We start from the raw sequence: 42704 nt of genomic DNA on the forward strand, positions 1-42704 counted from the left end.
AATGAAGGGCTTTTCCAATTTTGAAGTAGTTAAAAGAGTTCAATCTTAAGTCTTTTCGCCTTGTCAGTACTTAAAAAATTCGCCGGACAGACCATGATTTATGGCCTGAGTACGATTATAGCTCGTATGCTGTATTTCGTCATGACGCCATTATATGTGCTCAAATATCCACCTGCGTCCTACGGAATATTTACCAATATGTATGCCTGGGCGTCCATGATCAATGCTGTTTTGGCATTTGGTATGGAAACAACTTTTTTTAGGTTTCTCCAAAAAGTCGAAGAAAAGGATAAAAAGCAGGTTTTCAATAACAGTTTTATCGTCATTGCCTCTCTGGCAGTATTATTTTTTATAACGGCCTTCGTCTTTGCGGGTACTTTTGGTAGCTGGTTGAATAAGGGAACTTACAATGCCGATTACGAGAGCTATGTAAAATATTTCGCCCTCATATTGGCATTGGATGCATTAGCTATTGTTCCTTTTGCGAAATTGAGATCAGAGGGAAGGCCTATTCGATTTGGTGCCATTAAATTGGCCAACATCGGTATTATGGTTGCTCTTAACCTGTTCTTTATTGCGCTAGTTCCCTATTTGATAAAAGATGGTGGTGCTTTGGGCACTTGGTGTTCCGGCTGGTATAGAAATGAATGGATAGGTTATGTATTTATTTCTAATATTGTGGCAAGTGCAGCAACCTTTCTATTGCTCCTTCCTGAGATGAGGGGTTTCTATTTTAAACCCGAAAAGCAGTTAATCTTAAAGATGCTATCGTATAGCTTTCCGATTTTAATTGCCAATATTTCTTATATTATCAACGAAAATTTAGATAAAATTGTATTGCCAATCTACCTGCCTAAGGATATTGGTGATCGCGATTTGGGGATCTATGGAGCCGTTGGAAAATTAGCGATGTTTCTGAGTATTTTTGTTCAGGCTTTTCGATTGGGCGCCGAACCATTTTTCTTTTCTTATGCAAAAAATGCTAATGCAAAGAAGACCTATGCGTTGATTATGGAATATTTCGTAATTGCCATGATGTTAGTTATGCTGGGGATTACAGCGAATATCGACTGGCTGAAGTATTTTATTAAAGGAAATGTGGAAACTCGTGACTTATATTGGTCTGGACTTTTCATCGTTCCGCTATTACTATTCAATTATGTGCTGTTGGGAATCTATATGAATCTTTCGGTATGGTATAAGCTTTCTGACCAAACGCGGTACGCTTTGTATATTTCATTGGTAGGCGCAGGAATAACTGTCGTTGCGAATTATTATCTGATTCCTAGATACAGTTATGTTGGAGCATCAATAGTCACATTTCTAGCCTACTTTTCTATGGTGGTGCTATCTTATGTATGGGGGCAAAAACATTATCCTATACCTTATAAATTGGGCAAGATCCTGATGTATATAGTTGTAGGAATATGTTTCTCCTATCTATCCTACTTTGTATTTAATCATAATGCCTTTGTTGGTAATGGGCTTTTGGTTGCTTACATTGGAGGTGTATTTCTGATGGAAAGAAATCAGCTCAAGCGATTCATAAAGAAAGACGCTTAAACGAAAAAAGGTCGTGCTAATGTTAAATTAGCACGACCTTTTTCTTTATAAATTGTGGACTTCAGGATTATACCATTTCTGCCGAGAAATTGTGTTCAATTTCATGAAGTACCTCAAGAATCTCTGCCTGGTTTTGAAGGCTAACCAATTTCATTCGGTGTTCTTTAAAGTTGGGGATTCCTTTGAAGTAATTCGCATAATGCCTGCGCATTTCAAAAATACCCAATTTGTCACCTTTCCATTCAATGGATTTGTTCAGATGTGTTCTGCAAACCTCGACACGTTCGGCAATAGTTGGTCCTTCTAAACGCTCACCAGTATTGAAAAAATGTTTTATTTCTCTAAAGATCCAGGGGTATCCGATTGCTGCACGGCCAATCATAATGCCATCCACTTCAAACTCCTGCCGCCATGCCGCAGCTTTTTCGACAGAGTCTACATCGCCATTGCCAAAAATTGGAATCTTGATGCGCGGATTGCGTTTGATATCACGAATCATAGACCAGTCCGCCTGACCTTTATATAGCTGCGCGCGCGTACGTCCATGAATTGCAAGTGCTTTGATCCCCACATCTTGTAACCTTTCGGCAACTTCGTATACATTTTTTGTGTTGTCATCCCAGCCAAGACGTGTTTTCACCGTTACGGGTAGATCCGTAGCCTCAACGACAGCTTTTGTCATTGCAACCATTTTATCGATGTCCTGTAGCAGGGATGAACCAGCTCCTTTGCAGACTACTTTTTTAACTGGACAGCCGTAATTGATGTCGATTAAATTAGGCCCTGCTTTTGTGCAGATCTCAGCAGACTGACGCATACTTTCAATATCTCCACCAAAGATCTGAATGCCAATAGGTCGTTCATATTCAAAAATATCAAGTTTTTGAATTGACTTTGCAGCATCCCGAATTAAGCCTTCCGAAGAAATAAATTCAGTATACATTAAATCAACACCATTCTGTTTGCACACATAGCGAAACGGAGGATCACTTACATCCTCCATCGGAGCTAATAACAATGGGAATTTACCCAAATCAATATTTTCACCAATCTTGACCGACATCTTCGATAATTTTTTACAAAGGTACAAAATTTGGCATTAGTATAAAGTTAGCTAACTGTCACGAGTTTAGAGCCGATTTTTGATCTCTTCAGATCCTGTCGAACGTTGACTGTTCGAATCGCCAACTCCGCCAAATTCAGAGTTAAGTGAAAGTATAGTCTTCCTAACGCCAGGGTTTGATTTCCTTATATTTCTTTTACAAATTCTTTGATAGCTTGTCCAGGATCGGCTGTCTTCATGAAATTTTCACCAATTAAAAATCCTTGGAATCCAGCTCTTTTTAGAGCTTTAATTGTCGAAGGATCAGATATACCGCTCTCAGACACTTTAATATATTCTGTTGGTATTTTGTTCAGGAGATCATAAGAATGCTGAATGTCGACTGAAAAATCTTTAAGGTTTCTATTATTGACACCAATTGCGTCAATGTCATCGAAAAGATTATCCAACAGTTCCTGTTCGTTGTGCACCTCAAGTAAAACATTTAAACCCAATTGGTGTGCATAGGCTGCAAATTCCTGTATTTCCTCCTTTTTCAGACATGCTGCAATTAAGAGGATGATATCTGCTCCATAAGCTTTCGCTTCGGTGATCTGATATTTATCCACGATGAATTCTTTTCTTAAGATAGGAATGCTAATAGCCTCGCGTGCTTTCGATAGATCTTCTAAATTGCCTTTGAAAAATTCGCTATCAGTAAGAACCGAGACTGCCGAAGCACCTGCCTCCTCGTATGCCTTTACAACATTTTCCACTGCTGAAGTACTATTGATGTCTCCTTTTGATGGCGATGCTCTTTTGTATTCCGCTATAATTCCTGTTTTTTCAGGATCAAGAATAGATTCTCTCAACGATAGACAAGCCACACTGAAATAGGGATAGTTTAATAGTTCCTCAAAAGGAACTAAAGCTTTTGCTTTTTCTACTTCTATTTTTTTTCGTTCAATGATTTTATCAAGTATAGTCATTTTTTTAGATGTTAGATTCCCAACCAGTTTTCAATTAATTTTTTACCATTTGTGGTCAATACCGACTCTGGGTGGAACTGCATTCCCCTTACATCGTATTCGGTATGGGTTAAGGCCATAATGATGCCATTCTCGTCGATTGCCGTTACCTTGAGGCTAGCTGGTAGGGTGTCTTTGTTTACAGCCCAAGAATGGTAGCGTCCAATTTTGGAATCTTTTGGGAAGTCCCGAAACAATTTCTCTGACTCATCAACAACAGAAATATTTGTTGCTACGCCATGCAAAGGTTTTTCCATATTGAATAGTGTACCACCAAAGACTTCTGCAATAGCCTGTTGGCCTAAGCAAATACCCAATATACTTTTATGTGGAGCGTAGGTACGGATAACATCAAGTAATAATCCAGCTTCTTCTGGAATACCTGGGCCCGGCGAAAGAAGTATTTTATCGAAAGCATCAATATCTTCCAGTTTAAATTTATCATTTCTCCATACAACATATTCTTGATCTAATTCCTGTAACAAATGGACCAAGTTGTAGGTGAACGAATCGTAGTTGTCAATAACGACTATTTTATTGTTGCTCATAACCTTTTGCTATAAAATCTTGATTAATATAATTTTCAATTTCCTGGAATATAGACTGAATAAATTCGATTGGCAAATGAAATCTTTTTGCCAGTAGGACATAATTACTGTCCAGGTTCCGAATGATATTCTGCTCTTCATTTTGCTCATCCTCGAAGGACTTGCCTTTGCCAATATAGACTTTTCGTAATGCCAATAGCTCAACGATGCGGTTGTCAATGGTGTCTACCGAATCATGGATATGTTGCTTGTTGACACAGTATTCCAATGGTCTGATCATAATGTTTCTGCTAATTGTAATGCTTTTCGTAGCGCAGCAATTTTGTTATTTACTTCTTGTAGCTCCATTTCGGGGTCTGAATCTAATACGATACCACCACCGGCCTGATAATGTAAGGTGTTTTGCTTACTTAGGAAGGACCGGATCATAATGGCATGATTAAAGTCTCCGTTAAAACCCATGAATCCAATTGCACCCGAATAAAATGAGCGTTGTAATCCTTCATAACGATCAATCAATGTCAACGCCATATGTTTTGGAGCACCTGAAAGCGTACCCGCTGGATATGTATCACCTACGATGTCAAATGGGTTGATATTGTCTTTTAATGTGCCCGTTACTTTGGAGACCAAGTGGATAATATGCGAGTAATATTGTGGTTCCATGTAGGACTCAACTTTAACTTGGGTGCAATGTCTACTTAAGTCATTGCGGGCAAGGTCGACGAGCATAACATGTTCGGAAGTCTCTTTTGGGTCTTCTTTGAGCTTGGTGGCTATCTTTTGATCTTCCTCCATGTTGCCTGTCCGTTTGAATGTTCCTGCAATAGGGAAAATCGTCGCTTGTTTCCCGTGGATACGCAGTTGAGCCTCAGGCGATGATCCGAAAAGTTTAAAGTCACCATAATCAAAATAGAAAAGATAGGGCGAAGGGTTGATGGAGCGGAGCGCACGATAGACATTGAATTCATCACCGGAGAACGGTGTCTTAAAGCCTCTGGATGGAACGATCTGGAATACATCACCACGTTGGATATGCTGTTTCATCTTCTTAACCAACTGACGGTGTTCTTCATCGGTACGATTGGAGCTTTCCTCGCCAGCTAGTTTGAAGGTATATTCAGGGAAGTTTTTGTTCTGAATAAGGAACTGCATTCTTTCAAGTTCTGATTCTTCGTCATCCAGCAGATGTTCAAAAATATAGAGTTGATTACGGAAGTGGTCGATGGCAATGACATATTTGTAAACATGATATTGCATAAACGGTATTTTCCGTGCCGGATCTACCGTTGTTGTTAGTTTGATGTCCTCAAAGTGTTCAATACAATCGAAGGTGAAGTAACCAAATAGGCCATTGGAGATCAAGTTAAGTTCAGCAATTGTATGATCTTCGAAGGAATTTCTAAAATCGGAAACTTCTTGACGTAATTCGATTTCGTGCGCATTTTTTACGATACGTTCTCTACCCGGATAAGTGAGCGTCAGCTCTTTCTCATCGAGCTGGATTCCGGCAATTGGTTGACAACAGATGTAACTTATGTTGTTGTCGCGACTATGGTAGTCGGAGCTTTCCAGTAACAATGAGTTTGGAAAGATATCTCTTAGGCGAAGATAGATGCTCACTGGTGTAGTTGTATCCGCAAGCAACTTTCTGGTTTGTGTTTTGAATGTATACTTCATTTTTTGTGTCTTATCTTCTTGTTGTAAACTATGCATAAAAAAACCCCGATACTGGTCAGCATCGGGGTTGGAATTTCCATAAATGGTTTTGGTTGATTATGAAATATTATGACAATACCAATTAGTTCCCGATGCTTATTGCTTCAGGCCACCACCAATTTGTATTTGTATATCTTCGTGTCATTATTACACAAATTTATAAAAAAAAATAAATAAGCAAACTTTTTGTGACAAAAAAACAAAAATTCACCTTATTTCTTAATCATTTAATAAATCAGGACGTCTTTCTTGCGTTCTTTTTAACTGTTGTTCATCTTTCCATTCAGCGATTTTTGCCTCGTGACCACTGAGGAGAATATCAGGTACTTTGTGGCCTTTCCAGTCTGCAGGGCGTGTATAGATAGGCGCATCTAGTAATCCATCCTGAAAAGAATCTGAAAGCGCGGATGTCTCATCCGACAAAACTCCGGGAATCAGACGGATAACAGCATCTGTAACAATCGCCGCTGGAAGCTCACCTCCGGACAGTACATAATCACCGACTGAGATCTCTTTTGTTACATAAATATCACGGATACGTTGATCTATTCCCTTGTAATGCCCACAGAGAATCATCATATTTCCCTTTGTAGATAATCCATTCGCAATATCCTGATTGAATGTTTCACCGTCGGGAGTCATGTAAATGATCTCATCGTATTCCCGTTCAGCTTGCAATTGCTCTATACACTTGGCAAAGGGTTCTATTTGAAGGACCATGCCCGATCCGCCACCGTACGGATAATCATCGACACTTTTGTGTTTATTTGTTGAATAGTCTCTTAAATTGTGGACATATATTTCAGCCAAGCCTTTGTTCTTTGCTCGTTGCAAAATAGAGTGTGCAAATGGACTTTCCAAGAGGTCAGGTAAGACCGTAATAATATCAAAACGCATGGGGCAAAGATACACAAAAATGCACCATTGTCTATTTATAAGATTGATTCGCTTATCTTTGTGCCAAAATTAAGTGTATATACAGTGATTGACGTAAATAATATTTCTGTTTCCTTTGGGGGAACAACTCTTTTTTCAGATGTATCTTTCTCCATCAATGAGAATGATAAGATCGCATTGATGGGTAAAAATGGTGCCGGTAAATCCACCTTACTGAAAATTATCGCTGGAGTGGGTAAACCTACTACAGGTAATGTTGCTGGTCCGAAAGATGCCATTATAGCCTATTTACCGCAACATTTGTTAACAGAGGATAACGTGACTGTTTTTGAAGAAACATCAAAGGCTTTCGAAGAAGTCTATGGTATGCGTGATGAGTTGGAAAACCTGAATGAGCAATTAAATATCCGTACAGACTATGAGTCTGACGATTATATGCAATTGATCGAACGTGTATCCGAATTAAGTGAAAAGTTCTATTCGATTGAGGAAGTTAACTATGATGCAGAAGTTGAAAAGGTCCTGAAGGGGCTCGGTTTTGAGCGTTCGGATTTTACAAGACAGACTTCTGAGTTTTCCGGTGGTTGGCGGATGCGTATCGAATTAGCTAAAATATTATTGAAAAAGCCCGATTTGATTTTATTGGATGAGCCAACCAACCACATGGATATCGAGAGTATTCAATGGCTGGAAGATTTCTTGGTCAATTCGGCTAAAGCAGTTATCGTTATTTCGCACGACAGGGCATTTGTCGACAATATCACCAATCGGACCATCGAGGTGACGATGGGAAGGATTTATGATTATCGTGCCAAGTATAGTCATTACTTGGAATTACGTCAGGAGCGTCGCCAGCATCAGCTAAAAGCGTATGAAGAGCAGCAACGCTTTATTGCGGACAATCAGGAGTTTATCGATCGTTTCAGAGGTACCTATTCTAAAACATTGCAGGTGCAATCACGGGTAAAGATGTTGGAGAAATTGGAAATCATTGAGATCGACGAGGTAGATACTTCCGCACTGCGTCTTAAATTCCCACCATCCCCGCGCTCGGGTCAATATCCTGTTATCGTTGAGGATCTAACCAAGGTTTATGATGAACACGTCGTATTTCAAAAAGCAAATATGGTCATCGAACGTGGTGAAAAGGTCGCTTTTGTCGGGAAGAACGGTGAGGGTAAATCGACCATGATCAAAGCAATTATGGGGGAAATCGATTTCGAAGGCACGTTGAAAGTAGGGCACAATGCAAAAATTGGGTACTTTGCACAAAATCAGGCCGCATTACTTGATGGAGAGATGACCGTTTTTGATACCATTGATCAAATCGCTGTAGGTGAAGTGCGTGTTAAAATGAAAGATCTTTTAGGAGCCTTTATGTTTAGTGGCGATGATACAACTAAAAAGGTGAAAGTGCTGTCCGGAGGAGAAAGAACACGTCTGGCGATGATAAAATTGTTGTTGGAACCGGTAAATGTATTGATTCTCGATGAGCCGACAAACCATTTGGACATGAAAACAAAGGACATTATCAAAGATGCTTTGAAAGATTTCGATGGTACGCTGATCCTTGTTTCACACGACCGTGACTTTTTGGATGGTTTGGCAGAGAAAGTCTTTGAATTCGGAAATAAACGCGTACGGGAGCATTTTGAAGATATTAAAGGTTTCTTGGAATACAAGAAGATGAGTAGCTTGAAGGATATTGAACGTTAGCATCTAAATAAACGTAGTATAAAACCCAATAGGGGATTCAGTTATTAAAAGCGGCTTTTTTATATAAAAGCCGCTTTTTTGCGTTTTAAATTAAGATTAATCGAATCTTCAAGCTTTTTTTTCTTAATCCCAAAGCGTGTGAAAGATACCTTCCCGATCAATACGTTCATAGGTATGTGCACCAAAATAGTCTCGTTGTGCTTGTATAATATTTGTAGGTAATTTTTCCGATCGATAGGCATCAAAATAAGAGAGTGCGTTTACGTATCCGGATACGGGTATCCCGTTTGCGATAGCATCTTTCAATACCTCGCGAAGGCTGGCCTGCGTGCTCAGCAACTTTTGTGCAATGGTGTTATCGAGTAGGATATTACACAAGTCAGGATTAGCCGCATAGGCTTTTCTAAAATCCTCGAGCAAAGCCGCGCGAATAATGCAGCCGCCTCGCCAGACTTTGGTTACCACCTGTAAATCTAACTCATAGCTATAGCTTTCCGATGCAACAGTAAGCTGTGCCAAACCTTGCGCATAGGTCGTGATGATCACAAAGTACAATGCATTTTTTAAGCGAGAAATGAGTGTTGCTGCGGGGAGATCAACCGCTTGTCCATCCCATTGAAGTAATTTTGCCGCCTCCAAACGTTCAGGTTTGTATTTGGACATATCGCGCATATTGACCGCTGCATCAATCACCGGAACTGGCACCTGTAGATCCATCGCATTTTGCGAAGTCCATTTACCCGTTCCTTTTGATCTTGCCCAATCTGAAATCAGGTCCACCAAATACTGGTCACCTTCTTTTTTCTTTAGAATCTGAGCGGTAATCTCAAGCAAGAATGAGTTTAGTTCGCCCTTGTTCCATTCTTCGAAGGTCTGCTGTATGGTTTGGGTGTCAAAACCATATAATCTTTTCATCAGGTCATAGGTCTCTGCAATTAACTGCATGATACCATATTCGATACCGTTATGCACCATCTTTACATAATTTCCGGCCGACCCGTTGCCTAAAAATTCTACACAGGGTTCGCCGATTACCTTGGCCGAAACTGCCTCAAATATTGGCCTTAGTCTTTCGTATGCCTTTCTGTCGCCACCGGGCATCAAGCTTGGCCCGCGACGAGCGCCACTTTCTCCTCCCGATATGCCCATTCCGAAGAAATGTATACCCATAGCGGAAAGCTCATTAAACCTTCTGTCTGTATCCGCGAAGTACGTGTTTCCGCCGTCGATGATGATATCTCCTTTATTCAAAAGCGGAACAAGGCTGGCAATTGCCATATCAACCGGCTTTCCGGCCGGCACCAATAGCATAATTGCTCTGGGTTGTTGCAAAGCCCCGATAAACTCTTCTACTTGGGTCGTCACTTTGATGCGATGTCCTTCGCTTGCTTCAGCTTCCAATGACTCCGCTTTCTGTGGGTCTAGGTCTAGTCCTGCTACTGCGAAACCGTTGTCGGCGATGTTCAGCAATAAATTACGTCCCATTACGCCGAGCCCAACTATTCCAAAATCGTAGTTATTATTTTTATCTCTACTCATCGTTTAATGCTGTTTTTCTAAGATGAAATTTACCATTTTTGTTTATACTATGAAAGACAATTATCAGCAGATCGGTATGTGGCACTTCTCTCGCTTCAATTAGTTTGCTGGTATTGAGCCTTTTGTTGTAAACCAACAGATAATCCGTATATTGAGCTCTCCTAAACATCAATTTTATTTATGATCATTGGATTAGACATTGGGACATCATCTGCGAAAGCTGTTGCATTTGACTACGAAGGTAACATCTTATGCCAGCATAGTGTACCTTATCCTATATTAAACCCGTCGGAAGGCTGGTACGAGCAAGATCCTGAGATTGTTTATGCAGCATGTATTGAGTCTATTCGGTATGTAATGATTAACTTAAGGCAATCTCGTGCAGAGATACCGAAACCCGAATGTATTTCGGTGAGCAGTGCTATGCACGGACTGATCGCTGTTGACTCGGCGGGGCAGCCACTTAGCAATTGCATTATATGGGCAGATCGCAGAAGCGAGCATATTGCGGTTGCCTTGGAAGCAAGCGAGGCGGGCAGGTTGCTTTATCAGCAGACGGGTACACCAATACATCCCATGTCTTTGCTTTGCAAATTAATGTGGATAAAGTCCAACGATCAAAAATTATTTGCGCAGTCGCACAAGTTTATCGGTATCAAAGAATTTCTTTTTTACCGGCTCTTTGGAGTTTACGTGGTCGATCATTCCATCGCATCTGCAACAGGGCTTTTCGACATACATCACCTAACATGGTCTGATCAGGCGTTAAGCTTGGCAGGTATATCGGAAGAGCAACTAGCATCTCCAGTTCCGGTCGATTATATTTTAAATATGCCTTGCCAAAAAATTGCGGCCTTGATGCAGATCCCTGAAGATACCCCTTTTGTTATAGGTGGTAGCGATGGTTGTTTGGCTAATCTTGGGGTAGGGGCTATAAGTCCCGGAGTGGCTTCGGTAACAATCGGTACCAGTGGGGCTATTCGCGTAGCAAGTTCGCAGGCAAATCAAGAAAAAAAACAAAGACTATTTACATACCTGCTGAGACCAAATGAATATATAATTGGTGGTGCGGTTAACAATGGCGGTGTATTACGCAACTGGTTTCGAGACAACTTTTTGTGCGAATTTACCCAAATGCAAGCAGATGGAGATCCTTCTGCGGCGTTAAATGCTTTGGTCGACTCCGTCGTTCCCGGGGCGGAGGGCTTGATATTCTTGCCCTATCTAACTGGTGAACGGGCACCACATTGGAATTCCAATGCAAAAGGCGTTTATTTTGGAATACAGTTGCATCATGGCAGGGCGCACTTTGCGCGTGCCATGATGGAAGGGATGTTGTTTGCAATTTACAGTGTAGGACTCGCATTAGAGGAGAACACCGGTCCCATTCATACGATCTTTGCAAGCGGCGGCTTAGCGCGTTCATCGTTGTTGGTGCAGATGCTTGCAGACATTTTCAATAAACCTGTATTTACCAAAAATACAGTAGAAAGCTCTGCTTGGGGAGCAGCCTTGATAGGCTTGGAAGCATTGGGTATACAGGGAGGTGGTCCTACTATAAAAAACAAACAAACGGAAGGAAAGCAAGATACCGAGCACTGTTATAAACCGAGTGCGGAGAATCACGCTGTATATATTAGAAACTTCCAAAAATTTGAACGCCTGTACCATTTATTGGAAGGTGAGTTTTAACTAGATATAAATTATTATGCCTCTAATCATCGTTATTTTGGGAGTAGCTTTACTACTTCTTTTAGTCACTGTCGTTCGGTTAAATACGATCTTTTCATTACTGATAACCTCTGTTGCGGTCGGTTTTGCGATGAATATGAGTGCCGTCGATATCCTTAAATCTGTTGAAACTGGAGTGAGTACCACTATGGGCCAGTTGGCACTATTGTTGGCTTTCGGGGCTCTACTGGGGAAATTGATGGCGGAGGGTGGTGCTGCAGAAAAGATTACAACGGTACTAACGGCTGTATTTGGCAAAAAGAACTTACCTTGGGCAATGGTTCTCACGGGCTTTTTAGTAGGAATTCCCTTATTCTACAATGTCGGTTTTATCGTCTTAGTACCATTCGTTTTCATGGTATGTGCTTCCAATAAAATGCCCTTGCTTTACGTCGCTATTCCGTTGCTGGCAGCGCTGTCCGTGACACACGGTTATTTGCCTCCACATCCGGGAGCTACCGCCATAGCGCTTACCTACAAAGCGGATATAGGTTTAACAATGGTGTATGGCATTATTGTGGCAATTCCTGCGATAATTATCGGTGGACCGCTCTTTGGCAGGATGCTTAAGCGTATTCCGACCAACCCACCCACTGAGTTTTTTCCTGAACACAATCAAGCAGATCGAAAAGAGCTCCCCGGATTTGCAATTAGTATATTTACGGGGCTTTTTCCAATAATTTTAATTGCTTTTGGTTCATTTTCCCATCTAATATTTCCAGAAGGCTCCTCTTGGCTGAAGGCACTACGTTTCTTGGGTGACCCGGTGGTGGCTTTAATGATTGCATCGCTAATGGCGATGTACACAATGGGTATCCGCCAAGGCAAAAGTTTGCGGGAGCAGTCAGCAAGTGTGGAAGAAGCAATCCGCGGGATAATGATGATCCTTTTTATCATTGCAGCATCAGGCGCTTTCAAGCAAATTTTGGTAGATAGTGGTGTAGCGAACTACATCGCTGACCTAACCGCAGACCTGAGCCTGTCGCCTCTTGTGCTAGCATGGTTAATAGCCGGTATCATTCGCCTAGTTATCGGTTCGGCTAGTGTTGCTGGGCTCACGGCAGCGGGCATTATGCTTCCCATTGTGCAGGCAGGAGAGGTTACTCCTGAATTAATGGTGCTAGCGACGGGAGCGGGTAGTCTCATGTTCTCACACGTCAACGATCCGGGGTTTTGGATGTTTAAATCTTATTTTGGAGTGAGCATGAAGGATACGTTTCGCTCATGGACGGTGATGGAAACGCTCGTTTCTGTTATTGGATTGATCGGTGTCTTGATTTTACACTGGCTTGGCCATTGACAGCGAATGAGAAAGTTTCATATTGCTAGGATACATTAATAGGACAAAGCGTCTTAAACGAATATTGAATTATATAGGCCCATAATCGGTTGATTATGGGCTTTTTTTTGATGAAAACCTTTGTTTGATTTTTTTTTCTTAATATCGTGACAATGAGCCAAATTTTGTTGTTCTAAAACTATGCAGAGATTACATCGTTTTTATATTTTTTTATTGATTTGGGTAGGAAGCTGCCTCCCCGGGCTGTCAGCTTTCGGGCAATTTATCGCCTATACCGTCGACAATTTGCCAAGCCCCAAATTACAGGGACAGGATTATTTTGTCTCCAATCCTGATGGGATTCTATCCTCGGGTACAGTGACCGAATTAGATGGCTTATCGACGCAGATTGAGGCTGCTACAAAAGGTGAATTTGCAATCGTTGTTGTGAATGATTATGTTGGCGACAGTGATTTCGAATTTGCCCTAAAATTATTCAATACCTGGGGTGTCGGTAAGAAGGAAAGTAACAATGGGCTTTTGTTGTTTATTGCTAAAGACCGGCATGAATACCGTTTTATTACAGGGTATGGTATGGAAAGTATTTTGCCCGATGCTTATTTAAAACGTATTGGCGAAAAATATCTCGTACCCAATTTTAGGAATGAAGATTACGACCGCGGTGTTACGGAGGCCGCAGAATTTATTAAGACAATTCTTACCTCACCGGATAGTAAGGCGGAGCTGGAACGCTTGATGCCAGAGGCAACGCCGGTCTGGAGTTTTAAAAGTCCTATTCTGCGAAATTCTCTGTTGGTTTTAGGTTTATTTGCGATCTGTTATATCTGGTTGGGCGAGGTGACGCGAGCGATCAAAGGAAAGTTGACCAAAAAAAGTAAATATTTTCCGCCTTTAGTCAGTGGATGCGGCTGTATGGGGATATTAATGTTTATCTCGGTGTTTATCTGTGCATTTGCCCTCAATAATTTTGAGGAGGTCTATCAGTGGAAAAATCTACCTTATTTTATAGTTGTTTTTGGTAGTATTACCCTGGCCATGAAATACAATGCAAGCCGCACGCAAATTGTTAATTCCTATCAGGATGAGGAAAATATTCAAAAGGCTCTACGTAAATTTCGTGTCTGGGGTTTGGTTCCGCTATTACTGAGTCCATTGGCGCTATTTGATCTCATTGGATTAAACAAGCGCATTCGGAAGAATCAACTTCGATTGATGCCGCCAGATCAATCTGGTCGTTGGTTGCGCATGAATAAGGATGATGTATCTACCCTTGAAAGTGCGTACCTGGATAAGGGGCAGCTTTTGGAGGAAAAAATCGGTAGTCGTTCGTATGAAATCTGGATAGATCAGGCGACCAATGAAACAAAGCTGGTTCCCTGGGACGAGAATGTTGGGTTCAGTGAATGTCCTGCATGTCATTATAGAACTTTTGAGACTGGACGTACCAAGACGATACGTGCAGCAACTTATAGTTCGCAGGGATTGGAGGAACGCTTTGACTTATGTAAGAATTGTGGACATCGGGTATCTCATGGTGAACACTCGACTCCAGTTAAAGTGCGCTCAACATCGAGTAGCTCTGGTGGAGGATCTAGCAGTAGTGGTGGCGGTGGAAGCTTTGGCGGCGGATCTTCTGGTGGGGGTGGTGCCGGTGGAAGATGGTAATCGGTAATTTAGGGCAAAAAAAAAGGTTTCCAAACGGGGAGAATGAAAACCTTAAATAACCAATTATAAACCTAAATTATGATGACACAAATATAGTGTATATATTACACTATGCAAATTTTTTTTTAAAAAAAAATGAAAAAATAAATTACAGCTAGCGCGAGATGATTTCTGTTTATAAATTAAAACCAAAATTTCAGCAGTTGCTGATGCCGATCTTGAACTTTTTACATAGAAAAAAGGTAACGGCAAACCAGATCACGATCGGATCTATTGTATTGTCTTTGATCATTGCTTTACTGTTTTGGTATGCTGATCGTTTCCCGATTTTCTTTTTGGCCCTGCCAATCGGATTGTTATTACGAATGGCCTTGAATGCCTTAGATGGCATGATGGCACGACTTTTTAATCAGACTAGCAAGACGGGCGAAGTATTGAACGAAGTCGGAGATATTGTTTCGGATGTCGTGCTATTTTTTCCTTTGCTGAAGTTTCATCCGGAAAGCATATATCTGATCGTCGCTTTTATCGTATTAAGTGTTGTGAATGAATTTTGTGGATTGATCGGGAAGGTGATTGCCAATGATCGTCGTTACGATGGGCCGATGGGTAAAAGTGATCGTGCTTTGCTGTTGGCGGTATATGGAATTTTAGCATTATTGCATATTTCCATGGTTACTGTTTCAGGTTATATTTTTGGTGTTTTGTGCTTACTCTTACTTTTGAGTTCGGTAACTCGATTGAGAAAGGCTTTGGCACATGGCTGATGCCAATAGCAAGTTCGCAGATGTTCCTGTTCGTGTTAGAAGCTGGGGATATATTGTCTTGGTACTGGCGGTTGCCTTCGTTCCTGCAACATTATCACCCTTGTTTGTGGCCTGGATAACCTTTCAAGGGATGCGCGAGTTTGCTCGTATGTTTATCCCTGAAGGTAAGATGCAACCACTGGTGTTTCTTTGCATGGCATTGTTGCAAGCATTGCTCCTATACTTTTGTTCCTATCGAGCATATCTATTGTTGGCTAGCGTCTTGTGTTTGGGGACTGCTTTGTTTTTCAAATATGGTTTAAAGGTTAAGAAGGGAGCTGTATTTGGGCTGTTTTTGGGCGCGGTAGCTTGTTTGCTAGCATTTAGCCATTTAGCTTTTATCCGATCCATTAAAATGGATGGCAACGCGTTCCTAGGACTAAAATTAATCGGATATATTGTTGTGCTAACGGAACTGAATGATGTCTTTCAATACCTGATGGGCAAGTTTTTTGGCAAACGTAAAATCGTTCCGCGTATTAGTCCAAATAAGACAATTGCGGGATGTGTGGGCGGTATCAGCTTAACAATTATATTGAGTAATTTATTGGGCTATTTTTTACTGCCATTTCAGAATTTTCTATACTTTTCGTTGTTCGGTTTGTTTTTCGGTATTTTGGGATTCTGGGGAGATGTCCTTTTTTCCTATCTGAAAAGAAAGACAGGAGTAAAAGATACTGGGACATTAATTCCTGGGCATGGTGGTTTATTGGATCGTATCGATAGTCTGATCTTCAATGCGCCACTGTTTTATGCTTTGATTATCCTGTTGTTGGGGAATTAATAGAATTTGATGAATGTGGTAGTGAGAAGGCTAACTAAAATTTCAATCTGATGGCTTATCAACGTGCTGTTTTATTTTCGGGGGGTGGAACCCGGTTCAGTCTATATCTTGGTATGTATGCTGCGTTAGATGAGCTGGGTTTAAAACCAGATCTGCTTATCGCAAGCTGTGGTGGTTCAATGGCAGTGGCTGTTATACAGGCCTTTGCTACACATGAAGCTCGCAAGTCCTATCTGCAATCAGACGAGTTTTATCAGTTTTTCCTGCATCATCGGCTTACAGAACAGCGTCGTTTGGGGAGACTGGGCGTGTATGTTTTGAAAAAACAGTTTAACAGAAAACGGGCACCCTTTATTGAGGATGTTTTTAATCGCTATCTTGTCCATATGGAACAGGATCTTTCCTTACTATTGCCTACATTGGATAGACCATTCTCAGCAGCAATTCCAGCACTTGTGGTCGGCGCTAAAGTGCTGTTCAGTCCGTCTGAAGTTGGGCAGCGGCGTGGGGACCGGAAACTATATCAAAAGATGTTGATGGGAACTCAGGATGTATTGGCAAACGTGCCCGTTGAGGCAATAGGAATTTCGGATAGTAATTACGAGCATAGTGCAGTGGCTAAAGCGGTTCATTTGAGTGCTGAGTTTTCTGTGCTACAGGCGGCCCGTATTTCGATGTCCGATATGTTTTATATTGAGCCTGTATGCTCCAATAAAACCTATTACGCGGGTGGAGCAATTGATCTTGTTCCAATGGAGCTAGCAAAGGCGCTTGCTCAAAACATCATATGTGAGCATAAACAACCTTATAAACCGCAAGAAGAAGCGTTGGTTCGGGCAGTATTAGGCTTTAGCGGAAATAAACGATTAACAGATTTGGGACAGCAGTTTCCGTATGCACATTGGATTGATACACAGGATGCCGCGGAACAATTAGCTGGGAAATACTGTAAAAAAGGAATTGATTGGTCTAAATTTGAAGTTACGCTGTCTTTGCCGATTGATCAACAAGAATTTGCTGAAGCGATGGAAGCGCAATGGAACTATGGCTATGAGGTGACATTAAATTCATTGAAATGAAAGTATTTATTGCCGGTGGTACAAGTGGAATAGGCCTTGCTTTGGCCAAGCGTTATCTTGAGCGAGGAGCCGAGGTAGCGGTATGTGGGCGTGATTTGACGAAAATGTCAGCATATTCCTGGGGACATAGCATCAGAAGTTTTGAAGTCGATGTATGTCAATTGGGCAGCCTGCAAAATGCGGTCAGTTCATTTTGTGCACATATGCCTTTAGATCTCTTTATCAATTGTACAGGGAGTTACGCGGATGACGTTGCTCAACAAATAAGCTATCAGGAAGCGGTGGCTATGCTCCAGATCAATATCATGGGCACTTTAAATTGTTTTGAAGCGGCAAGAACTGCTATGCAAGGTCAGTCGGGAGGACAAATTGCAATCGTTGCATCAGTTTCGGGAACGCTCCATTTTCCCAATTCAAGCCTATATAGTAAGACAAAGCGTGCTGCAATCCAAGTGGCTGATGCGTATCGTAGGGCACTCTATCCGTATGGAATTGCGGTTACTGTTATTGCTCCGGGCTATGTTGATACGGAAAAATTGAGAGCGCTCAATAAGCAAGATTTGTCTAAAAAGCCATTCTTAATCCCTGTAGACGATGCAGCACAGCGTATAATGACAGCTATCGAACAGAAGAAGAAGCAAGTCGTTTTTCCGAAGCGTATGAAGTGGTTGATGGCATCTCTGGGACTACTTCCAAATATCGTGTTGAATAAAATTATGTCAAGGAAGGCCAAATGGATGAAAAACGATTGAAAAATAGGGGGCTGCAATTTGCTGTTTTCCTTTATTGTGCGCTATTTTTTCAGTTGACTTATTCTGCTGCTGCGGTCCATGCTGCAAATCAGGCTACTGTATCTTCGTTTGTGTTTCCTTTTGAACACTTTATGCCGTTCGTTTCTTGGATGATTATCCCCTACATGAGTAGCGGTTTGTTCTTCGCTGTGGTTCCTTTCTGTTGTCGAAGTCGAGAAGAGCTTTGGGTCTATACGAAGCGTTTCAGTTTCATTACAATCGTCTCTATTTGTTGTTTTTTTATTTTTCCCTTGCGATTTTCTTTTGATAGGCCTAGCGTTGAGCATCCTGTTTTTAAATCCTTCTTCACCTTTTTAAATAAGCATGACTCTCCATTTAATCAAGCACCTTCGCTGCATGTGGCGTATGCATGTCTGTTTTGGTCTGTGCTCGGTAGGCCGCTAAAAGGCTGGATACGCTGGGTAGTGGGGATTTGGCTGCTATTCATGGGGATTGCTACACTCACCGTTTATCAGCACCATCTGGTGGATGTGTTGACCGCGTTGATTCTGGCTCATGTTGGATTTGTCCTATTCCCATCTCCATCGGAATTGCTTCATGACAGCGCTTTATCGAGGCTAAAGGCGGGGGATTTGCCCTTTTTGGCCGGTACCGAAAAGATGAAATTAGACGAAAAGGGGAAATTAGACTTGGAGGCCGAGGTTTGTCGTAGAAACCATGGAATTGGCAACGTTTACTACGCTATCGGCTGGTGTTTACTGTTACTGGCATTATGGGGCGGGACTCATGCATTTGGATTATATCTTTTGTGTTGGCCATCCTTAGTCTGTATTGCGGTAGGAAGAAATTATGTTATCAATAATCCAACGTTTCTGAAAAATGAAAAAGGTTGGATACCCGGCTTTAAGAAATTGTTTTATAGCCCATACCAATGGATTTATTGGTTGTTATGGCGATTCGTAAGACGTCGTAATAATCCGCCATTGCTTGAGATTTTACCGCGTTGTTATGTAGGCCCGAGGACGACAGCAGGAGATCTCCATGTGCTTGGTCTGAAGCATCTGGTTGTTTTTGACCTGGCTGCAGAATTGGAAGAAATAGCGATCCTACATGTACAGGAAAACTATCATTCATTTCCATTGTTGGATATAGCGGCAATTACACTGGCTGATGCCGAAAGGATATTGGCTGCGCTCGTCATCCGTTATCAGCAATTGAAGCGAGGTGAAAATATGATTATACATTGTACAATGGGCTACAGCAGGAGTATGATTTTTGCTGTTCTATTGTCACAAAAAATATTATCTTTAGATTTAATGGATGCTATAGATTTGGTTAAATCTCATAATAAACATCTTGTATTGCATAAACATGCACTTAAGTTGATGAAGGTGCTAGTCGAGAGAAATAGCTAGACGGTCATTTGCATGATCTTTGTTGTTAAATATACTATTTGATATTAGTCAGTAAAATTATACATGAAATCAGGTTACTTCAAGAGTTTTGATCAAGGGGAGTTATTATATCGCGTCTGGAATTATCAGGCTGGACAGCGGGCATTGATTGTACTGCACCGTGGGCATGAGCATTCGGAACGTCTGCAGGAGATGGCTACGGATCCACAGTTTGCCGATCATTCAATCTTTGCATTTGATTTGCGCGGACATGGTTATACGAAAGAACCAGTTTCACCGATCTTTATGGATTATGTGCGGGATCTAGATAGTTTCGTTCATTATATAGGCCGTGAATATTTGGTTGATTCGAAAGACATTTTCGTTATCGCCAATAGTATTGCAGGAGTTGTTGTCAGTGCCTGGGTACATGATTTTGCTCCTAAAGTCGCAGGTATTGCATTGTTGGCACCTGCATTTGAAATTAAATTATATGTGCCCTTGGCAAATCAGATGATTGCTTTGGGAACAAAGCTAAAAAAAGATCTGATTATCCAGAGTTATGTCAAATCTAAAGTGTTGACTCACGATATAGACCAGCAGAAGGCTTACGATGCCGATCCTTTGATTTCCAAATCTATCAATGGCGCTTTGTTGGTTGATCTATTAAAAGCTGGCGAGCGTATCGTTGAAGACGCTACGGCGATTGATATTCCTGTGATTGTCCTTTCTGCTGAAAAAGATTATGTGGTCAAAAATTCGGTGCAGAAAAAATTCTTTGTGACAATTGCTTCAAAATTGAAGACCTTTATTACATTACGTAATTTCTACCATGGGATTCTATTTGAAACAAACCGGCAAAAGGTGTACCAGTATCTGCGAAACTTTATCGACAAGGCCTATGCCCGACAAAGTCCTGAGCTGACGCTTGAACCCGATGAGTTTTCGGTGAAAGAGTATGAACAATTATACCATAAGTTACTTCCTGCGGGTGAAAAATTGAATTATGCGGTCCAGAAATGGGCATTGGGTAAAATAGGTTCCTTAAGTAAAGGAATGAATTTAGGCCTGCAGTTTGGATTTGATTCTGGGATATCGCTGGATTACGTCTATCGCAATGAATCGCAGGGTAAAAACCGCTTTGGCCGCATCCTCGACCGTGGTTATCTGGAGGCCATCGGCTGGAAAGGAATTCGCATTCGAAAACAACACTTGTTACAGTTGCTGGAAGAGCATATAACAAAAGTTAAAGCTGCTGGGAAAACCGTTAAGATATTGGACATTGCGGGTGGGACCGGAAATTACTTATTTGATATTAAAGAAAAATATCCCGAGGCCGAAATCGTGATTAATGAATTCCTGTTGTCAAATATTGCGGTAGGAGAGAAGATTATCCGTAGAAACGGATTGCAGGGAATACGATTTACCAACTACGATTGTTTTGATCCAGCTACCTATTCCAAACTGGAATTCAAGCCTAACATTGTTATTATCTCAGGTATCTTTGAACTTTTTGGTGATAACGAAATGGCAAGTAGAGCTGTAAAAGGTGCAACTTCGATTTGTGAAGAAAGCAGTCATTTGGTTTATACTGGACAGCCATGGCATCCACAGTTAAAGATGATTGCTTACGTGTTAAACAGTCATCAGAAAAAAGACTGGGTGATGCGCCGTCGTTCGCAGAAAGAATTAGACCGTCTGATGGCCTACAATGGAGTCGTTAAGGAACGTATGCTGATCGACGACTTTGGCATATTTACAGTTTCTTCGGGGGCTGTGAAGGGCGGATAATTGTAAAAGATTGAAAAGCTCATAGCCTAGTAGTATTTTCTTTAATCTTACTCTCAATATTTTTTAATCTTATAACAAACTCAATAAAAAGTTCCCATTTTGGGAACTTTTTATTGAAATAGCTTTGATTTTGCTTATCTCAGGTTTTTTTAAATGGAGGTAAGTAAAATGGATATCCGGTTCTTATATTCTCTGATCTCCTGAACAATATGTTCCAAATTTCCATTGAAGTCCATGATGCTTATATAAATTGGCGTGTAGCCGATTTTGAAGATTTAGATGAAGATACATTGCGTATGAAACGTCACATTCCAGATATGGTGGAACTTGAACGTTTATTGGACATTGCTAAGATAGCCTTCGCGCAGAAGATGGCCGTATTATTTGGTTCTAATGAAATAGTATAATAGAGTGCAAAACAATTATGGAAACGAAATATCACACTAAATATCCTGATGAGGGTGATCATATCATCGAATGTCAGCAAGAAGAACTAAATGTATAGCCGAATGTTAAATATAGATTTGCTGTTTTCATTATATAGTAAATTACTTGAATTGATATTCTGTCAATCGTTGCTCTCCAAACTTCTTTAAAATATTTTGTTCAACAGCCCATTTTAGATCCCTGCTTGCAGTGGGAGCGGAAATATTCTTAAAATTTTGTAGATAGTCTTTTCGATGAAATTTATTTTGACCGATTTTCTCTTTAAACAGACTTATTCTGTCTTCTAAACGAAGTGTTTTATTTTGAGCTTGTAAAAGTTCTTCTAAAGCGGTCAGAATAATCCCAAGCATGAACTCAATAAATGGTGTTGAGCTACCCTCTTTGTCCGACTCTGAGAGCTTTGCGTAATACGCATCTTGCTTTTGTTTGATTAGGCTCTCAATGGGTAAAAACTCAAAAACAGGATATCGCTGCATTAAAATCAATGTTTGCCATAATCTCCCCATTCTGCCGTTGCCGTCGATAAACGGATGTATAAATTCAAATTCATAATGGAATACACAACTTTTGATTAGAATTAAATCTGCGTCTTTTTTTAGATAAGCAAAAAGATCTTTCATCAAACCTTTAACCATTGTCCCACTTGGGGCAATATGTTTTACCTTTGAACCTTTTACAATACCCACATTCGTAGTTCTTAATTTTCCTGCATTATCGATCAACCCATTCATCAGGAGAGAATGAGCCTTTTCTAAATTTTTTAATTCATAAGGATTAAAATCATTTAATTTGTCATAAACTTTTATAGCATTTTGTACCTCTAAAATATCCTTTTTGGGTGCAATAATTCTTTTATTTTCTAATAATGCGGTAATTTGTTCCTCAGTTAACGTGTTACCTTCGATTTCTAAAGACGATTGAATCGTTTTTATACGGTTCTTTTTTCGTAGCTCCGTGGTGGGTTTATATAAATGAGCAGCATTAATTTCTCCTATTCTTTCTGAAATAGAACTAACTAATTTTAAAGTTTCACTTGTAATAATATACGGTGGTTTCATTATGATGATACTATCATTTGATACTATCAAAGATAATCATTAATCAACCTAAAAATAGCTAATGCTTAAAAAATATTTGACAGTACTCGTATCAGAAATACTGCTATTCCAGCTGAATAGACAGGTAAAGTCCACTGGAATAGCAATGTTAAATATTAGTTCTTATAAGCACGAATGGCCTGTATGATACCCTCTAGATTTTCGTTAAAGTCCTGCATCTGTGCAAACACCTTATCATCTTTGGCCAAACCACCATGTTTATTGTTTTTGCGGAAGATTTGTTTGATGTGTTCCCAGCGATCTTGTTCCACATTGTTTATCAATCCGGCGAGTTCTTTCAATTTTAGAAGATTACTTTCTGTATCGGCAGTAAGGGTTTGTGACTCGCTTTCATAATGTGCGAGGAGAACTTGATCGATTTCCTGATCGTTCATCATGGGTACGATCTGCGCAATGAGCTTGCTCATATTCCGGTAGGATCCTTGCATTTTGAACGGCGGTTCTGTTCGGTAATTGTCCTGCATGGCCGCACTTTGAATATAATTTTGATTGACCTTGATGACAACATTTCTGATCTTTAATACATGTTTTAATACCGTTATAAAATCATCGATATCTTGCTTCAGGTAATTGCCTTCTAAATCGGGAAGTTGGTCTACCACCGATTGCGCGTAGTTCACTAAAGCATAAAAGTCGTTGAAGGATTTGCTTGCTATTTTTTCAAGGTAGCTGTTTTCAATTGCCGCATTTTCGATCAAGCTTAGATTGAATAGTGCTTCGGTATCACCGATCACATCCCCTAGATTGTAGACATCGGCACGGTTGGCAAGCATATCTGGAATCTGAAATTTGGACCCGCTTTCTGTATAGGGGTTTCCAGCCATTACGATGCAGAATCTTTTCCCGCGCAAATCATATGTTTTACTCTCGCCTTCAAAAATACCGTCGATCTTACGTTGCCCGTCAGCCAATGAAATAAATTTCTGTAGGAATTCAGGATTCAAATGTTGGATATCATCGAGGTAGAGCATCACATTGTCGGCCATTTCAAAGGCAAGATTAATCTTCTTAAGTTCCTCACGTTCCCCGGAAGTTTTCGCCTCCACAGGATCAATTGAAGTAATGGAATGCCCAATTGTAGGTCCGTTGATTTTTACAAAATGTAATCCCATGGTTTTCGCGAGGTATTCCATTAATGTTGTCTTTCCGTAACCTGGTGGAGAAATGAGGAGAAGCATACCCATTCTGGCGGTACGTTTATTGTCGCCAGCTGCCCCAAGTTGTTTAGCCAGGTTATTTCCGATCAATGGAAAGTAAACTTCGTTGATCAACTTATTTCGGACAAAAGATGTTAAGACTTTTGGTTCAAATTCTCCGATTTTCAGATCTTTGGCATATGTTTTTCCAAGCTGCTCCTTCAAAGAAGCGAATTCTTGAAAACGAGGGGCATTCAATTCGGTAAATGTCTTCAACCTACGCAGAAATTGATGGTATTGAATCTGTTCTTCTCCATTGTTCAAGATCGGATGATTTCCCTTTAATCCCTGGATGAGGGCATTGTCTTTGGCGATGATCAATTGGTATTCATCTTTTGGATAAAGAAGTGTGACTGCAGTTTCCTCAATGTACTTGTGGAAAGCCTGGTAGTCACTGTTCTCGTCGATAAAAGAATTTAGCCAATTTAAAGTCAAATAGAAACGGTCTACGAGGCTAAATTGTGTATGCTGAATATCTGCTTCAAAGAGTTTGAAACTCTTTTTGTTTTCCAATAGCCTGATGAAAGCCTTCTTCAGTTCATCCGATTGCTCACTGACGACAAACTTGCTGTAGCTTGTGAAAGTCTGGAAAAGATAGCTCGCGATCTCCTCTCCATTAATTGTCGAGCGATCCAAATGAGTGTCCCAATTGTTAAATAATTTTGTGAGTTCGTCAACGACAGATTGGTAGCGTGTGGAATTTGGAAATGCTTTTAATACGGCGTGTGTAGACTGGATCAACGCTTTCTGTTTTTCCTGTTGGTCTTGGGCCAGTGAATGCCAAAACAACTGCGCCATAGCACGCAAATGAGCATCGTAACGTAAAAGATCAAGCTTGCTGTCTAGCTGTTTGATGGTATCATAGATTACCAGGGCATCAAAATTATGCACTCCTTTGACATAACCTTCCGAATAACTTTGCTCGACAGTCTGATTGATAAACAGGTTGGCATCAAAATCGTGCTGTCCTTTAGAAGCAAGGAATGTTTTATAAGCGAGATATTCAGCTCGGTATACATCTTTGTTTTCGGAAACCAGTTCCTGATCCCAAATATCTCTAAAGTTTTCTATTTCGGAACCTTTGACTTTTTGATAGAAGCTCGTTCCGGTAAGATGGAAGTATATTTCGTCATTTTTGCGTACGAGCGTTAAACTGAGTGACTGACTATTGACGGCAAATTTATGCTTACCAAGAGCAATAATGTTCTCTCCATCTACAAAAAGATCATTCTTGTCACGTAAAACGCGTAATGCATCCTCTTGAGATTTTTTGAGTAGGTTTTCAAGATTTTCAGCTTTTGAAACATCACTGAGCGTTTTCAGTTCTTGCACAAGTTGTCTGATTTTGTCAATCATCAAATCTGAAGCAAAGAAACTTAGGATTTCCTCACGCGTTGCAAATGTCTTTGACTTGTTTTCGATATTCTTTAATACACGAAGGCCAATTTGTTCGAGTGAAGAGCTTCGTTTGTTGATCTGTTCAACGATTTGCTCTCTGCGGGAATTAAATGCTTTGATGATTTCATCGCGCTTATCTGCTATCTTCAGGGCGAAGTCCTCAAATTCTGAGAACTTACTTTCAAGTTCTTCCAGTTGAACAATGACCTTGGTATAATACTCGTCTACTTTTTCTGTTGTCGTAGAGAGTTCAAGGTAGTTGGTGACAGACTGCTCCAGTAATGTAAGTTGGGCAGAAAATTCTGCAATGGCTTCCGTACTTTTTAATGAATTGAGTTTGCGTGTAAGCTGCGACCGGACTTCATTCAAGGAAGAGAAAATAACAGCTATCTTTTCGATAATTTTGGTGGTTTGAGTGGAGTCGTCGATTTTTAAACTGTTTAGAATATCGATCAACAGCTCCAGCTCGCTCGATATAGCCGAATTGGCTTCCTCGATCGCCTTAGCGTCATAGACTTTGATAATTGCAGCAACATTGTTTTTCTGTTGCTCCACTTTCTGCTCATAGGGTTCTAAAGCCTCGTCGCGAAGTAAGAAGGCAATTGTCTTTTCGGCGAGTTCGGTGGTGATTGACTGTAGTTTATCGAGTAAAGCATCGATGCGGACTACATCAATATATTTGACATTTTTGAGGTCAATGATTTCGCCTTGTAAACGACGTGAATCTGCCAGTTGATGAACAAGTTGATCAAGCTTCTCGACTACTGTACTATTGATGGAAAAGTTAAGCTCCTCCATTTTCTTCTCGGCACTGCTATTGAGCTCTGTGGCGTATTTACGTTGGGCTTGGACCTTAACAAATTCGTCAATTGCTGTATTGGCGACCTCCTTGATCTGTGCCAGTGGCTGCCCAAGATTTGACAAGGCTTCATCCTTTATCCAAAAATAGGAGTCAAGTAGGACAGTCGATTTTTTGAGTATATCCTCGTAAAGGCCTTCATAACTGTCTTCTTTGTTGATGAGCTGTATGACTTCTTGTGCTTCGGCCATGGCTTGTACGATCTGTTTATTGCCGACCTTATAAAGCGGATCGTCTTTTTTTAGCTCATTTTCTTTGAGTACGGCCATGTAAGGGGTTTCCCAGATCTGAACCTGATGATGCCTTGTTGCTTCGGCCTCTGTGTGAAAGTAAATTAAACTACCGTCTTTGAAAAGGGTGAAGCCATTGCAGATGATCGGAGTTTCGACATGCTGCTGAATGATGTTATAAGACAGTAAGATGTAGGTATTCGTTTCCTCCTGACAAAAGATATAGAGAAAGTCTTCGCCGTTTGGTGATGCTATGCGTCTAAGGAAACTAACCTGGTCAAACTGGACGTCAAAGATTTTATGGGTGCCATTCTGCAGGTAGTATCCGTTAGAAAAAATGATTCCTTGACTATCGGGTAGTAGAATGGCTGATTCATTAAGTGATTTAAGGTTCACAACTTCTTTTGTCCGTTGGTTAAAGACAAATGCACGGAAATCTTCTTGATACGGTTTAATGCGAACGGCAATCAAATTGCCAAGGTCTGCATAATAGTAATCCGCATCATCCAGTTGTTGGTCTGCGTTTGAAACTTTTTCGGAGAAGATTCCTTTTCCCGTATCGGTATTGTTTTCAATTTTGAAAGTAATATCGCCATTGATCGCTTCTATAAAGATCTTGTCCTTAATGGAAATGTGCGGGTGTTTTCCGAGGCGACGGTCTTCTAAGGTTGTTTTTGTCCAGTCAAACTCAAACTGATTAGGCAATTTAACCTCATGAATGCTGCGGTCGTCCTGATATTGGAGCGTTCCGTCTTTAATCAACCACTTGAATGCCTTCAGGTCAGCAGGATTTTTGCTGGTCTGAAAGATCATATAAAGATAGTTTTCCGTACGTCGAAACTTGGAAAAGATCGAGTCGCGATAGTATTTATATAAATTTTGGTAATCGCCAATGAAATTAGGATCATTGATCAGATCGAGCGATTGTGGGATAAACTGATTGTTTTCGAACGTATATACACTGAAAACATCTTCGAGTTTAATTTCGGTACGTAACCCAAAATGGACGTTATAACCGAATATACATAGATTGTCCAGGGCTAAAATACCGCGAGCAACACAGTTATTTTCTGTGGTGATCCGTTGGTTGGCCTTGAGTATAAAACTTGTCGCATTAAAGACTTCCTTGCGGGCATTATTTAGTTGCTGGAGTTTGATAGAAAGCTCTTCTTTTTGTGTAAGAAGTCGCTTCCGAATAATCTCGTATGCACCTTGATCAAGGGAGTCGTTCTGATTTGTTACGTTTTCTTCTGGCATAAAACTGAGCTTTATCGACTTTGTATATGTGGTAGAATCATTATTTACTACCTGCAGTGATTATGAACATTATCTGCAGGTAATAATGGGTATTAATTACGACAGCTTTTTATTGGATATGCCCAAGTTTTTCGCCAATCCGAACAAAGAATTGATAAAGCTCTTGTCTTCGCCATTTTCAGCGTCAGTCGCCGCTTGTTGAAGTTTAATCAATGCTGCTGAAACTGTGAGGTTCTTTATATCGTTTGTGGAAATTCCATATTTATCGGCTAATCCACGCACCTTCTCTGCAAGGTCTCCTTGTCCATCTGGACCTATCAGTGAGTTCTTAATAGCTGTGGCATGTTTAGAGTTGTCAATCAAGTGATCAAAACCTTTGGAATTGGAAACTTGACGGACGATATTCTCAAAGAACATGGTTTCGCCACCAACGATATCTATTTTTGCAGTTTTAAGTGCTTCCGACAATACGCCAGCTTGTGCTTGAGCAATGTCTTTTTGGATATTGATGTGTGCGAGTTCAATATCACGTTCTTTTTGCAATTGCAATTTGAACTCTTCGTGATCTCTGCCCACACCATCCAATTTCTTCATCGCCTCAGCTTTCTCTTCGATACCTTTTGCTTCAGCAAGTGCTTTCTCACGAACAACTTCCGCTTGTGCTAAGCCCTCTTTACGCATTGCTTCCGCTTTCTTCTCGATCACATTAGCTTCAACGGTACCTTGTTTTTCTTCGGCTTCGGCTTTTGCAACCATTACTTCAGCTTCGGATAAGCCAAGCGCGGCTTCTTCTTTGGCTTGTGCTTCAGCAATAATCTTACGACTTTCGGCTTCCTTCAGCGATGCTTCTTTTTTCGCTTCAGCATCGATCAATAATTCCTGAGCACGTTTTTCGGCAATTTTACGAGCCGCCTCTGCATCGATTACTTTTTTCTCCGCTTCCTGCTCTGCAGCAATTTTTGCAGCTTCGGCCGCCTTAACAGTGGATATTAATTTTTCTTCTGCTTCTTGTGATGCCGCAATAACACCCGCTTGTTTCTTTCGTTCTACTTCACGGAATACTTCGATGTCTCGGACGCCTTGTTGCTCTTCAATAACCCCTTTCTCCAATTGTACGCGTTCCTTGATAACCCCTTGGATACTTTTCTTCTCCGTCTCGATAGAGCGTTCTTTGTCGATCTGAGCCAAGGTAACAATGCGCTCACGTTCTGTTTGTTCCAAAGCACGGTCTTTCTCTACGCGCTCTGCTTCTACAGCATCTGTGCGCTGTTTGTTTTTCTCAGCAATGATAATCTGACGCAGCTTATTTTCTTCCTGTACTGCCAGTTGCTCTTCGGTAGAAATCCTGACACTTTCGTACTTGAGACGTTCTTCTTCACGGACCTTTGCTATTTCTGCTTCTTCGCGTGCTCTGATGTTATCAATTTCCCGTTTTTGTTTTTCTTCTTTTTCAGCAAGTTGACGATCAAGTTCCAAAATCGCTTCACGAGCTTCCACGTTTTGCTTTCTGATCAACTTCTCTTCGTCACGACGGATAAAATTGGCATTGATATTTTGCTTGGCCGTTAACTCCGTTATCTTTTTAATGCCTTCACTGTCTAAGATATTGTTTGGATTGAGATGCTCAATATCGGTCTGCTCAAGATAGTCGATTGCACAGTCATCTAGAATATAACCGTTCAGGTCTGTTCCGATGATATCCAAAATTTCGTCGCGAAACTCCCGACGCGCTTCATACAATTCGATGAAATCAAATTTCTTACCGACTGTTTTTAAGGCCTCGGAGAATTTAGATTCAAAAATGCTTTTTAATGTTTCCGGCTCACTTGCACGGTCGCAACCTAAATTTTGGGCAACATTGATCACATCATCTACACTTTTATTGACGCGAACAAAGAAAGCAACTTTGATATCTGCACGAATATTGTCCTTGCAGATCAAACCCTCACCTTGCATACGGGCGATCTCAATTTTTTTGATAGAGATGTCCATGATCTCCATCTTGTGAAATACAGGTACAACATACATTCCTTTGTTGAATGCTACCTTTGTACCACCAACACCAGTACGGACAATTGCTTTCCCTTGTGGAATTTTCTTATAGAATGCACTCAATACAACAAAGAATGCAAAAATTAAAAAGACAGCCAATCCGACAATTAAAAGTATAATTCCGTTTAAGCCACTTAAAAATAAAAGAGGTTGATATAGCATATGATTTGTATTTATTTAGATTTTAATAGTTGGGTTTACGATTAGGATTTAAAAGAATAAATATCCGTTCTTTTAGGACAGTTGTTTAGGTGTCGATTCTTTTCTTCTTTTTTCATTAAATATTGTCTATCGTAATTTCTTTGGTCACATAATAATATTTCTTGTCCTTGGATTCGTCAACAATAATGACATCGTCTCCGTAGCCTATTTTCTCCCCATTGTGGCTGACAACATTGAGGCGAATAGGGTCCTGTTGGATGATAAATTCGGCAGAACCTATTTTCTTGCCTTCAATACTGGCTCTCATTTTACCCATGCGACCAAGAAAATCGTGACTTTCTTCGCCATTGTAACCTATAGTTTTAAACATTTTAGCTAAGGGTTTGGTCAGAAAATGCATTAATATAAATGTAACAATGAAAACGGGGATTAGGATAAATACAGACTTTATTCCCCATGAAGCAACATCGATAAAGAGCGAAGAAACAATGGTAATTATCCAGCCTATAAATTTGAATAGTGTTACAATAAGCATGATGGGTACTTTGCCAACATTGATGTAATCCATTGCTTTTGCAAAGAAACCAGGTTCTGTATTAGCGCCCGTATCCGTATGATGATGAACATGGTCGCCCCCCTCAGTTGCGATATCATGTGATCCATCAACGTCCGTGACATCAGGTGTAGGATGGAGGTCTATATCTGCATCGGCATCAAAGAGATGTACTCCATCACCCATCAGAAACATAAATAACCAATACACTACAGACATGCCAGTTAAGACTGTCATAATTCCATTGGATAATGGATTGAATAAGATATTGATTAGTTCTGTCATCGTGTTATTGTTTAAATTTTCTCCCTTTTGAATGTGTAATGGAACGACCAGGAACTGCCATTGACCTCAAGGTCCTGCATGGTTACCAGTTCCCAGCCTTGATTTCCAAGATCATTTAAGATTTCATCAATTTTTTCGGGATCCAACTTTGTTCCCCAGAAACCCTTAGGTTCAATTTTTAGCGTTTTATACTCAAATCTTTTCATCACTATTTAATTTTCTTTTTAGTTCTTCTAATTCGTTGTTGACGGCTTCAGACCCGCCGATGGTCTCGTTAATCTCATCAACTTTACTTTTATTACCTAGTGCAATCTCGCCATAGGCCTTCGCTAGTGCCTCGTCTTCCTCGACTTTCTCTTTCATACGTTCTAACATGGAAATCGTACTATTGGAATCGATATTAGCGAGCTGCCGATTGACCATTTTAGCTGCGTTAGAGACCTTTACACGTGCCTTTAATGTGGAGAGTTCACCTTCCCATTTCGATATATTGAATTTGAGAATGTCTACATTTTTGTGTAGCTCATCGGCTGAACTTTGATGAATCACAGCTTGTTTCTCCAATTCACTAGCTTCGATTAATAACTGTTTTTTCAGCAACAGCGCTTCCTTTGCCAGACCTTCGGCCTTTTCTGCCGTTAGCTCTCCCTTTTGTGCCTTTTGGAGTAATAGAATAGCTTTGTTCTCAAATTCATTGGCTTCTTCTTTTTTCTTTTCACAATTGTTTTGGGTCCGTATGGCTAAGGCCTTCACTTTAGCATAGGCTTCCAACGATTGTTCCAGGTCCTCTTTCATCTCACGGATACCCTGTTCCGTCATTTTGATGGGGTCTTCCATTTTGTCCACGACTGCGTGGATCTCTGCTTGACCGATTCTGAAAATTCTCTTAAAAATATTCATTATTCTATAATTTTGAAAAACTTATTAACTGATTATAATATTCACTCATCAACAGACTCAGCGAATTGATGGCTGCATCGAATTCGTTCTGGTCGAGATTATGTATTTGTAACGTATACCGAAATATAACTTTGGTACCATCTTCCGTTAACGCAAATCCGCCGTGGATAATATCTCTATTTTTTATCAATAGTGATTTGAACATATCCATGCTGTCATTGCTGATTGTAAAAAGGTATTGCTCAAAAATCAGGATGGGTTGGGCAATGCCTACAATGAGGTTACGAATTCCGTCGTCTTCATTTTCGATGACAAAGATTCCTTCTTTTGTATCCTTATGGGTAATGTTGTAACCGATGTTGGCGATATAATTTTCAATTTTTGAGAAGTACATAATCAAGTTTTTTATATATTGCACATATTCTTTGCATAAAGGTAATAAAAATGCAAAAATATTTTGCAATAAAAATTCAATTTTTTTTAAAATGAGTAACGTAGGGAACAATATTAAGAAATTAAGAAAAGTGAAAGGAATGAGCCAACAGGCATTTGGGGATGTTTTTAATCTTACTAGAGGTAATATTTCGTCTTACGAAGAAATGCGTGCGGAACCAAAAATTGAGATTGTTCTTAAGATTGCAAATTATTTTGGCATTCCTGTGCAGCATCTTATTGAAAAAAATCTATCTGTCAATGAAATTCTTAATTTCAATGATTATTTTGAGCCAAATGTTTCAATTATTGGACGTAAAAGATTGTTACAAATCCCGCTGCTGGAACGGGATGCTATTTTTGAAGCGAGTACTCATTTTTCGAAATTAGATGAGCTTCCAATAATTGAATTTCCTTTGCAAAGTAGGAACCGTCTCATCGCAATCGAATATGCTGACGCTATTCCGGTACCGAGCGATTTTTTGGCTAGCCCTCAATCCATTTTGTTTTTTGAAGAAGTTGATGTTCAGAGCTTACATACTTTGGATAAGGCCTTTGGTTTGTATTTTTCCGAGGAAGAGTTCTTTATTGGAAAATACAGTTTGCAGGAAAAAGAGATTAGTTTAGCCTTAAATGTCTGGAAGAAGGTTGATTTCACTTTGGGAGAGAAAGCATATTTCTGGAAATTGTATGCCAAGTTTGAGCGAATCTAATTGCGTGGAACTTTTCCCTGCTATTGATTTGGTATTGCCGGTATCGAGCGTATTTACATATTGTTACCATATTCTAGGTTAATGGTGTTACTATACTGTACTTACAGGGGGGTAACAAGGGGTTTACAGGGATTCACCCCTGCTATACCCCTGCTATACCCCTGTTAACCCCTTGTAATACACCTGCTAAAAGCGGCTTTGAAGTTGATCTGATGCTGACTTTCCTGCAAGAAAAGAAGACTACTAAATCAGGTCTGAAGATGTGAATGCCCACAAAAAATTTTGTGAAGTCGGGCATTGTAATTAAATTAGTTCGACAATAAAGTAAAACTTTTGCGCTGTTGATTCACGTCTTTGGTTCATGATAGCTTATTCTAAACTGTTATCTCACAATAAAAATGGAAATTTGTGCAGGATCCGATCCAAGATAAGGAGTCAGTACCTGGATAGTACGATAATGTATCATCAACAGAGAGTTAGTTTTTATTGGTAAGAATAAATCTCAAGGACGGTAATGTTATAAATCGGTAATGTTATAAGTAAGATAGATAATGATGAACTTGTCGATCCGCTAAAAGTAGTGTGATTTATTTAGTTTCAGTACAACATGCATAAACGGCTAAATTACCATGGATAAAAAACTAAATTTAAATAGATGAAGAAAGTAACCTTATTAGCATTAATTGCTGGATTTTTTGTTATTTCCTGTAATAATTCCACGGCTAAAAAAGTCGAAGTAAAAGATACGACTGCCGCTATTGACATTAAAAAAGATACGGCTAAAACGCTGTTGGAAAATAGAGGCGGCGAAGTGCCAATACCTAAATTTAGTTCTGTTGAGACACAAAAATTAGCGGAGGATTACACAAAATATATTAAGGAATTTATCACTGTTGCTAAAAGTGGCGATGTTGTTAAGCTTAAGGAGCTTGCGTCCAAACGACAGGAATGGGCGACCAAAGAAACTGAAGCTGTTTCTAAGTTTACACCGGAAGATGCCAAATTATGGAAGGCTTATGCTGAGAACCTAGGAAGAGCGTTGACAGCAAGCCTAACAAAATAAGTTGTGAACAATCGACGAGGTAGAGGCTTGAAAAATCTACCTCGCCGCCCCTACTAGAAGGGGAGGTCATCTTCATTTTCGTCCGGAAGTGTTGGGCTGTCTTCTTTGGCACCGTTTGACTCTGATAAAACCAAGAAATTATCTACTTTAATTTCTGTGACATATTGTTTTACCCCATCTGCATTCTCATAATTACGATAGGTGAGTTTGCCCTCAACCATGAGTTTGGTCCCACGTTGGCATTTCTTTTCAATGGTATTGTTTTGATTACCCCAAACCACGAGTGTATGCCATTGAACTTCTTCAACCCACTCGCCGGCTTTGTTCTTGAAGAGATCATTGGTGGCGAGACGTAATACGGAATAATTGGTGCCGGTGGAAGTTGTTTTGATTAATGGGTCGTTTCCTAAATGACCAACCAATTGTACTTTGTTGCGTAATGTGCTCATGCGTCTAATTTTTAAATGTTTTTAATAATTCTTATTTTAGTTGACGGTCATTGGCTATTGATGCCAGATGATCTTAAGCAAAGGTGGGGCGGAGAAAAGACTATAGTCGTCTATTTACCATTTGTATTCGACTATAGTCGATTGTAACCGTTTGTTGTCGTTTAATCTTCCGTTATGAGTTCTGTCGAGAAAGTTTGCCTTGAATGTGGCAAGGATATATATGGCCGTTCTGACAAGCGATTTTGTGATGATGCTTGCCGGAACGCCTATAACAATAAATTAAATAGCGACCAGACCAATATGGTGCGCAATGTGAATAATATCCTACGAAAAAACCGTCGTATTTTATTGGAAGCGTTGAGTGGGGAGGGTATGATCAAGATACAACGGGAAAAGTTAAAGCGATTGGGATTTGATTTTAAGTTCCATACACATACTTTTTCCAATAACAAGGGACAGACCTATAACTTTATTTATGAAACAGGCTATCTGTTGCTGGAGAATGATTGGGTATTGATCGTTCAAAAGAAACCGCTATGATTTTGAACGCAACAAATTCATTTGTATTGGTTTAGTTTGCAGCACTGAACTTGGCCTTCCTTATTGTGATATAATTAAAAATAGTGAAGGTTAGAATCAATATGTAGTAGCATACTGGGATGAGTAAAAAATAGGCGCTATTGAATATATCGCTTAAAAAAGACGGTAGTGAAATCTTAAAAAAATCTGCAATAATAATATAGCCTATGAAACTTCCGAGAAAAAATAGTCCAACAGCATGTATTACAATTATTTTTTTTAGGTGCTTACTGTAAAAGGCGTCTTTATTTTGCTTCGTATAGCCCATAATCGCTGGGACCAATAATCCTAATAATGGATTGACCAGAAAGGTGAGCGATGCTAAATATAGCGCTTTAATACTTCCTGTTTGATTGTTGTCGATACTGATTTGATTTACATTTGGCATAATGAGTTGTTCTAAAGGTATTTCTAAGATTTGACTGATCTGTTTGAGACTAAATCCACTGATTTCTTCAGTGCCTTTTTCGATGCGTTGCACTGTTCTTAGCGATACACCCGCCTGATCGGCGAGTTCCTGCTGCGTTAGTCCCTTACGTTTTCTTGATAGTTTGATTAATTGATTAGCTGATTGACTTTCCATAGTCCAAAGATGGGGAAATAGTCATTGAATTTCAGCAAAATTGATGCGACAATAATATGCCAATATCGTGCTGTGAGATATAACAGATTAATAATCAAAAGTTTTTGGGAATGTGGTAAATATTTTGAATCTTTGCAATTTAACAGAGTAATTAATAAAAACGGAAGAATATGTTTGCAATATTAGAAAATCCCGCTTCGTCCACAGAGAAGATTCTCGGGAATATTCTTCGGAATACGGCCCTTTCCTAATCTTCTTTTTTAATACGTTAAGTAACCTACGTTGATATTGGCTAAAAATTGGCTCTCTAAATGGTGGCCCACTGTTCCAATATGCTTAGCTTATTATGGAGTTTTAGAAATCCAGTTACTTTCAAGATGATTGTGAAAGCTGGATATGAATGTTATGTTTTAGAAAATTTTATGAATTCAGTAAATAAATATGTCCTTCAGGCACTGGATAACTATCCAATGTATTTGGAGGAGACCATGGAATCCTTATCCTATGCGCTGTCTTATGATGAGTCCAATACAATGGCGCTGTGTTTGATGGGAAGAGTTCATGCCGAACAGCTATTGGACTATGAGCAGGCAAAAAGGTATTTCCAGGAAGCTTTGGTGCATAATGTGCAGGCACTGGAGGTATATCCTTATTTCATTCAGACACTGATCGATATGGGGGAGTATGAAGCTGCAAAAAAGACGATTAAATTTGCTTTGACACTTCCGGCGATGCCCTTGGCAGGGATATGGATCAAGAAAGCACTTTTATTTGAAAAATTGAGAAAATATAAAAAGGCATTGAAGGCGTTAAAGATGGCACAACTTGAGAATGTTGATCTTGATTTTTCGTCAAGCCTGAAGTCGATTGAAGATCGGATTAAGGGGAAACAGGAAATTAAGAACGGGAAAGAAAAGGAAAACAAGAAAGAAAAGAAGAACACCCGAAAATAGTCTTACATTATCCGGATGACGGTTTTTGTTTCGAACCAAGGTCCAATAAAGAAGCCCTAGATGAAATTTCATCTAGGGCTTTATCAAAATAGTTTAAGAATTATTCTGCTCTTAAGATTTTCGCAGCCTCAACCATCGACTCTAAAGCCGCTTTGGTTTCTGGCCAAGCACGAGTTTTTAAACCACAGTCAGGGTTAACCCAAAGTTGTTCTGCTGGAACTACTGCTTTTGCTTTACGCAATAGATCTACCATCTCATCTTTGCTTGGAACACGTGGTGAGTGAATGTCATAAACACCTGGACCAATATCGTTTGGATATTTGAAATCACCGGCGAAAGCATTCAACAATTTCATTTGAGAGCGTGAAGTCTCAATCGTGATGACGTCAGCATCCATTGCAGCGATGTCTTCGATTACATTATTGAACTCAGAGTAACACATGTGTGTGTGAATCTGTGTATCGTCCTCTACATTTGATGAAGAAACACGGAAAGCACGTACTGCCCAGTTCAAGTAATCTTTTTGATCAGCTTTACGTAGCGGCAATCCTTCGCGGATTGCTGGTTCATCGATTTGTATGATTTTGATACCTGCTTTTTCCAGCGCTTGTACTTCATCCAAGATCGCCAATGCAATTTGGTAAGTCGTTGTTGAACGCGGTTGATCATTACGTACAAAAGACCATTGTAAGATGGTAACCGGACCAGTCAACATACCTTTAACCGGACGGTTAGTCAATGATTGAGCGTATGAAGACCAACGGACAGTCATATCTTCAGGACGGTATACATCACCATAGATAATCGGAGGTTTTACACAACGTGAACCGTAAGATTGTACCCAGCCGTTTTGTGTGAAAGCGTAACCAGCCAATTGTTCACCGAAGTATTCAACCATGTCGTTACGTTCGAATTCGCCATGTACTAATACGTCGATATCCAATTGCTCTTGAAGACGGATTGTGTTTTCAGTTTCTTCTGCGATTGCTTTATCGTACTCTGCCTGCGTGATAGCACCTTTTTTCAGGTCTGCTCTCCATTTACGAACATCTTTCGTTTGCGGGAATGAACCAATAGTTGTGGTAGGGAATGCCGGCAAGTTGAACTTCGCTTGTTGCGCTGCTTTACGGTCAGCAAATGCTGAAGTACGTTTCGCATCGTCATCAGTGATATTGCTTGTACGTGTTTTAACCTCTGGTTTGTGGATCAGTGGAGAAGTGCGACGGCTTTCAGCGGCAGCTTTGTTCGCTTCGAAGCGTTTTGCTGTTTCAGCATCAACTTCACCTTCTGCTAATACGGCTAAGTCTTTTACCTCAGCTAATTTTTGTTTAGCAAATGCTAACCAGTTTTTTACTTCAGCTGGTAGCGATTGCTCATTGTGTTCATTGTCTAAGTCGAAAGGAACGTGCAACAATGATGAAGAAGGAGCTACCCATACACGGTCTTTTCCTAATGCATCAACAGCTTGTTTGATTTTAACCAATGATTTTTCGTAATCATTTTTCCAGATGTTACGGCCTTCAACAATACCCAAAGATAATGTTAATGAAGCAGGAACTTTAGCTAGTACCGTATCCAATTGGTTTTCACCGCGTACCAAATCCAAATGTAAAGCATGGATAGGTAAGTTAACTGCGATATCTTCGTTGTCTTTTAAAGCTTCGAAGTAAGTCGTCGCGATTAATTTGATATTTTTTGCTGCTGCAGCTAATTTTTCGAAAGTAGGTTGATATAAAGCTTTTACTTTAGCATCTAAATCCAATGCTAAGAAAGGCTCGTCAATCTGGACATATTGCGCACCGGCCTCAGCTAGTTTAGCTAATATTTGCTCATATACTGGAACAAGTTTATCCAATAAATCGATGCGGTCAAAGCCAGCTTCTTTTTCTTTACCGATCAAAAGGTAAGTGATAGGACCTAATAGAACTGGTTTAGTATCGATGCCCAATGATTTTGCTTCGTTATATTCATTTAAGAATTTTTCGGACGTCAATTTGAATTCTTGATCTTTTGTGAATTCTGGCACCATATAGTGGTAGTTGGTATCCAACCACTTGGTCATTTCCATTGCAGTCACGTCGATTCCTTCTTGTTGGAAACCACGCGCCATGGCAAAATATAGATCTAAGCTGTAATTGTTGTCTACTTTATTCAATAAAGAATGGTAACGAGCAGGAATTGCACCAACAGTAAGGGTTAAATCCAATACTTGATCGTAAAAAGAGAAATCATTGGAAGGGATCAAATCTATTCCAGCATCTTTTTGTGTTTTCCAATTGCCTTCACGAATTTTTTTTGCTGTGTCCAATAATTCCTCAACAGAAGATTTTTTAGCCCAATAGGCCTCATTGGCTTTTTTCAATTCGCGGAACGCGCCCACACGAGGGTAACCTAAATTGTTAGTCAATAACATAATGAATGTTTTTAATATTTCTTTTTCAACTATATTTCTTGCTAGAGAGAGAAGGACACACTAGAATTCGGTGACTTCGGCTTATCATTCCCATATCAAGTAGGGTAGAATTTAGCACCTTGTCAAGGGACAGGTTGCTAAGGCTTCATCGGGTCTATTCCCTCTGCCTTTCTCTATAAGCGACGCTAAGTTAGAACATTTCTTTTTGAAATGCAAATTTTTTATAAAAGTGCGTCAATTTTTTATATTCTACTAAGGATAAAATTGTTTTGTTCTTTTCTTTTCATCCGTGATTTAGTGTATGTCATGTTTCAATACGCTGTGTAGCATAAAAAATGGGGAATGACTGTTTCTCATTCCCCATTCTTTTAGCTCACCAAAAGTTTGTAACCTTTTCCGTGCACATTGACAATTTCAACTTTACTATCTTCTTTTAGATATTTACGAAGTTTACTGAGAAATACATCCATACTTCTACCCGTAAAGTAGTTGTCATCATGCCATATTTTTAATAAAGCTTCTTCCCGGGTCAGCACATCATTTTTCTTTAAACAAAGCAAGCGCAGTAGTTCCGCTTCTTTAGTGGATAGTTTTTGCATCTGTCCTTTGTAAGAAATTTGCTGACTTGTATAATCAAAGAAATAATCGCCAATTTCAAATTTATCAGCAACCACTTCCTCTTCTTTGTCTCGAACACTGCGCTTCAGCAAAGCATTGATGCGGAGCAATAATTCCTCCACTCGAAAAGGCTTTGTGATATAATCATCTCCCCCTAATTCAAAGGCTTCGGTTTTATCTTCCATCATCCCCTTTGCTGTGGCAAAGATAATAGGAACAGTATTGTTTGTTTTTCTGATTTCACGTCCAACTGTAAATCCGTCCTTTTTTGGCATCATGACATCGAAAATACAGAGGTCGTAGTTATTTTTTTTGAATTGAGAAATCGCTTCATCTCCATCCGTGCATAATGTGACGTCAAATTTTCCCTTTAATTCGAGATAGTCTTTTAAAAGATCCCCCAAATTAGGATCATCTTCTGCTAATAATATCTTTTGCATAATGATTATATTAATTTTCACCAATGTCCCTTGATACTGATAAATCAGTTTTCCTCAACCTTTGAAATTTTTTAAAGAGGAAATATACAAAAAAGGAACGTTTTATTTTTTAATAGGCAAAATTACTTCAAAGGTCGTGCCCTTATCTTTTTCACTTTTAACTGTAATTTTTCCGTTCAGCCTTCTCAGGATGTCCTGGACATAACTTAAGCCAAGACCAAATCCTTTGACATTATGAACATTTCCAGTTGGAATACGGTAGAACTGGTCGAAAATCTTTTGCAGGTGATCTCGGCTCATCCCAATGCCGTTGTCGGCAATGGTGACGACAACGGTATCGCCAACATTTTTTGAATTGATGTTGACATGTAAATCTCCTTTGCTGTACTTGATGGCATTATCCAATAAATTGTAAAATACATTCGAAAAATGCAGTTCGTCACCAACAACAACATCTTTCGCCGCCGCTAGATCTATGGAAAATTTTCCGCCGATATTTTGCATCCTTAACTGCATACTGTCGGTAACTGCTGAAACAAGATCATTAATATGCACATCCACCTGGTCTAACTTTAATGTTTCCTTTTCCAATCGGGCTAGGTCAAGCACACGTTCAATATGATTTCCTAGCCTAACATTCTCATCGTAGATGATATTAGCCAATTTCTGAACGCGTTTATGGTCGGCATTGATGTCTGGATCTTTAAGTGACTCACTGGCAATCATAATTGTTGCAACAGGTGTTTTAAACTCATGCGTCATGTTGTTGATGAAATCTGTCTTCATTTCCGAAACTTTCTTTTGTCTGAAGATGATAATCAGCGTATAAGCAAAACAACCCACCAACAAGAAAAGTAGTGCCAGCATAGGTAGTAACAGATAGCCCATATTATCTGCGATTATCGCCTTTTTATTGGGGAAATAGATTGTTAATTTCCCTGGTGCGGCACCGATATCACCTTTAAAAAGTGCGGTCGAGTATTTTGTTGTATTTGTCGGGTTGTTTAAAGCGGCTTCGTTTAAAATATTATTTAGTAATATATTGTTTGTACTCCATATTTCAATATTAAAAGGAGCTTTAATGTCGCGTTGAGCCAACTCTTCTTTGATAAGTTCTTGGACGATGATAACATTCAATCGATCTTTTAACGGACGTTTAGCCAGCTCCATTCCAATAGCAACATCTTCGATGTAGTCTGCTTTTTTGCCTCCCAGCATCGCAACGGAATCGTATACATTAAAACCACTCCAAGCGTTTTTTCTGTTGAGGATATCCAATCTTTTTTCCAAATCAGAAATTGTTTTTGCAAGTTTCGCATTCTCTCTCGGTGGTAATGTGGCTACCCTGAATTTTGTCTGTTGATTCACCAGTGGGTCCATTAAGGGGATAACAAACCGTGTGCTATCGTCTTTTCCACTAATCTGATCATCTACCTTTGATGCGTTTAACATGATAAAAGCTTGCACCAGATTATCGTCGGTAAGCTCATTTGAAACAGAAAATTTGATAAATTTCTGGTACTCCGGTCTTTTGATGTATGTTTCGTAAAAAGAATTTTTGATTTCAATTACATTTGGATATAAAGCACGCAATTGGTCTTCTTGCTCTTTAAAGTTTGAGAAAACAACATGTTGTTTGTTTTTTAATTCTTCAATTCTATACTGTATTTCGAGTTGCTCGGCCAACAGACGTTGTTTGGCCTGTTCCTGCTTGGATTTTTCAATGTTACGTTCCTGTTGAACTTTAGCAAAGTCGACCACCTCCCGTCGTTCAAGCTTTCCAGCAACAGCTGTAATCGCAGCATTGACGGACTCATCAAATAATTGGGATTTTTGACGATATGAATCTCTCAGAAAATAGAATTGCATAGCCAATACCCCAATTAGAGCTAGAGACATCAGTCCAATGATTAATACAATGCTATTTTTCTTCATTAGGGTTGGGTGTTAAATAAATGTATTTTGAATATATCACAAAGTTTATAGTACTCAGTTTATTTACCTTTTGCGTATCCATCCCTTATACCATGTGAGTGGCCATTTAAGGTCCGGTAGCCCATATTTTCTTAAATTGTTACAAATATAAAGATGCTAATGTGTTTTGAAGCTGTTTTAACAATGTTTAACAGCAATCTGTTTAAATATAGGTGCTGTTGTTTGTAAATTAGTGAATAGAAATAAATTATGTGCTGAATTGGTCTATTGATAAATTTAGTCTACGCGGTTAATTCTGGCTGCTATAGAAGTGAATAAGCCGAGTATAACGTGTTCATTGGTGCAATTGAGTGCAGATACTCTTAACAACTATATAGAGATGAAAAGTTATGTATTATTATTGGTATTATCTTCCATAGGAACAATTGCTTTGGGGCAGGTGAAGGTAAAGCCGCAGATTCCTTTGATGGAGGAAAAGGAAGCAAAGATGCCCGTCCTAAAATTGGATTCTTCTAATGAGAAGTACAATATGCCTATTAAGAACCTGAAGCGTGTGGATGGTTTAGCTCCTATGCCAGGAACGGAAAAAATGCCTAAAGGTGATGAGAAAGAAAACAATCTTCCGTTTAGACGCTTGAATGATTCGCTAAAGGTGAAGGACTTTAAATTAAAAATCGACTCCTTGTATCCAAACAAGCAAAAAAAATAGCGTTCT

37 protein-coding genes and 1 riboswitch (1 of these 38 cut by a window edge) are annotated in these 42704 nt (G+C 39.7%); of the genes, 17 read left to right on the forward strand and 20 right to left on the reverse strand.

The window, feature by feature from the left end; translation table 11 throughout:
- Both B4N43_RS00640 and B4N43_RS00645 read left to right on the forward strand, forming a co-directional pair.
- Positions 1-49: the 3' portion of an acylphosphatase gene (locus tag B4N43_RS00640; protein ID WP_286732295.1), read on the forward strand. Its footprint begins 233 nt before the window's first position; 49 of the gene's 282 nt are visible here — the last part of the coding sequence; the start codon falls outside the window, past its left edge; the stop codon is at positions 47-49.
- Between the two features lie 44 nt (positions 50-93).
- Positions 94-1563: a lipopolysaccharide biosynthesis protein gene (locus B4N43_RS00645; protein ID WP_286732410.1), complete on the forward strand. Its 1470-nt coding sequence runs from the start codon at positions 94-96 to the stop codon at positions 1561-1563.
- A 67-nt stretch (positions 1564-1630) separates the two neighbouring features.
- Here the strand turns inward: B4N43_RS00645 and dusB are convergent, their stop codons facing one another.
- The 6 genes from dusB to trmD all read right to left on the reverse strand — a co-directional run bounded on the left by dusB (position 1631) and on the right by trmD (position 6797).
- A complete protein-coding gene (gene dusB / locus B4N43_RS00650) occupies positions 1631-2626 on the reverse strand; it encodes a tRNA dihydrouridine synthase DusB (protein ID WP_120333078.1) in 996 nt (331 codons plus the stop codon).
- Between the two features lie 185 nt (positions 2627-2811).
- Positions 2812-3594, reverse strand: a complete 783-nt coding sequence (trpC, locus tag B4N43_RS00655; protein ID WP_286732298.1) for an indole-3-glycerol phosphate synthase TrpC — start codon at positions 3592-3594, stop codon at positions 2812-2814.
- Between the two features lie 11 nt (positions 3595-3605).
- Positions 3606-4181, reverse strand: coding sequence for an anthranilate synthase component II (locus B4N43_RS00660; RefSeq protein ID WP_145327205.1), 576 nt, complete (start codon positions 4179-4181; stop codon positions 3606-3608).
- Complete coding sequence (locus B4N43_RS00665; RefSeq protein ID WP_286732300.1) at positions 4168-4461, reverse strand: isochorismate pyruvate-lyase; 294 nt, start codon at positions 4459-4461, stop codon at positions 4168-4170. The genes B4N43_RS00660 and B4N43_RS00665 overlap by 14 nt, the downstream gene beginning before the upstream one ends.
- Positions 4458-5861 (reverse strand): anthranilate synthase component I family protein, encoded by a 1404-nt coding sequence (locus tag B4N43_RS00670; protein ID WP_286732301.1) that lies wholly within the window; start codon positions 5859-5861, stop codon positions 4458-4460. Before B4N43_RS00670 ends, B4N43_RS00665 begins: the two co-directional genes overlap by 4 nt.
- A 258-nt stretch (positions 5862-6119) precedes the next feature.
- Positions 6120-6797: a tRNA (guanosine(37)-N1)-methyltransferase TrmD gene (trmD, locus tag B4N43_RS00675; protein ID WP_286732302.1), complete on the reverse strand. Its 678-nt coding sequence runs from the start codon at positions 6795-6797 to the stop codon at positions 6120-6122.
- A gap of 84 nt (positions 6798-6881) precedes the next feature.
- Between trmD and B4N43_RS00680 the strand changes: the two genes are divergently transcribed.
- Entirely contained in the window at positions 6882-8513 is a 1632-nt protein-coding gene (locus B4N43_RS00680; RefSeq protein ID WP_075994613.1) for an ABC-F family ATP-binding cassette domain-containing protein, read from the forward strand.
- A 123-nt stretch (positions 8514-8636) separates the two neighbouring features.
- Here the strand turns inward: B4N43_RS00680 and gndA are convergent, their stop codons facing one another.
- Positions 8637-10052, reverse strand: a complete 1416-nt coding sequence (gndA, locus tag B4N43_RS00685; protein ID WP_286732305.1) for an NADP-dependent phosphogluconate dehydrogenase — start codon at positions 10050-10052, stop codon at positions 8637-8639.
- Positions 10045-10221 carry a hypothetical protein gene (locus B4N43_RS00690; RefSeq protein ID WP_286732306.1) on the reverse strand — a complete coding sequence of 59 codons (177 nt, stop codon included), beginning with the start codon at positions 10219-10221 and terminating at the stop codon, positions 10045-10047. The genes gndA and B4N43_RS00690 overlap by 8 nt, the downstream gene beginning before the upstream one ends.
- Before the next feature lie 11 nt (positions 10222-10232).
- Between B4N43_RS00690 and B4N43_RS00695 the strand changes: the two genes are divergently transcribed.
- From B4N43_RS00695 to B4N43_RS00735, 9 genes are all read left to right on the forward strand, one after another.
- Entirely contained in the window at positions 10233-11744 is a 1512-nt protein-coding gene (locus B4N43_RS00695; protein WP_286732308.1) for a gluconokinase, read from the forward strand.
- 16 nt (positions 11745-11760) lie between these two features.
- Positions 11761-13083, forward strand: a complete 1323-nt coding sequence (locus tag B4N43_RS00700; protein WP_286732310.1) for a gluconate:H+ symporter — start codon at positions 11761-11763, stop codon at positions 13081-13083.
- 180 nt (positions 13084-13263) lie between these two features.
- A complete protein-coding gene (locus B4N43_RS00705; protein WP_286732312.1) occupies positions 13264-14748 on the forward strand; it encodes a TPM domain-containing protein in 1485 nt (494 codons plus the stop codon).
- A 164-nt stretch (positions 14749-14912) separates the two neighbouring features.
- Complete coding sequence (locus B4N43_RS00710) at positions 14913-15515, forward strand: CDP-alcohol phosphatidyltransferase family protein (protein WP_286732313.1); 603 nt, start codon at positions 14913-14915, stop codon at positions 15513-15515.
- A complete protein-coding gene (locus tag B4N43_RS00715) occupies positions 15508-16338 on the forward strand; it encodes a phosphatidate cytidylyltransferase (RefSeq protein ID WP_286732315.1) in 831 nt (276 codons plus the stop codon). The genes B4N43_RS00710 and B4N43_RS00715 overlap by 8 nt, the downstream gene beginning before the upstream one ends.
- A gap of 50 nt (positions 16339-16388) precedes the next feature.
- Positions 16389-17417, forward strand: coding sequence for a patatin-like phospholipase family protein (locus B4N43_RS00720; RefSeq protein WP_286732317.1), 1029 nt, complete (start codon positions 16389-16391; stop codon positions 17415-17417).
- Complete coding sequence (locus B4N43_RS00725) at positions 17414-18169, forward strand: SDR family NAD(P)-dependent oxidoreductase (protein ID WP_088160054.1); 756 nt, start codon at positions 17414-17416, stop codon at positions 18167-18169. The genes B4N43_RS00720 and B4N43_RS00725 overlap by 4 nt, the downstream gene beginning before the upstream one ends.
- Entirely contained in the window at positions 18151-19584 is a 1434-nt protein-coding gene (locus B4N43_RS00730) for a phosphatase PAP2 family protein (RefSeq protein ID WP_286732319.1), read from the forward strand. The genes B4N43_RS00725 and B4N43_RS00730 overlap by 19 nt, the downstream gene beginning before the upstream one ends.
- A 63-nt stretch (positions 19585-19647) precedes the next feature.
- Entirely contained in the window at positions 19648-21354 is a 1707-nt protein-coding gene (locus B4N43_RS00735) for a bifunctional alpha/beta hydrolase/class I SAM-dependent methyltransferase (protein ID WP_145327188.1), read from the forward strand.
- A 548-nt stretch (positions 21355-21902) separates the two neighbouring features.
- Here the strand turns inward: B4N43_RS00735 and B4N43_RS00740 are convergent.
- The 7 genes from B4N43_RS00740 to B4N43_RS00770 all read right to left on the reverse strand — a co-directional run bounded on the left by B4N43_RS00740 (position 21903) and on the right by B4N43_RS00770 (position 32205).
- The gene (locus B4N43_RS00740) at positions 21903-22859 is read right to left on the reverse strand and encodes a Fic family protein (RefSeq protein ID WP_286732321.1); all 957 of its coding nucleotides are present in this window, start codon (positions 22857-22859) and stop codon (positions 21903-21905) included.
- Between the two features lie 155 nt (positions 22860-23014).
- The gene (locus B4N43_RS00745) at positions 23015-27859 is read right to left on the reverse strand and encodes a DNA repair ATPase (protein ID WP_286732323.1); all 4845 of its coding nucleotides are present in this window, start codon (positions 27857-27859) and stop codon (positions 23015-23017) included.
- 96 nt (positions 27860-27955) lie between these two features.
- A complete protein-coding gene (locus B4N43_RS00750; protein ID WP_075990843.1) occupies positions 27956-30073 on the reverse strand; it encodes a flotillin family protein in 2118 nt (705 codons plus the stop codon).
- Between the two features lie 115 nt (positions 30074-30188).
- Positions 30189-30911, reverse strand: a complete 723-nt coding sequence (locus tag B4N43_RS00755) for an OB-fold-containig protein (RefSeq protein ID WP_088160061.1) — start codon at positions 30909-30911, stop codon at positions 30189-30191.
- A gap of 11 nt (positions 30912-30922) precedes the next feature.
- Positions 30923-31117, reverse strand: a complete 195-nt coding sequence (locus tag B4N43_RS00760) for a DUF4177 domain-containing protein (RefSeq protein WP_088160062.1) — start codon at positions 31115-31117, stop codon at positions 30923-30925.
- Positions 31104-31811, reverse strand: a complete 708-nt coding sequence (locus B4N43_RS00765; protein WP_088160063.1) for a PspA/IM30 family protein — start codon at positions 31809-31811, stop codon at positions 31104-31106. The genes B4N43_RS00760 and B4N43_RS00765 overlap by 14 nt, the downstream gene beginning before the upstream one ends.
- 4 nt (positions 31812-31815) lie before the next feature.
- Positions 31816-32205 carry a YbjN domain-containing protein gene (locus B4N43_RS00770; protein ID WP_088163431.1) on the reverse strand — a complete coding sequence of 130 codons (390 nt, stop codon included), beginning with the start codon at positions 32203-32205 and terminating at the stop codon, positions 31816-31818.
- 91 nt (positions 32206-32296) lie between these two features.
- Here B4N43_RS00770 and B4N43_RS00775 point away from each other — a divergent pair, with 91 nt between their 5' ends.
- Together B4N43_RS00775 and B4N43_RS00780 are read left to right on the forward strand one after the other, a co-directional pair.
- Entirely contained in the window at positions 32297-32956 is a 660-nt protein-coding gene (locus tag B4N43_RS00775) for a helix-turn-helix domain-containing protein (protein WP_088160064.1), read from the forward strand.
- Positions 32957-33611: 655 nt separating this feature from the next.
- A complete protein-coding gene (locus B4N43_RS00780; RefSeq protein WP_286732328.1) occupies positions 33612-34019 on the forward strand; it encodes a hypothetical protein in 408 nt (135 codons plus the stop codon).
- Positions 34020-34072: 53 nt separating this feature from the next.
- Here the strand turns inward: B4N43_RS00780 and B4N43_RS00785 are convergent, their stop codons facing one another.
- On the reverse strand, positions 34073-34468 hold the full coding sequence (locus B4N43_RS00785; RefSeq protein ID WP_075990849.1) for a single-stranded DNA-binding protein: 396 nt from the start codon (positions 34466-34468) through the stop codon (positions 34073-34075).
- 174 nt (positions 34469-34642) lie between these two features.
- On the opposite strand from B4N43_RS00785, the gene B4N43_RS00790 reads away from it, so the two are divergent.
- A complete protein-coding gene (locus B4N43_RS00790) occupies positions 34643-35008 on the forward strand; it encodes a hypothetical protein (RefSeq protein WP_088160066.1) in 366 nt (121 codons plus the stop codon).
- A gap of 31 nt (positions 35009-35039) precedes the next feature.
- On the opposite strand, the gene B4N43_RS00795 is transcribed toward B4N43_RS00790, so the two are convergent.
- Positions 35040-35630, reverse strand: coding sequence for a helix-turn-helix domain-containing protein (locus B4N43_RS00795; RefSeq protein ID WP_286732329.1), 591 nt, complete (start codon positions 35628-35630; stop codon positions 35040-35042).
- Positions 35631-36052: 422 nt separating this feature from the next.
- Here B4N43_RS00795 and B4N43_RS00800 point away from each other — a divergent pair, with 422 nt between their 5' ends.
- On the forward strand, positions 36053-36583 hold the full coding sequence (locus B4N43_RS00800; RefSeq protein WP_145327179.1) for a hypothetical protein: 531 nt from the start codon (positions 36053-36055) through the stop codon (positions 36581-36583).
- Between the two features lie 100 nt (positions 36584-36683).
- Here the strand turns inward: B4N43_RS00800 and metE are convergent, their stop codons facing one another.
- The 3 genes from metE to B4N43_RS00815 form a co-directional block, all read right to left on the reverse strand.
- Positions 36684-38996, reverse strand: coding sequence for a 5-methyltetrahydropteroyltriglutamate--homocysteine S-methyltransferase (gene metE, locus B4N43_RS00805; RefSeq protein ID WP_120333103.1), 2313 nt, complete (start codon positions 38994-38996; stop codon positions 36684-36686).
- Between the two features lie 78 nt (positions 38997-39074).
- Positions 39075-39178, reverse strand: a riboswitch (SAM riboswitch).
- Between the two features lie 186 nt (positions 39179-39364).
- Complete coding sequence (locus B4N43_RS00810; protein WP_172840643.1) at positions 39365-40054, reverse strand: response regulator transcription factor; 690 nt, start codon at positions 40052-40054, stop codon at positions 39365-39367.
- A 102-nt stretch (positions 40055-40156) separates the two neighbouring features.
- Complete coding sequence (locus B4N43_RS00815; protein WP_286732332.1) at positions 40157-41989, reverse strand: sensor histidine kinase; 1833 nt, start codon at positions 41987-41989, stop codon at positions 40157-40159.
- 379 nt (positions 41990-42368) lie between these two features.
- On the opposite strand from B4N43_RS00815, the gene B4N43_RS00820 reads away from it, so the two are divergent.
- A complete protein-coding gene (locus tag B4N43_RS00820) occupies positions 42369-42698 on the forward strand; it encodes a hypothetical protein (protein ID WP_145327178.1) in 330 nt (109 codons plus the stop codon).
- Positions 42699-42704: the final 6 nt, after the last annotated feature.

Source organism: Sphingobacterium sp. UBA1897 (genome assembly GCF_002337775.1).
Classification (GTDB): Bacteria; Bacteroidota; Bacteroidia; order Sphingobacteriales; family Sphingobacteriaceae; genus Sphingobacterium; species Sphingobacterium siyangense.

Coding starts and splice junctions, on each gene's coding strand:
- B4N43_RS00670 (WP_286732301.1), bottom strand. CDS start 5,861: ATGAAGTATACATTCAAAACACAAACCAGAAAGTTGCTTGCGGATACA.
- trpC (WP_286732298.1), bottom strand. CDS start 3,594: ATGACTATACTTGATAAAATCATTGAACGAAAAAAAATAGAAGTAGAA.
- B4N43_RS00705 (WP_286732312.1), top strand. CDS start 13,264: ATGCAGAGATTACATCGTTTTTATATTTTTTTATTGATTTGGGTAGGA.
- B4N43_RS00765 (WP_088160063.1), bottom strand. CDS start 31,811: ATGAATATTTTTAAGAGAATTTTCAGAATCGGTCAAGCAGAGATCCAC.
- B4N43_RS00645 (WP_286732410.1), top strand. CDS start 94: ATGATTTATGGCCTGAGTACGATTATAGCTCGTATGCTGTATTTCGTC.
- B4N43_RS00785 (WP_075990849.1), bottom strand. CDS start 34,468: ATGAGCACATTACGCAACAAAGTACAATTGGTTGGTCATTTAGGAAAC.
- B4N43_RS00710 (WP_286732313.1), top strand. CDS start 14,913: ATGATTTCTGTTTATAAATTAAAACCAAAATTTCAGCAGTTGCTGATG.
- B4N43_RS00665 (WP_286732300.1), bottom strand. CDS start 4,461: ATGATCAGACCATTGGAATACTGTGTCAACAAGCAACATATCCATGAT.
- B4N43_RS00690 (WP_286732306.1), bottom strand. CDS start 10,221: ATGTTTAGGAGAGCTCAATATACGGATTATCTGTTGGTTTACAACAAA.
- B4N43_RS00790 (WP_088160066.1), top strand. CDS start 34,643: ATGAGTTCTGTCGAGAAAGTTTGCCTTGAATGTGGCAAGGATATATAT.
- B4N43_RS00815 (WP_286732332.1), bottom strand. CDS start 41,989: ATGAAGAAAAATAGCATTGTATTAATCATTGGACTGATGTCTCTAGCT.
- B4N43_RS00750 (WP_075990843.1), bottom strand. CDS start 30,073: ATGCTATATCAACCTCTTTTATTTTTAAGTGGCTTAAACGGAATTATA.
- gndA (WP_286732305.1), bottom strand. CDS start 10,052: ATGAGTAGAGATAAAAATAATAACTACGATTTTGGAATAGTTGGGCTC.
- B4N43_RS00720 (WP_286732317.1), top strand. CDS start 16,389: ATGGCTTATCAACGTGCTGTTTTATTTTCGGGGGGTGGAACCCGGTTC.
- dusB (WP_120333078.1), bottom strand. CDS start 2,626: ATGTCGGTCAAGATTGGTGAAAATATTGATTTGGGTAAATTCCCATTG.
- B4N43_RS00715 (WP_286732315.1), top strand. CDS start 15,508: ATGGCTGATGCCAATAGCAAGTTCGCAGATGTTCCTGTTCGTGTTAGA.
- B4N43_RS00820 (WP_145327178.1), top strand. CDS start 42,369: ATGAAAAGTTATGTATTATTATTGGTATTATCTTCCATAGGAACAATT.
- B4N43_RS00735 (WP_145327188.1), top strand. CDS start 19,648: ATGAAATCAGGTTACTTCAAGAGTTTTGATCAAGGGGAGTTATTATAT.
- B4N43_RS00660 (WP_145327205.1), bottom strand. CDS start 4,181: ATGAGCAACAATAAAATAGTCGTTATTGACAACTACGATTCGTTCACC.
- trmD (WP_286732302.1), bottom strand. CDS start 6,797: ATGCGTTTTGATATTATTACGGTCTTACCTGACCTCTTGGAAAGTCCA.
- B4N43_RS00695 (WP_286732308.1), top strand. CDS start 10,233: ATGATCATTGGATTAGACATTGGGACATCATCTGCGAAAGCTGTTGCA.
- B4N43_RS00755 (WP_088160061.1), bottom strand. CDS start 30,911: ATGACAGAACTAATCAATATCTTATTCAATCCATTATCCAATGGAATT.
- B4N43_RS00795 (WP_286732329.1), bottom strand. CDS start 35,630: ATGGAAAGTCAATCAGCTAATCAATTAATCAAACTATCAAGAAAACGT.
- B4N43_RS00760 (WP_088160062.1), bottom strand. CDS start 31,117: ATGAAAAGATTTGAGTATAAAACGCTAAAAATTGAACCTAAGGGTTTC.
- B4N43_RS00725 (WP_088160054.1), top strand. CDS start 17,414: ATGAAAGTATTTATTGCCGGTGGTACAAGTGGAATAGGCCTTGCTTTG.
- B4N43_RS00740 (WP_286732321.1), bottom strand. CDS start 22,859: ATGAAACCACCGTATATTATTACAAGTGAAACTTTAAAATTAGTTAGT.
- metE (WP_120333103.1), bottom strand. CDS start 38,996: ATGTTATTGACTAACAATTTAGGTTACCCTCGTGTGGGCGCGTTCCGC.
- B4N43_RS00810 (WP_172840643.1), bottom strand. CDS start 40,054: ATGCAAAAGATATTATTAGCAGAAGATGATCCTAATTTGGGGGATCTT.
- B4N43_RS00700 (WP_286732310.1), top strand. CDS start 11,761: ATGCCTCTAATCATCGTTATTTTGGGAGTAGCTTTACTACTTCTTTTA.
- B4N43_RS00730 (WP_286732319.1), top strand. CDS start 18,151: ATGGATGAAAAACGATTGAAAAATAGGGGGCTGCAATTTGCTGTTTTC.
- B4N43_RS00800 (WP_145327179.1), top strand. CDS start 36,053: ATGAATTCAGTAAATAAATATGTCCTTCAGGCACTGGATAACTATCCA.
- B4N43_RS00775 (WP_088160064.1), top strand. CDS start 32,297: ATGAGTAACGTAGGGAACAATATTAAGAAATTAAGAAAAGTGAAAGGA.
- B4N43_RS00770 (WP_088163431.1), bottom strand. CDS start 32,205: ATGTACTTCTCAAAAATTGAAAATTATATCGCCAACATCGGTTACAAC.
- B4N43_RS00745 (WP_286732323.1), bottom strand. CDS start 27,859: ATGCCAGAAGAAAACGTAACAAATCAGAACGACTCCCTTGATCAAGGT.
- B4N43_RS00780 (WP_286732328.1), top strand. CDS start 33,612: ATGAAGAAAGTAACCTTATTAGCATTAATTGCTGGATTTTTTGTTATT.